The organism is Streptomyces sp. NPDC001108, assembly GCF_053598535.1.
Genome location: NZ_JBSFKL010000015.1, coordinates 57,672 through 114,516, shown reverse-complemented (window position 1 = coordinate 114,516; position 56,845 = coordinate 57,672). Strand labels below are relative to the sequence as shown.

Annotated in this window: 49 protein-coding genes and 1 pseudogene (2 of these 50 only partly in view); 21 read left to right on the top strand and 29 right to left on the bottom strand. The window is 72.8% G+C overall.

What is annotated here, in order from left to right; genetic code table 11:
* Positions 1–1,081: the 3' portion of an MFS transporter gene (locus tag ACWC97_RS27755; RefSeq protein WP_450652202.1), read on the top strand. 362 nt of this gene lie to the left of the window's left edge; only the last 1,081 of its 1,443 coding nucleotides appear in the window; its start codon lies off the left edge, out of view; its stop codon occupies positions 1,079–1,081.
* A 97-nt stretch (positions 1,082–1,178) separates the two neighbouring features.
* Here ACWC97_RS27755 and ACWC97_RS27750 read toward each other — a convergent pair whose 3' ends face one another.
* The gene (locus tag ACWC97_RS27750) at positions 1,179–2,054 is read right to left on the bottom strand and encodes a class I SAM-dependent methyltransferase (RefSeq protein ID WP_450652200.1); all 876 of its coding nucleotides are present in this window, start codon (positions 2,052–2,054) and stop codon (positions 1,179–1,181) included.
* A gap of 106 nt (positions 2,055–2,160) precedes the next feature.
* Here ACWC97_RS27750 and ACWC97_RS27745 point away from each other — a divergent pair, with 106 nt between their 5' ends.
* A complete protein-coding gene (locus tag ACWC97_RS27745) occupies positions 2,161–2,775 on the top strand; it encodes a TetR/AcrR family transcriptional regulator (RefSeq protein ID WP_450652198.1) in 615 nt (204 codons plus the stop codon).
* Between the two features lie 12 nt (positions 2,776–2,787).
* On the opposite strand, the gene ACWC97_RS27740 is transcribed toward ACWC97_RS27745, so the two are convergent.
* Positions 2,788–5,229 (bottom strand): polysaccharide lyase 8 family protein, encoded by a 2,442-nt coding sequence (locus tag ACWC97_RS27740; protein ID WP_450652196.1) that lies wholly within the window; start codon positions 5,227–5,229, stop codon positions 2,788–2,790.
* 114 nt (positions 5,230–5,343) lie between these two features.
* Positions 5,344–7,839, bottom strand: a complete 2,496-nt coding sequence (locus tag ACWC97_RS27735) for a SpoIIE family protein phosphatase (RefSeq protein ID WP_450652194.1) — start codon at positions 7,837–7,839, stop codon at positions 5,344–5,346.
* Positions 7,840–8,020: 181 nt separating this feature from the next.
* Here ACWC97_RS27735 and ACWC97_RS27730 point away from each other — a divergent pair, with 181 nt between their 5' ends.
* The gene (locus tag ACWC97_RS27730; protein WP_352277732.1) at positions 8,021–8,878 is read left to right on the top strand and encodes a metallophosphoesterase family protein; all 858 of its coding nucleotides are present in this window, start codon (positions 8,021–8,023) and stop codon (positions 8,876–8,878) included.
* A 102-nt stretch (positions 8,879–8,980) separates the two neighbouring features.
* Here ACWC97_RS27730 and ACWC97_RS27725 read toward each other — a convergent pair whose 3' ends face one another.
* The 4 genes from ACWC97_RS27725 to ACWC97_RS27710 all read right to left on the bottom strand — a co-directional run bounded on the left by ACWC97_RS27725 (position 8,981) and on the right by ACWC97_RS27710 (position 12,723).
* Complete coding sequence (locus ACWC97_RS27725) at positions 8,981–9,883, bottom strand: glycosyltransferase family 2 protein (RefSeq protein WP_450652191.1); 903 nt, start codon at positions 9,881–9,883, stop codon at positions 8,981–8,983.
* 164 nt (positions 9,884–10,047) lie between these two features.
* The gene (locus ACWC97_RS27720) at positions 10,048–10,515 is read right to left on the bottom strand and encodes a lamin tail domain-containing protein (protein ID WP_450652189.1); all 468 of its coding nucleotides are present in this window, start codon (positions 10,513–10,515) and stop codon (positions 10,048–10,050) included.
* Positions 10,516–10,835: 320 nt separating this feature from the next.
* The gene (locus ACWC97_RS27715; RefSeq protein ID WP_450652187.1) at positions 10,836–11,366 is read right to left on the bottom strand and encodes an NUDIX domain-containing protein; all 531 of its coding nucleotides are present in this window, start codon (positions 11,364–11,366) and stop codon (positions 10,836–10,838) included.
* A gap of 1 nt (position 11,367) precedes the next feature.
* Positions 11,368–12,723: a tetratricopeptide repeat protein gene (locus ACWC97_RS27710; RefSeq protein ID WP_450652185.1), complete on the bottom strand. Its 1,356-nt coding sequence runs from the start codon at positions 12,721–12,723 to the stop codon at positions 11,368–11,370.
* Positions 12,724–12,945: 222 nt separating this feature from the next.
* Between ACWC97_RS27710 and ACWC97_RS27705 the strand changes: the two genes are divergently transcribed.
* The 4 genes from ACWC97_RS27705 (at position 12,946) to ACWC97_RS27690 (ending at position 15,996) form a co-directional block, all read left to right on the top strand.
* A complete protein-coding gene (locus ACWC97_RS27705) occupies positions 12,946–13,695 on the top strand; it encodes a hypothetical protein (protein ID WP_352277722.1) in 750 nt (249 codons plus the stop codon).
* A gap of 79 nt (positions 13,696–13,774) precedes the next feature.
* Entirely contained in the window at positions 13,775–14,686 is a 912-nt protein-coding gene (locus ACWC97_RS27700) for an aminoglycoside phosphotransferase family protein (RefSeq protein ID WP_450652183.1), read from the top strand.
* Between the two features lies 1 nt (position 14,687).
* The gene (locus ACWC97_RS27695) at positions 14,688–15,419 is read left to right on the top strand and encodes a class I SAM-dependent methyltransferase (RefSeq protein ID WP_450652181.1); all 732 of its coding nucleotides are present in this window, start codon (positions 14,688–14,690) and stop codon (positions 15,417–15,419) included.
* Positions 15,420–15,450: 31 nt separating this feature from the next.
* Positions 15,451–15,996 (top strand): HAD domain-containing protein, encoded by a 546-nt coding sequence (locus ACWC97_RS27690; RefSeq protein WP_352277719.1) that lies wholly within the window; start codon positions 15,451–15,453, stop codon positions 15,994–15,996.
* Between the two features lie 209 nt (positions 15,997–16,205).
* Here ACWC97_RS27690 and ACWC97_RS27685 read toward each other — a convergent pair whose 3' ends face one another.
* Complete coding sequence (locus ACWC97_RS27685) at positions 16,206–16,991, bottom strand: SDR family oxidoreductase (RefSeq protein WP_392278695.1); 786 nt, start codon at positions 16,989–16,991, stop codon at positions 16,206–16,208.
* Between the two features lie 166 nt (positions 16,992–17,157).
* Between ACWC97_RS27685 and ACWC97_RS27680 the strand changes: the two genes are divergently transcribed.
* Positions 17,158–18,789, top strand: a complete 1,632-nt coding sequence (locus ACWC97_RS27680) for an alkaline phosphatase D family protein (RefSeq protein WP_450652179.1) — start codon at positions 17,158–17,160, stop codon at positions 18,787–18,789.
* Here the strand turns inward: ACWC97_RS27680 and ACWC97_RS27675 are convergent.
* A complete protein-coding gene (locus ACWC97_RS27675; protein ID WP_450652177.1) occupies positions 18,776–19,786 on the bottom strand; it encodes a Gfo/Idh/MocA family protein in 1,011 nt (336 codons plus the stop codon). The two genes, ACWC97_RS27680 and ACWC97_RS27675, sit on opposite strands and share 14 nt — an antisense overlap.
* A gap of 84 nt (positions 19,787–19,870) precedes the next feature.
* Here ACWC97_RS27675 and ACWC97_RS27670 point away from each other — a divergent pair, with 84 nt between their 5' ends.
* On the top strand, positions 19,871–21,199 hold the full coding sequence (locus ACWC97_RS27670) for a multidrug effflux MFS transporter (protein ID WP_352277713.1): 1,329 nt from the start codon (positions 19,871–19,873) through the stop codon (positions 21,197–21,199).
* Positions 21,200–21,314: 115 nt separating this feature from the next.
* Entirely contained in the window at positions 21,315–21,875 is a 561-nt protein-coding gene (locus tag ACWC97_RS27665) for a cysteine hydrolase family protein (protein WP_352277711.1), read from the top strand.
* A 33-nt stretch (positions 21,876–21,908) separates the two neighbouring features.
* On the opposite strand, the pseudogene ACWC97_RS27660 reads toward ACWC97_RS27665, so the two are convergent.
* A pseudogene (locus ACWC97_RS27660) lies at positions 21,909–22,302 on the bottom strand (ABC transporter ATP-binding protein); the annotation flags it as partial.
* A gap of 151 nt (positions 22,303–22,453) precedes the next feature.
* Positions 22,454–23,755, bottom strand: a complete 1,302-nt coding sequence (locus ACWC97_RS27655; protein ID WP_352277705.1) for a hypothetical protein — start codon at positions 23,753–23,755, stop codon at positions 22,454–22,456.
* Positions 23,756–23,895: 140 nt separating this feature from the next.
* On the opposite strand from ACWC97_RS27655, the gene ACWC97_RS27650 reads away from it, so the two are divergent.
* Positions 23,896–24,894 carry a small ribosomal subunit Rsm22 family protein gene (locus ACWC97_RS27650; protein ID WP_450652175.1) on the top strand — a complete coding sequence of 333 codons (999 nt, stop codon included), beginning with the start codon at positions 23,896–23,898 and terminating at the stop codon, positions 24,892–24,894.
* Positions 24,895–24,959: 65 nt separating this feature from the next.
* Here the strand turns inward: ACWC97_RS27650 and ddaH are convergent, their stop codons facing one another.
* Positions 24,960–25,775 carry a dimethylargininase gene (ddaH, locus tag ACWC97_RS27645; protein ID WP_450652173.1) on the bottom strand — a complete coding sequence of 272 codons (816 nt, stop codon included), beginning with the start codon at positions 25,773–25,775 and terminating at the stop codon, positions 24,960–24,962.
* Positions 25,776–26,098: 323 nt separating this feature from the next.
* Between ddaH and ACWC97_RS27640 the strand changes: the two genes are divergently transcribed.
* Positions 26,099–26,845 carry a bifunctional DNA primase/polymerase gene (locus tag ACWC97_RS27640; RefSeq protein WP_352277700.1) on the top strand — a complete coding sequence of 249 codons (747 nt, stop codon included), beginning with the start codon at positions 26,099–26,101 and terminating at the stop codon, positions 26,843–26,845.
* A 154-nt stretch (positions 26,846–26,999) separates the two neighbouring features.
* On the opposite strand, the gene ACWC97_RS27635 is transcribed toward ACWC97_RS27640, so the two are convergent.
* The 7 genes from ACWC97_RS27635 to ACWC97_RS27605 form a co-directional block, all read right to left on the bottom strand.
* On the bottom strand, positions 27,000–27,938 hold the full coding sequence (locus ACWC97_RS27635; RefSeq protein WP_450652269.1) for a hypothetical protein: 939 nt from the start codon (positions 27,936–27,938) through the stop codon (positions 27,000–27,002).
* Positions 27,871–28,854 carry an iron uptake transporter permease EfeU gene (gene efeU, locus ACWC97_RS27630; protein ID WP_450652171.1) on the bottom strand — a complete coding sequence of 328 codons (984 nt, stop codon included), beginning with the start codon at positions 28,852–28,854 and terminating at the stop codon, positions 27,871–27,873. Before efeU ends, ACWC97_RS27635 begins: the two co-directional genes overlap by 68 nt.
* A 30-nt stretch (positions 28,855–28,884) precedes the next feature.
* Positions 28,885–30,171: an iron uptake transporter deferrochelatase/peroxidase subunit gene (gene efeB / locus ACWC97_RS27625; protein ID WP_450652169.1), complete on the bottom strand. Its 1,287-nt coding sequence runs from the start codon at positions 30,169–30,171 to the stop codon at positions 28,885–28,887.
* Positions 30,172–30,193: 22 nt separating this feature from the next.
* On the bottom strand, positions 30,194–31,330 hold the full coding sequence (gene efeO / locus ACWC97_RS27620) for an iron uptake system protein EfeO (RefSeq protein ID WP_450652167.1): 1,137 nt from the start codon (positions 31,328–31,330) through the stop codon (positions 30,194–30,196).
* Positions 31,331–31,519: 189 nt separating this feature from the next.
* Entirely contained in the window at positions 31,520–32,377 is an 858-nt protein-coding gene (locus tag ACWC97_RS27615) for a heme ABC transporter ATP-binding protein (RefSeq protein ID WP_450652165.1), read from the bottom strand.
* A complete protein-coding gene (locus ACWC97_RS27610) occupies positions 32,374–33,477 on the bottom strand; it encodes a FecCD family ABC transporter permease (protein WP_392278703.1) in 1,104 nt (367 codons plus the stop codon). The genes ACWC97_RS27615 and ACWC97_RS27610 overlap by 4 nt, the downstream gene beginning before the upstream one ends.
* On the bottom strand, positions 33,474–34,553 hold the full coding sequence (locus ACWC97_RS27605) for a heme/hemin ABC transporter substrate-binding protein (RefSeq protein WP_450652163.1): 1,080 nt from the start codon (positions 34,551–34,553) through the stop codon (positions 33,474–33,476). The genes ACWC97_RS27610 and ACWC97_RS27605 overlap by 4 nt, the downstream gene beginning before the upstream one ends.
* A gap of 132 nt (positions 34,554–34,685) precedes the next feature.
* Here ACWC97_RS27605 and ACWC97_RS27600 point away from each other — a divergent pair, with 132 nt between their 5' ends.
* Both ACWC97_RS27600 and ACWC97_RS27595 read left to right on the top strand, forming a co-directional pair.
* Entirely contained in the window at positions 34,686–36,110 is a 1,425-nt protein-coding gene (locus ACWC97_RS27600) for an HtaA domain-containing protein (protein WP_450652267.1), read from the top strand.
* Between the two features lie 62 nt (positions 36,111–36,172).
* On the top strand, positions 36,173–37,750 hold the full coding sequence (locus tag ACWC97_RS27595; RefSeq protein ID WP_450652161.1) for an HtaA domain-containing protein: 1,578 nt from the start codon (positions 36,173–36,175) through the stop codon (positions 37,748–37,750).
* Positions 37,751–37,828: 78 nt separating this feature from the next.
* On the opposite strand, the gene ACWC97_RS27590 is transcribed toward ACWC97_RS27595, so the two are convergent.
* Together ACWC97_RS27590 and map are read right to left on the bottom strand one after the other, a co-directional pair.
* On the bottom strand, positions 37,829–38,491 hold the full coding sequence (locus ACWC97_RS27590) for a biliverdin-producing heme oxygenase (RefSeq protein ID WP_450652159.1): 663 nt from the start codon (positions 38,489–38,491) through the stop codon (positions 37,829–37,831).
* Positions 38,492–38,735: 244 nt separating this feature from the next.
* Entirely contained in the window at positions 38,736–39,593 is an 858-nt protein-coding gene (map, locus tag ACWC97_RS27585) for a type I methionyl aminopeptidase (RefSeq protein ID WP_450652157.1), read from the bottom strand.
* A gap of 58 nt (positions 39,594–39,651) precedes the next feature.
* On the opposite strand from map, the gene ACWC97_RS27580 reads away from it, so the two are divergent.
* Positions 39,652–39,888 (top strand): hypothetical protein, encoded by a 237-nt coding sequence (locus ACWC97_RS27580; protein WP_352277686.1) that lies wholly within the window; start codon positions 39,652–39,654, stop codon positions 39,886–39,888.
* Between the two features lie 9 nt (positions 39,889–39,897).
* Here ACWC97_RS27580 and ACWC97_RS27575 read toward each other — a convergent pair whose 3' ends face one another.
* Positions 39,898–41,235 (bottom strand): MFS transporter, encoded by a 1,338-nt coding sequence (locus ACWC97_RS27575; protein ID WP_450652155.1) that lies wholly within the window; start codon positions 41,233–41,235, stop codon positions 39,898–39,900.
* A 58-nt stretch (positions 41,236–41,293) separates the two neighbouring features.
* On the bottom strand, positions 41,294–41,896 hold the full coding sequence (locus ACWC97_RS27570; protein WP_352277683.1) for a hypothetical protein: 603 nt from the start codon (positions 41,894–41,896) through the stop codon (positions 41,294–41,296).
* Positions 41,897–42,015: 119 nt separating this feature from the next.
* Between ACWC97_RS27570 and npdG the strand changes: the two genes are divergently transcribed.
* Both npdG and ACWC97_RS27560 read left to right on the top strand, forming a co-directional pair.
* A complete protein-coding gene (gene npdG / locus ACWC97_RS27565) occupies positions 42,016–42,726 on the top strand; it encodes an NADPH-dependent F420 reductase (protein WP_366297916.1) in 711 nt (236 codons plus the stop codon).
* Between the two features lie 145 nt (positions 42,727–42,871).
* The gene (locus tag ACWC97_RS27560) at positions 42,872–43,045 is read left to right on the top strand and encodes a hypothetical protein (protein WP_352277680.1); all 174 of its coding nucleotides are present in this window, start codon (positions 42,872–42,874) and stop codon (positions 43,043–43,045) included.
* Positions 43,046–43,074: 29 nt separating this feature from the next.
* Here the strand turns inward: ACWC97_RS27560 and ACWC97_RS27555 are convergent, their stop codons facing one another.
* Positions 43,075–43,881, bottom strand: coding sequence for a site-2 protease family protein (locus tag ACWC97_RS27555; RefSeq protein WP_385204963.1), 807 nt, complete (start codon positions 43,879–43,881; stop codon positions 43,075–43,077).
* Between the two features lie 205 nt (positions 43,882–44,086).
* On the opposite strand from ACWC97_RS27555, the gene ACWC97_RS27550 reads away from it, so the two are divergent.
* The gene (locus tag ACWC97_RS27550) at positions 44,087–47,404 is read left to right on the top strand and encodes an AfsR/SARP family transcriptional regulator (protein ID WP_450652152.1); all 3,318 of its coding nucleotides are present in this window, start codon (positions 44,087–44,089) and stop codon (positions 47,402–47,404) included.
* A 57-nt stretch (positions 47,405–47,461) separates the two neighbouring features.
* Here ACWC97_RS27550 and ACWC97_RS27545 read toward each other — a convergent pair whose 3' ends face one another.
* From ACWC97_RS27545 to panB, 3 genes are all read right to left on the bottom strand, one after another.
* The gene (locus tag ACWC97_RS27545) at positions 47,462–48,316 is read right to left on the bottom strand and encodes an ABC transporter permease (protein ID WP_352277676.1); all 855 of its coding nucleotides are present in this window, start codon (positions 48,314–48,316) and stop codon (positions 47,462–47,464) included.
* On the bottom strand, positions 48,313–49,335 hold the full coding sequence (locus ACWC97_RS27540; RefSeq protein WP_352277675.1) for an ATP-binding cassette domain-containing protein: 1,023 nt from the start codon (positions 49,333–49,335) through the stop codon (positions 48,313–48,315). The genes ACWC97_RS27545 and ACWC97_RS27540 overlap by 4 nt, the downstream gene beginning before the upstream one ends.
* A 166-nt stretch (positions 49,336–49,501) precedes the next feature.
* Positions 49,502–50,389, bottom strand: coding sequence for a 3-methyl-2-oxobutanoate hydroxymethyltransferase (gene panB, locus ACWC97_RS27535; protein WP_352277674.1), 888 nt, complete (start codon positions 50,387–50,389; stop codon positions 49,502–49,504).
* A 193-nt stretch (positions 50,390–50,582) separates the two neighbouring features.
* On the opposite strand from panB, the gene ACWC97_RS27530 reads away from it, so the two are divergent.
* The 3 genes from ACWC97_RS27530 to ACWC97_RS27520 all read left to right on the top strand — a co-directional run bounded on the left by ACWC97_RS27530 (position 50,583) and on the right by ACWC97_RS27520 (position 54,193).
* Entirely contained in the window at positions 50,583–52,211 is a 1,629-nt protein-coding gene (locus ACWC97_RS27530) for an MFS transporter (RefSeq protein ID WP_352277673.1), read from the top strand.
* Between the two features lie 109 nt (positions 52,212–52,320).
* Positions 52,321–52,962: a TetR/AcrR family transcriptional regulator gene (locus tag ACWC97_RS27525; RefSeq protein ID WP_352277809.1), complete on the top strand. Its 642-nt coding sequence runs from the start codon at positions 52,321–52,323 to the stop codon at positions 52,960–52,962.
* Between the two features lie 202 nt (positions 52,963–53,164).
* Positions 53,165–54,193, top strand: a complete 1,029-nt coding sequence (locus ACWC97_RS27520; protein WP_450652149.1) for an endonuclease/exonuclease/phosphatase family protein — start codon at positions 53,165–53,167, stop codon at positions 54,191–54,193.
* Positions 54,194–54,351: 158 nt separating this feature from the next.
* On the opposite strand, the gene ACWC97_RS27515 is transcribed toward ACWC97_RS27520, so the two are convergent.
* Together ACWC97_RS27515 and ACWC97_RS27510 are read right to left on the bottom strand one after the other, a co-directional pair.
* Entirely contained in the window at positions 54,352–56,106 is a 1,755-nt protein-coding gene (locus ACWC97_RS27515; protein ID WP_352277668.1) for an NAD+ synthase, read from the bottom strand.
* A 90-nt stretch (positions 56,107–56,196) separates the two neighbouring features.
* On the bottom strand, positions 56,197–56,845 hold the final stretch of the coding sequence (locus tag ACWC97_RS27510) for a multicopper oxidase family protein (RefSeq protein WP_352277666.1). 1,037 nt of this gene lie beyond the right edge of the window; only the last 649 of its 1,686 coding nucleotides appear in the window; its start codon lies off the right edge, out of view — the gene reads right to left on this strand; the stop codon is at positions 56,197–56,199.

Below are 56,845 nucleotides of genomic sequence, written 5' to 3'. Positions count from 1 at the left end.
CGCCGCGCTCATCGCACCGTCCGCGCTCACCCTGCTGATGACGCTGTTCGGCTCGCGCCCCAAGGAGCTGGGGCGGGCCTTCGCGCTGTACGGTGCCGCCGCGCCGGCCGGCGGGACCGCCGGGGTCTTCCTCGGAGGCGTCATCACCCAGTACGCCAGCTGGCCCTGGGTCTTCTACATCAACGTCCCCGTCGCGCTGGTCGTCCTGCTCGTCACGCCCGCCGTCATGCCTTCGGGCGCGGGGCGGCGCGGATCGGTCGACCTGGCCGGTGCCGTCACCGTCACCGCAGGCCTGGCCGCCGCCGTCTACGCCATCGTCCGGGCCCCCGAGACCGGTTGGGGCTCCGGTGAGACCTGGCTGGTCCTGCTGGCCGGGGTGGCGCTGATCGCCGCCTTCGTCGCGATCCAGTCCAGGCGGCGCGAGCCGCTGATGCGGCTCGGGATCCTGCGGGCGCCCAACCTGGCCGGGGCCAACCTCGCCCAGTTGCTGATGGCCGCCGCGTGGATCCCCATGTGGTTCTTCCTCAACCTCTATCTCCAGCAGGTCCTGGGGCTGGGCGCCTTCGCCTCCGGCGCCGCGCTGCTGCCGATGACCGTCGCCATCATGATCATGATGATCGTGCTGGCACCGAGGCTGATCTCCCGCTTCGGCCCCAAGCCCCTCGTCGTCCTGGGTCTGCTGGCGCTCGGCGCGGGCATGTTCTGGCTCTCGCTGGCCCGTCCGGACGGCAGCTTCCTCGTCGACGTCCTGCCCGCCTCCCTGCTCGCGGCGGTCGGCATGTCCCTGGCGTTCATCCCGTCGCTCGGCACCGCGCTCTCCAGCGCCCGCCCGGAGGAGGGCGGCCTGGCCTCGGGGATCGTCAACACCAGCTACCAGGTGGGCTCCGCGCTCGGCCTCGCCGCGATGACCGCGATCGCCGCCGCGCACGGCTCCCGCGAACTCGGTGACCCGGCGGCCCTCACCGAGGGCTTCTCCGCCGCCTTCACCGGCGCCGCGGTGCTCGCCGTGGTCGGGGGCCTCGCCGCCCTGCTGACCCTGCGCGCCGCGCCCGCACCGGCCGAGGAGGGTGCGAACGGGTGAGCCGGAAGGAGGCGGAATGTTTCCGCGATGACGGAACCGGGCGGCGTCCGCGGCCCGGGGCGGGTGTCAGCCCCGGCCCCGGACGCCGCTCCGTGTCTCACTCCGGGCGCCGCTCCGTGCCCGTCCCGGAGGCCGGGCGCCGGGCGGTGACCAGCAGGGCCGTGGTGCGCAGCCGGAGCGTCCCGTCCCGCTCGTACGGCTCCAGGAGTTCGACCAGGCGCCGCCGGGCGCGCTCCCGGTCGTCCGCCCCGACCTGGTCCAGCAGATGGCGGCCCGGTCCCGAGCCCAGCAGGAAGGCGGCCGCGTCGGCGGCGTCCCGGCCCCAGACCCCGTATGCCTCCACCGGCTCGGTGCGGACGGCCTCGTACCCGGCGCCGGACAGCACCTCCCGTACGGTCCCCGGATCGGCCAGCGAGAACATCCCCGGGGCGCCGGGTGCGCCGAGGTCGCCGACCGGGAGGATGCCGCGCAGCCCCTGGATCGCCCCGAGCCACTCGGTCCGGCCGGGGTCCGTGGAGCAGACGAAGGCGATCCGCCCGCCGGGCCGCAGCGCCCGCCCGACATGGGCGAACGCGGCCACCGGGTCGGCGAAGAACATCACCCCGAACCGGCTGACCGCCACATCGAAGGAGCCGGGGGCGAACGGATGGACCTGGACGTCGGCCCGCTCGAACGCGGTGTTCCCGAGCCCCTCCCGTCGCGCCGACTCCCGGGCGCGGGCGAGCATCGGGGCCGACAGGTCCACCCCGGTGGCCCGCCCGAGGGGCGCCCGTCGCGCGGCCAGCCGGGTGGTGCGTCCCGTCCCGCAGCCGAGGTCGAGCACATGGTCCCGCTCCGCGATGCGGGCGGCGGCGAGCAGGAGTTCGTTGAACCCGTCGTTCACACCGTCCCAACGGGCCTGGTTCTCGGCCCAGTACGTTCCCTCGTAACCGTTCCACGCCTGGCTCTGGCTCTCGTTGACGATCTGTCGCATCCCATGCTCCCGATGGAGACGGCTAGTATGGGCAAGCGCCCATACATGGTCGGGCAACGGTATGGGCAAACGCCCGTACTGTGAACAGGGTGAGAGGGAGGGGCTCATGTCCCCGCGTGGTGTGACGACTCCGGACGTGCGCGAGCGGCTGTTCGCCGCCGCGGAGCGGGTGCTGGAACGGGAGGGGCCGGGAGCCTTGACGAGCAGGGCGATCACCGGCGAGGCGGGCTGCGCGAAGGGGCTGCTGCACGCCCACTTCGACGGACTCGACGCGTTCGTCGCGGAGCTGGTGCTGGACCGGTTCGCCCGGGTGGCCCGGCACGCCGAGGGGCTGCCGGGCCGGGTGGGGGAGGGGACCGTCGCGGCGAACCTGCTCGATGTCGCCCTGGCGCTGCTGGCCTCGTCCGGGCCCACCGTCGCGGGCCTGGCGCTCGCCCGTCCCGCGGCCGCCGCGCGGATCCGGGCCGCCCTGCTGGTCGGCGCTCCGGGCTTCGGCACGGTCCAGGACGCGATCACCGCCTACCTGGACGCGGAGCGCCTCGGCGGGCGGGTCGCGGAGGCGGCCGACACCGGGGCGGTGGCCCTCGCCCTGGTCGGCACCCTCCACCACCTGCTCATGACCGGCGGGCCCGACCGGGGCGCCGAGCGGGACCGGGTCGCCCGGCTGGTGGCCCAGCTCGACGCGGGCCTGCGGCCCGACGGGCCGGCCGCAGACGGATGACCGGGCCGTCCGTCACCCCAGCCGGACGCGCACCGTGTGCGTGGCCCCCGCGCTCGCGCTCAGGTCGCCGTACGTCAGGGTCAGCGCGGATCCGGTCCGTACGTCGGTGACGCCGCCCGGCCGGGACAGCACGGACCTGACCGGGCGGCGCCAGGTGAGGGTGAGGCCGGTGACGGTGCGGGACGGGTCGGCGACGCAGACCGTGGCGGTGCCGTCGCGCCTCTCGCGGATCTGCACGCAGACCGGCGCGCTCACCGTGACCGGGCCCGCCGTGCCCGCCGCCCAGAAGGTGATCCCGGTGAAGCCGAGCGAGGGGACGTGGATGCCGGTGCGATCCGCGTCCTGGGCGAGGATGCGCAGCCAGCCGGTGTCCGCCGCACGGGCGGCGGTGCGCGCGGCGCTCGCGCCCGGCATGAGCACGTACGCGTAGGAACCGTCCGCCGGATCGGTGCCGTGGTCCTGCCAGAGCGTCAGGTAGCGGCGGGTCAGCGGTGTGGTGGGCCCGTCGGCGTTGACGTCCCGCCAGGCGCCGGTGCGCTCCTCGCGCAGGGCGCGCAGGGTGGTGGTGCCGGGGAAGACGTAGCCCGCGTGCCCGTCGATGTGGGCCCAGGCGGTGCGGCGGGTGCTGGTCCAGCCCTGGTCGGCGGGTTGCGTCCGGCCGTCGAGGAGCAGCCGCCGGGTGCCGTCGGCGCCGAGGAAGCGGTTGTCGATCACCGTCTCCACCGCCGCGCCGTCGGCGGAGGTGATCCCGGAGCCGAGGCAGACCACGCAGTCGTCCAGCCAGAACCAGGACTTGCGGGCGTGCATCGTGCTGGCCAGGCCCTGGAGGTGCTGGCCGGTGGTGCCGAACTCGCCGTCGCCGGTGCCGCCCACCCAGCGGGTCGCCGGCGTCGGGTTGGCCCAGGCACCGCCCTGCCCGTCGGCCAGCTTTTTCCGGGAGACGGTGGTGCCGGGCAGCCGGTACGGGTCGACGGTCGGCCAGTACGCGTCGGAGTACTGGTCCTGGCCGCTCTCCGAGCCCCACCACTGGAGCCAGCCCGCTCCGGTGTGCCAGCCGCGCTTGTTCTCGCCGTTGCCGAACTCGTAGTGGGCGATCCGGGCCGAGGCCATGGAGAGCCCGGCGCCCCAGCCGCGGCGGCGGTGGGTGACCCGGTCCATGTAGTGGAAGACGCGGTGCGCGGACGGCTCGGGGGCGGGAGCGACGCCCGCGTCGTCCAACAGGGCCTGCAACCGCGCGGTGTTGACCAGGCTCAGCGATCCGGCCGCGAGAGCGGGGGCGTAGTGGTCGCGGACCAGCCAGCCCTTGACCATCGCCCGCCAGCGGGCGTTCTCCTCGGGCTCGGCGCCCAGGCCCAGCAGCACGATGGAGGCCATGACCCCGTGCGCGCGGGTGTGGTCGCTGGTGCCGGCGCGGGTGACGCCCCGCCCCGAGACGTTGTCCATCATCAGCCCGTCGTACACGAACGGGGCGATGGCCGCCTCGATGGTGTCGAGGAACTGCCGGCTGCCCGGATCGGTGATCTCCCAGGCCGACCCGCGCAGCAGGGCGAAGAGCCGGCCGAGCCCGTCGTTGAGCACCGCGCCGTAGCCCCCGATGTACGGGATGGACGTGTGCTGGACGAAGGAGCCGTCCGGGTAGAAGCCGTCGCCCTTGGTGACGTACGGGAAGACCGGCGAGAGCGCCGCGACGGCCAGCGTGATCTTGGCGGCGTTGGCGCCGACGATGCCGCGCAGGATGATCCCCCGGCACAGGTCGACCCGGTTGGCGCCGGTGCTGGTGCCGGTGTACGAACCGACGGCCGAGTCCGGGAGGAAGTGGTCGACCGCCGCGCAGTAGGCGGCCCGCTGATCGTCCGTCAGCGCGTCGTGGAGGAGTACGCAGGTGTCCAGCAGGGCCTGCGGCGCGCCGATCTGCCAGTTCCACCAGTTCCCGTAACGGGCGGTCGACGGGTTGAAGACCTCGGCGTGGAGGTGGTCGAGGCCGGTGATCACCGCGTCGCGCAGGGCGGTGTCACCGGTGAGCCCGGTGCCGGGCTGGGAGTACGCCTCCGCCATGGTGCGCAGCCGGTTGTAGCTGGTGTTCATGTTGGCGGAGAAGCCGAAGGACTCGGTGTCGGTGTCCGGATCGGGGTCCAGGTAGACCAGGTCGGGCCAGAGCGAGCCGGTGGCGGGCGCCATCGCGGCGCGGTGGGCGGCGGCCTGGGCGCCGAGCTCGGCGAGCTTGGTGCGGAACGGCTCGGCGGTCGGGCTGAATCCGGTGCCCAGATAGAGCTCGCGCCACTTCGCGCGCAGCGCGGCGAACGCGTCGTCACCGGCGGCGGCCGGCGAAGCCGTGGTGGCCGCGGTGGCTCTGGTGAGGGAGGTGGCGGCGGACGCGGGGGAGGGCAGGCTCAGCGCGAGTGCCGTACCACCGCCCGCGGCCAGCAGGGTGCGACGGGACCAGGCAGATGTCATCGAAGCTCCGGGGGGAGTGTGAGCCAATGCGTGGAACGGCGCCGTAGTAAGCGTTTTCTAGCATGGGGGTGACAGGGCCCTCAAGAGGTGCGCGGGCACGGGCCCGGAGACCGGCTACGCGTCCGGGATCGGTTGCTCGGCCCAGATCGTTTTGCCGCGCCGGGTGTAGCGGCTGCCCCAGCGGGTGGTGAGCTGGGCGACGAGATACAGGCCGCGGCCTCCCTCGTCGGTGAGCAGGGCCCGGCGCATCCGGGGCTGGGTGGCGCTCGGGTCGGATACCTCGCAGGTCAGCTGCTTCGCGCGGATCAGCCGCACCTCGACCGGGCCGCCCGCGTGCCGGATGGCGTTGGTGACCAGTTCGCTGAGGACCAGCTCGGTGGTGAAGACCAGCTCCTCCAGCCCCCAGGCGCGCAGTTGGCGGGCGGCGTCCTGGCGGACCCGGGCGACGGCGACCGGATCGGCCTCCACCGGCCAGGCGGCGGTGTTCCCGGCCGGAACCGCGTGGGTACGGGCGAGCAGCAGGGTGACGTCGTCGGCGAGCTGGTGCGGGGGACGGGCGGCGATGATCTCCCGGCCGAGCTCCCGCAGCGGCGCGGTGGCGGCGCCGGGGCGGGCCAGACGGTCGCGGAGCTCGGCCATGCCCGCGTCCACGTCGCTGTCGCGGCCCTCGATCAGCCCGTCGGTGTAGAGCGCGAGGAGGCTGCCGGGCTCCAGCTCGATCTCGGTCGTCTCGAACGGCAGGCCGTTCACGCCCAGCGGCGGTCCGGGGTTCAGCGGTACGTACGAGACGGTGCCGTCCGGGGCGGCGACGGCGGGCGGCGGGTGCCCGGCGGAGACCATCGCGCAGCGGCGGGATACCGGGTCGTAGACCGCGTACAGGCAGGTCGCGCCGACCGGATCGGCGGCCCGGTGGCCGAATTCCGCCCTGCTCTCGTCCGTACGGGTGAACGGGGCCGACCGTGCGGCCCCCGCGTCGGGCCCGCTCGCTCCGCCCTCCCCGTCGTCCTCTCCCACGGTTCCGTTGCCCGGCTCGTCGCGGAGCTGGGAGACCAGGTCGTCGAGGTGGACCATCAGCTCGTCCGGCTCCAGGTCGAGATCGGCGAGGGTGCGCACGGCGGTACGGAGCCGCCCCATGGTGGCGGTGGCGCCCAGGCCGTGCCCGACCACGTCCCCGGCGACCAGGGCGACCCGGGCCGAGGACAGCGGGATCACGTCGAACCAGTCGCCGCCGACGCCGGTGGCGGTGTCGGCGGGCAGATAGAAACCGGACGTGGTCACGGCGACGGTCTCCGCCTGCGCGGGCGGCAGCAGGCTCCGCTGGAGGCCCACGGCGGCCCGGTGCTCCCGGGTGTAGCGGCGGGCGTTGTCCAGGGCGAGGGCGGCGCGCCCGGCGATCTCGTTCAGCAGATCCAGGTCGGCCAGGGCGTATGCGGGCCGCCCGGCGCCGTTCCGTACCGTCACCCGCCCCAGGAAGCTGCCCCGGGCCCGCAGCGGGACGGTCATCGAGGCGGGGGAACGGTTCACCACCGGGGCGCAGCGCGGATCGGCCCGCACCGCCGCACCGTCGTCCGTCGCGGGAGCGGCGTCCACCATGGAGGCACCCCCGTCCGCCGGAACCCCCGGGGACTTCCGGTCCTCGGGAAGCGGTCCGGCGGGAAGTGCCCCGGCCACCGCCGTCCGGAGCAGCGGCACCAGCCCGTCCTCGCCCGGCACCGGCTCCTCGCCCGTGAACACCGCCTCGGCGATCTCCACCACCGCGAGGTCGGCCAGCTCGGGTACCAGCACGTCGGCCAGCTCCTCACCGGTCCCGGCCACCGACAGCGAGCGTCCGACCGCCGCGGTGGCCCGGTGCAGGATCGCCAGCCGCTCGTCGGAGCGGCGCTGCTCGGTGACGTCGGTGAACAGCGCGGTGACCCCGAAGACCTCCCCGTCCGGCGCCTGGAGCCGGAAGGCGGAGATGGCCATCACCGCCCCGCCGGCCGGGTCCTCGATGGTCCGTACGGTCTCCTCCGCCAGGATCAGCGGACGGCCCGTGCGCAGCACCTCGCACAGCAGCGTGTCGATCGCCGCCGCCCCTTCGGGCTCCAGGAAGTCCGCCAGCCGCTTGCCGCGCAGGTCGGGCGCGAGGCCGGTGTACGGCAGCAGATGGGTGTTGGTCCGCATCAGCCGCAGCTCCGCGTCGAACACGGCGAGCCCCAGCCGGTCCTGGAGGAAGAGCTCCCGGGTGAACGCCTGGTCCTGCCGCCACCGGTCCACCGTCCCGACCGGGGCCCAGAGCACGAAGTACCGGGCCGTCCCGTCGGTGTCCGCGAGGGGCAGCGCGTGGAAGACGATGCTCATGGGGCCGCCCCGGCCGGTGCGCACCACGGTCTCGCCGGACCAGGCGGCGTCCCGGTGCCCCTCGGGCGTCGGGGGCCCGGAGGCCGGGTCCGCGAGCAGCTCCACGGCGGGGCGGCCGCAGACCTCCTCGGCCGTCAGCCCGAACAGCTCCGCCGCCGCGGGTGTCCAGCCGACGACCAGCCCGTCCGCGTCCAGCAGCGCTCCGGCGGCGCTGTCCGCGAACGGGAGCCCGCCGTACCCGGGTGCGCCCGGGAGGGTCTTGCCGTACACCTGTCGCTCAGCTCCCTCTCCCGGCATCGCCGACGGTCCCGTGCCGCGTCCGCGGACGTCTCCATCATCCCTCCGCCCACCGCCGCCGCCAGTTCCGGCGGCCGGGCTTTCGCCACTCGGGGCCCGGACCGCAGCCGGGTGGGGCAGTATGTCGACCAGTCGACCGGCGGGAAGGTTCTGCATGTCCGAACATACCGGGGCAAGCCGCGGGGCACTGCTGGCGGTGAGCGATCTGCACGCCGCGGTGGCGGACAACCGACCCGTCCTGGAAGCCCTGAGACCGGGCTCGGACGAGGACTGGCTGATCGTCGCCGGTGATGTCGCGGAGCAGCCCGACGACGTGGAACGGTCACTGCGGCTGCTCGCGGACCGGTTCGCCCGGGTGATCTGGACACCGGGGAACCACGAGCTGTGGACGACCCCGCGCGATCCGGTCCGGCTGCGGGGACGGGAGCGGTACGAGCATCTGGTCGAGGTGTGCCGGGGGCTCGGGGTGGACACTCCGGAAGACCCGTACCCGGTGTGGCGCGGGCCCGGCGGCCCGGCGGCGGTGGCGCCCGTCTTCCTGCTGTACGACTACAGCTTCCGGGCGCCGGGCACCACGACCAAGGAGGAGTCCCTGGCGTACGCGCGCCGGACCGGCGTGGTGTGCACCGACGAGTACACGCTCCACCCCGACCCGTACCCGAGCCGCGAGGAGTGGTGCCGGGCCCGGGTGGCGGAGACGGAGCGGCGGCTGGCGGCCCACGACCCGAGCGTCCCGCTGGTGATCGCCGGGCACTGGCCGCTGGTGCGCGAGCCGACCGACGTCCTGTGGTACCCGGAGTTCGCCCAGTGGTGCGGCACCACGCTCACCGCCGACTGGCACCGCCGCTTCAACACGGCGGCGGTGGTCTACGGCCATCTGCACATCCCGCGCACCACCTGGTACGACGGGGTGCGCTTCGAGGAGGTCTCCATCGGCTACCCGAGGGAATGGCGCAAACGCGGCCATCCCAGGGGGCTGCTGCGCCGGATCCTTCCGTACGACGGCAGTTGACGCGGCCGGCCCGCCCGGCGGGGGCGGGCCGGGGGACCGGGCTGGGTGTCCGCGTGACCGGGCGACCAGGGAGCCGGTGCGTCGGCGCCGACTGCCGGTGGGTCAGATGACCGGGGGGCGCCCCAGCCTCGTCATCCGCCACACCGTGCGCCAGCGCATCGGCCGCCGCCGCCCGCACGGGGTGCGGACGCCCTCCGCGAAGCCGCCGGCCCAGGCGCGCAGCCCGGACGCCGATCGGGTGCGGGCCAGCGTGAGCAGGGTCCAGGTGCCCAGGTAGGCCGGGACCAGCGGGAGGGGCAGGTGGCGGCGGGCCAGCCAGACCCGGTTGCGGGCCGTCATCCGGTAGTAGACGGCGTGCCGGGCCGGGGACGTCTTGGGGTGCTGGAGCAGCAGATCGGGCTCGTAGAGGATCTTCCAGCCGGCGTCCAGCGCCCGCCAGGACAGGTCCGTCTCCTCGTGCGTGAAGAAGAACTCCGCGGGCCAGTGCCCGGTTTCGGCGAGCATCTTCATCGAGAAGGCGTGGCCGCCGCCGAGGAAGGCGGTGACCGGTCCGCCCCGCATCGGGTCGCCGGCCCGGAGCCGGGGGACGTGGCGGCGCTGGGTCTCGCCGTGCTCGTCGGCGATCCGGAAGCCGATGACGCCGAGCCGGGGATCGGCGGCGAACATGTCCCGGACCTTGCGGAACACCCCGTCGTCGACGAGGAGTCCGTCGTCGTCGAGCTCGATGACCACGTCCACGTCGCCGAGCTCCGCGAGCCTGGCGAGGGCGACGTTGCGGCCGCCGGGGCAGCCCAGGTTCTCCGGCAGCTCGATTACCGTCACCCCGCCGGAGAGGTCCGACAGGCCGGGGAACGCGGCGAAGTCGGGGAGGGAGGTGCCGTTGCCCACGACGACGAGCCGGGCGGGACGGACGTCCTGCCCGGCCACCGAGCGCAGCAGGGCCTCGACCTGCTGCGGACGGTCGCCCATGGTGACGACGGAAACGGCGATGCGCGGTTCGGACACGGTCGGTACTCCTGGTCTCGCTGCGGTGTCGCGATCGTAGTCCCAGGAGATGGTCGCCCGTTGTTCGGCCACCCGTCGCCGTACCGACACGGACCCTGGGTACGGGCCGGCGCGGGTGGCGGTCACCGGCCGGGCGCGGGTGCCCGGCCGGCCTTCGCGGCGGATCAGTGGCAGTTCTTGGTGCCCTTGTTCGCCTTCGTCCAGGAGCAGGAGTCGAGGAGCTTGCCGCTCGGCTTGATGAGCCGGGCCTTGTCGCCGGTGTTGTTCCACACGTACGAACCGCGGTTCCAGTACACGTGGGCGGTGGTGTTCTTGCCCTTGCCGGTGTGGACCCGGACGGTCTTGCCCGCGGCGACCGTGCGGCTGCCGAAGGTGTAGGTGTAGCCGGTGTTGTCCTTCAGCTTGTAGCCCTTGAGCTGGAGCTTCGTCCTGCCGTTGTTGTGGATGTCCACCCACTCGGCGTTCAGCGAGGTGTTGCTGCGGTCGTCCTTGCCGGGGCTGTCGTACTGGATCTTGCCGAGGTGCAGCCCGCCCTCGTGCTTGGCGGCCGACGCGGGGGCCGCCAGGAGCAGCGATCCGGCCAGGGCGGTGACGGCGGCCAGCGCGAGCGGGGCCGTGGTGCGTATGCGCATGCGGTGTTCCTTCTGTGAAGTAACGGTGAAGGAGTGTCAGCATAAGGGCAGCGCGCGCCAGATCGGCATGTCCGTGCCTGGCTTGTCCTAGTTCACCCTTCGGGGGGCATCCCGGCCGCATCCCTGCGTGAAGTCGGCGCGCGCCAGGTGCTGGTCGCATGTGCTGCCGCGCGGAGACAATCCGATGCGAAGGGCGGTGAGTGTCTGACCGGAAGCTGTTACTTTCCGGCCACGATGTTTCCTGGTGAATAGCCGAAACGGCGCGTCGCGGTCAAGCCGGAGTCGACGGAAGGCCCTGCGCCCACGCTGACGGTGCGTAACTAATGCCACCCATCGAGCGACACCTGGGAACTGCCGCTCAGGTACTGATGGAGAGCATTGCCGGTTGTGTCGACAAAGGCGTCAGGGACGGTGTTGGCATCGACCCACCGGACCTGAGAGTGCTTGCGGGGTTCGCGGTTCTCGGGTTCGCCGGTCCATTCGTGGGTGGCGAAGACGACCGTGAGGAAGCCGTTGGGGGCCTCGACGCCCCAGGCGCCGTGGATGATGTGGGCGACCTTGAGGGACTCGGGCTTCACCGTGAGGCCGGTCTCCTCAAACAGCTCGCGTACGGCGGTCTCGGTAATGGGCTCGCCCGGTTCGCTCTTGCCTACGGGGAGGTCCCACATGCCCTGGGCGAACTTCGCGTTCTCGCTGCGCTGGAGAAGGACGACGCGGTTGGTGGCCTTGTCGTGGACGATGACCGCGGCGACCAGCAGGGTCATGGATTCGAGCGCCGGCTTGAGTGCCTTCGGCTGATCGTCGGTCTGCTGGGGCACGGGAGTTCCCTTCGTCGGACGGTTATCGGGCATGTTAGGCCAGGGACTCGCGGGCTCGGCGGGCGAGATCGGCGGCACCGGGAACGCGGCGACGCTGGTAGACGGCGAGCGTGGAGCGGATCGAGGTGATCGCCTTCCGGGTCCGGTCGGAGGTCATGCCCTCCATGAGGACCAGGGCCTGGGTCCAGGCGGCCACGGCCTCGTCGGCGCGAGCCTGGGCGGCGAGGCTGTCGCCGAGGTCGGCATGGGTGAGTGCGTGGACGCGCTTGTACTTGTCGGGGTCCCAGCGGGTGAGGGCGTCCCGGTGCTGCTGCTCGGTGCCGATGTGGTCGGCGAGGTCGGTCAGGGTGCGGGCGGTGTGGCTGGCCACCGTGCCGGCGGCGGGGCCGCTTACGCGGGAGTAGCTGGGCTGGGGGCCGTCGTCGCGGAGGAGGGCGTCGTCGGCGGCGAGGAGGGCGCGTGCGGCTGACGGGTTCTCGTTGGTGGCTGCGTAGGCGCGGGCGTGGGTGATGTGGAGGAGGGCCTCGGTCTGGCCGTCGATGTGGCCGAGACCTGTGCGTAGGGCGCCTTCGACGAGGTCGACGCAGTGGTGGGGCTGTTTGAGGCTCAGGGCCTGGTGGGCGAGGGCGCGCATCATCCAGGCGGCGTGGCCGTGGGGGTCGGCTTCGCAGGCGAGCTTGTAGCCGACCTGGTAGTAGCGCTGGGCGGCGCCTTCCTGGCCGAGGTCGTGGTGCTTCCATCCTGCGAGGTAGGCGAGTTCGGCGACGGCGCCGAAGGCGGCCCGGCGTAAGGCTTCGCTGGGGAAGCGTCCGCGCAGCATGGGGGCGGCTGTGTCGGCGAGGTACGCGGTGACGGTGGTCAGGCCGTGCCCGCCACCGAGGCGCTCGTCGGCAGCGCTGAAGGCCGCCGTGATCTGCCGTACGACGTCCACGTCCTCCGCCCCGACCACAGATGTGCCGGTGCGGGCGCGGAGCATGCGGGCAGTGGCTTCGTGGTCGTACCCGAGCGGCATGGCGACGCCGGCGGCGGTGAAGGCCGCGATGGCGAGGAACCGGCGGCGCTCGACGTCGGCACGGCCCAGGTCGGTGGCGGCGAGGACGGGGTCGGATTCCGCCAGCGCTTCGTCATCGCCGGCCTGGAGGCCGATCTCGGTCTGGGTGATCGTGCGCCCCGCTCGACGGGACAGTGCTTCGGCGAGGTACTGACCTACCCGGCCCGACGGCGCGCGGGTGCCGTTCACCCAGTGCGAGATGGCCGACTTGTTGGTCTGGAGGATCTCGCCGTTCTCTGCGGCGGTACGTCGCACGTCTCGGGCGAGGGCCTCGTAGGTGCAGTCGACCGCCCCGATGACGTCGCGCAGACAGGAATTGGGGCCTCTCTGCGCTACCACGTCGCCTCCACTCCGGAGCTGTAAACCGCGTATACCGCTTCAACTGCCTTCCACCGTACCCACTGAGCGTGACCACCGGTTCACTTATCAGCAGCCGCCCGGAACGGCGCGACCGTGATCCAGGCTCCTCTTGGTCCGGGCGGCACCCCGAAGTTCCGTACACCCACACCAGGTTCGGGCATTCCTGTGCCCGAACCCGGCCCATCAGAGACGGAGAACACGGTGACCACCATCGACACCACGGCCATCACGGTCGAGCTGCCCGAGGCGTTCGACCCGCGCTGGAGCCGCCTGCCCGGCGTCCAGGTCGACGGCCGGCGTATCACGATCGACCCGGCCGAGTACTTCTTCCGCTTCGAGTCGAGCACGTGGCTCGTCGCCGACTGGGAGCTGATCAAGTCCCAGCTCCTGGAGGTGGACGAGACGACGGAGAGCGCGGTCGAGCAGCTCGCGCTCGACTTCATCAAGCAGCACAGCGAGTCGACCTCCGACGCGGCCCGCGTCCTGGCCACCGCGTACGAGGTGTACGCGTACCTCTTCCGCGAGGAGCACCTGGCCGACCTCGGCCTGCCGCAGATCACCGCCGAGCACCTGCGGATTCTGCGCGAGGCGGCCACGTTGATGGCGCTCAACAAGGTGGAGCTGGACGGGCACATCTCCAACGTCGGCCCGTGCTGGTTCTTCCCCGCCGCCACCTCCGTCGTCTTCGACCTGGACGACGAGATGGGCGGGATGCTCGACGAGGTCTACCACGGCGGCTGGTTCAACGAGCACCGCCGGATCGAGTCCATCAAGGCCCACGCCGCGCTCGGCGGCCGGCTCGTGCACGGCTGCCAGTCCGTGCCGGACCAGTCTGGCGGCGTGGTCGCGCCCTACGGTGCCTCGATGGCGAACTTCCGTGACGACCTCGCCGCGTTCAAGGCGGGCTGGATCGAGCAGGTCTACGCCCACCGCGTGAGCCCCGCTGCGTAACCCCACCCGATCAGGCTCCGGGGCGGGCCGGCATCCCTCGCCCGCCCCGGACGCCACCACCCCTTCCCGGAGCCCTCCCGTGACCACGAACCCCAGCGCCGAACTCCTCGACAACCTGCTCACCGCGACCGGCCAGACCACCGCCGTACGAGAGGAGGTACGCGTATGGTCCATGTCCGGCGTCGAGCGCGTGGCCTTCGCCGACGGCTCCACGGCCATCTTCAAGTACGCCAAGAAGCCGTTCGACAGCGAGGACCAGGCACTCCGCCTGGCCCGCACCCTCGGCGTACCCGTCCCCCAGGTCCACGCCTCCGCCGTCCTGGACGGCTGGCTCGGCATGCTCCTGGAGGACCTCGGACCGTCCGTCCGCGAGGCCGACGACCTCGACGGCGTCGCCGCGGCCGTGGTCCTGCACGGCACCCTTACGGCTCCCCCTTTGCCTGTCCTCGACCAGGAGCAGCTGCGGACGCTGCCGGCGCGGGCGCTGGAGCACCTCGGACGGCTGCGCAAGGCCGACCGGTGGCAGGATGCCAACGATGTCGAGGACGCGCTCGACCGGATCGCCCAGGCCGCCGAGGCTCGCTCGGCCGGAGCGGCGCTGGAGCCGTTCGGATGGGTGCACTCCGAGTTCCATCCCACCAGCCTCCACATCGGGGAGCGCGGGTGGCGGCTGCTCGACTTCGCTCGCGCCTTCACTGGCCCCGGCCTGCTCGACCTCGCCAGCTGGCACGGCACCATTGATCCCCCGCACCCCGTGCGCCTGCGCGTGTTCCTGGAGCAGTACGTCACCGCCGGCGGTACCCCCGACGCCCTCGCCCGGCGCGGCGGGCTCACCGCCGAGCACTGGGCCCTGGGCTGGCACCGCATGTGGGCCGTCGAGTGGTTCATGGAGCAGTCCATCCGCTGGATCAACGACCCGGCCACCGACCCCGCCTACATCAAGGCTGTCCGCCGCCACCTCACCGACGTCCTCCACCTCCTGGAGATCTGACGTGCTCGCCCAGGCATCCCCCTGGCACGCCCACGCCGCCCAGCGCACCGCCGCCGGACTCGCCGAACCTCTTTCCGTACCCGCCCGGATGGAGTGGACCACGAGACACGGCCAAGGTCCCGGCGCCGAGGTCCTCGGCCCCGACCTGCGCGGCAAGCGACTCCTGGAACTCGGCTGCGGCCCCGGGCACAACGCCGCCCACCTCGCCACCCTTCCCCAAGCTCTCGGCTCCGTTCGAGCAGGGGAGAACCCAAGCGGCGCTCACGTCACAGGCGTCGACCTGGTAGGCCTCCAGGTCCGCCGCGCCCGCTCCCACTACGGACGACTGAACAACCTCACCTTCGTCGCCGGCCACGCGCTGCACCACCTGCACGCCTCCGACGAGCAGTTCGACGCGATCTACTCCGTCTTCGGCGCCGTCGGCCTCGTTGCCCCCGAGCTCCTGCTCCCGGCCATCGCACAGCACCTCACGCCTGGGCGAGTGCTGGCCTTCTCCGTCCCCCACCCACAGCGCGGCGGCCGAAGTCCCTCCGGCGACGACCGGCCCCGCCGCGACTACGTCACCCTGCCCGACCGCAACCGGCTACCCATCGCCCGATGGGAGTTCGATACCGACCGTTGGGAGAGGCACCTCGGCCGGTCGGGCTTCTGGCTCACTTCGGCTCAGGAGTTCAACGATCCCCGCATGGGTCACTGGCCCACCACCCTGCTGATCCGCGCCCGCAAGCTCTGACAGCCACGTTCACCCCGCCCACGGAGGACCGATGCGCCCGCCCTACCTGCTCCTCGACATCGATGGCGTCCTCATACCCTTTCCTGACGAGAACGGCTCGATCCCGGCCACCCACACCCGTCACGACGTCGTCCCCACCGGCCGCAGCGCCGACAACCCGGTCTCCGTCTGGCTCAACCCCGACCACGGCCACATGCTCATGGACGCCATCCGCACCGGCCTGGTCACCCCGGTCTGGTGCACCAGTTGGCGCCAGGACGCCACTACTCTCATCGGGCCCCTGCTCGGCCTCCCGGCCCTGCCGTACGTCGATCTCCCGCGTCCGCAGATCACCACCAGCCACCCCAACGGCTACCTGTGGAAGCGTGACCACGTCGACGCCTGGCTCGGTGACGCCCCTGCCATCTGGATCGACGACGATTTCACCAGCCTCGACCACACCTGGGCCGCAGAGCGCACTGCCAACCGAGCGAGGACCATCCTCGTGCAGCCCGACCCGCGCCTCGGGCTGCAATCCGAGCACCTGGCCGAGGCTACGACAGGGGCCTCGCAGCTACCCCAAGCCCGTGCCACCTGACGACTGATGCCCTCGCTGCCACGAGCGGCGAGGGCATCAGAGAGTGTCGCGCGAGCGTGAGCCGTCCGTGGTCCGTGGCACGTACCGGCACCGCTGACGGCGGAGTCGGCGGGAACACTGCGGCCGTGATCGACGGGGGGCTGCCGGGCCTTCCTGCGGCGGCGTCGGTTCCGGCGGCCTCGGTCCTCGCCCCCGCTCCACCCGCCTGGTCAGCCCCGGCCCACGTACGGCATCGCCGTCGCCAGGACCGTCGCGAACTGGATGTTGGCCTCCAGCGGCAGCTCCGCCATGTGGAGCACCGTCCGGGCCACGTCCGCCACCGCCATCACCGGCTCGACGGCGAGTCCGCCGTGGGCCTGGAGGATGCCGGTCCGCATCTGCTCCGTCATGTCCGTGCTCGCGTTGCCGATGTCGATCTGCCCGCAGGCGATCCGGTACGGACGCCCGTCCAGGGAGAGCGACTTCGTCAGCCCCGTCATGGCGTGCTTGGTCGTGGTGTACGCGACCGAGTGCGGGCGCGGCGCGTGGGCGGAGATCGAGCCGTTGTTGATGATCCGGCCGCCCTGCGGGTCCTGGTCCTTCATCAGCCGGTACGCCGCCTGCGCGCACAGGAACGCGCCCGTCACGTTCACGTCCACCACCGCGCGCCAGTCCGCCGCCGACAGCTCCTCCACCGGGACCGAACGCGGCCCGAACGTACCGGCGTTGTTGAAGAGCAGGTCCAGGCGGCCGAAGCACTCCCGTACCGAGGAGAAGAGCGCGTCCACGTCCTCGGGCCGGGACACATCGGCCGGCACCGTGATCACCCGGGCGTCCGCGCCGGCCAGTTCGGCGGTCTCGGCGAGCGGCCCGGGGCGCCGCCCGGCCAGCGCCACCGACCAGCCGGCCCCGGTCAGGGCGAGCGCCACCGCGCGGCCGATCCCGGAGCCCGCACCCGTCACCACGGCGGTCCTCGGGGCCGCGTCCGTACCGGAGTTCGACATTCTGTTGCTCATGACGCCGCAGCGTACGCCTCCCCTCGCCCTCCGTACGGGCCGCGCCGCTCCGCGCCCGCCCTCCCATTCCTCATCCGGCCGACGTCCGGGCGACGCGAGCACGACAACCGCCCGATGGGCGGGACCGATGGGCTGGCCCTGTACACCACCGGACAGGGAGGGACAGATGACAGACACATCCGACCACCGGCGGGAGCTCCGCCGGGCCGCCGAACACGTCGGGCGCCGCCGCTTCCTCACCGTCACCGGGGCCGCCGCCGCGCTGGCCTTCTCGGTCAACCTGCCGACCGCCGGCGCCGCGAGCGCCGCCGAACTGGACGGCCGGAGGCTCACCGACGACCCGTTCACCCTCGGCGTCGCCTCCGGCGACCCGCTGCCCGACTCGGTCCTGCTGTGGACCCGGCTCGCGCCCCGCCCCTACGAGCCCGGCAGCGGCATGCCCCGGGCCCGGGTCCAGGTCGGCTGGGAGCTCGCCCGCGACGAGCGCTTCCGCCACGTCGTCCGGCGCGGAACCGCCACCGCCCACCCGGAGTTCGACCACAGCGTCCACGTCGAGGTCAAGGGCCTCGACGCCGACCGGCTCCTCCACTACCGCTTCCGCGCCGGGAACTGGACCAGCCCCGTCGGCCGGACCCGCACCGCCCCCGCCCCCGGCGCCCGCAACAGCGCACTCAGCCTGGCCGCCGTCTCCTGCCAGGCCTACCACGACGGCCACTTCACCGCGTACCGCCACCTCGCCCGGGAGGACGTCGACGTCGTCTTCCACCTCGGCGACTACCTCTACGAGTACGCCGTCAACGCCACCGGCGGCGCCCGCGGCTACACCGACCGGCGGCTCCCCGCCCACTTCGACCGGGAGACCCTGACGCTGGAGGACTACCGGCTGCGGTACGGCCTCTACAAGTCCGACCCCGACCTGATCGCCGCCCACGCCGCACACCCCTTCGTCGTCACCTGGGACGACCACGAGACCGAGAACAACTACGCGGGCGGGACCCCCGAGAACGACGTCCCGCCCGCCGAGTTCCTGCTGCGCCGCGCCGCCGCCTACCGCGCCTACTGGGAGAACCAGCCACTGCGCGCCCCGCAGCGCCCCACCGGCCCCGACATGCGGCTCTACCGGCGCCTCCGGTTCGGCCGGCTCGCCCAGTTCGACATCCTCGACACCCGCCAGTACCGCAGCGACCAGGCGTACGGCGACGGCTGGCAGCGGCCCGGACCGGAGTCCGAGGACCCGGCACGCACCATGACCGGCACCACCCAGGAACGCTGGCTGATCAACGGCTGGCGCACCTCCCGGGCCACCTGGAACGTCGTGCCCCAGCAGGTCGTCCTCGCCCAGCGGCGGGACGTGCCCACCGACGCCTTCAAACTCTCCATGGACGCCTGGGACGGCTACCCCGCCTCCCGCGCCCGCGTCCTCAGGGGCGCCGAGGAGGCCGGGGTCGCCAACCTGATGGTGCTCACCGGCGATGTGCACGTCGGCTACGGCTTCGACCTGAAGCGCGACTTCGACGACCCCGACTCCCGCACCGTCGGCACCGAGATCGTCGCCACCTCCATCACCAGCGGCAAGGACGGCTCGGACCGGCCCGGCAGCTGGAACAACCAGATGCGGGCCAACCCGCACATGAAGTTCTTCAACGGCCGGCGCGGCTACGCCGTCGTCACCCTCGGCCGGGAGGCGGCGCGCGCCGACTTCTGTACCGTCCCGGCCGTCACCACGCCCGGCGCGCCCCTCGCGACGGCCGCCTCCTTCGTCACCGAGGTCGGCAACCAGGGCCTTACCCCGGCGTGACCTCGTCCGCCGGGTAGCGGACGCCGATGCGGTCCCGTACCGCGTCGAGCGTCCGCATCACGGCGAGTGAGCCGTCCAGCGGCACCAGCGGCGACTCCGTCTCGCCCGCCCGCAGCGCCCGCGCCACCTCGGCCTGCTCGAACTGCATCCCGCGCAGCGCGGTGCCGGCCGGGGCGGTGAACTCCTCCGGCTCGTGGCCCTCCCGGTGCAGCACGAACCGCTCCGGGTAGAAGAAGCCGCGCGGGAACTCGATCCGGCCCGCGGTGCCGGTGACCGAGGCGGTCTGCGGGGTGTCCGCGACGATCGAGCAGTTCAGCAGCGCCGTGGCGCCCCCCGCACCGGACCAGCCCAGCAGCATCGAGGTGTGCAGATCGACGCCCTCCGGCGACAGCACCGCGTCGGCCCCCACCCGGTCCGGCTCGCCCAGCAGCAACTGCGCGAACGAGACCGGGTAGACCCCGAGGTCCAGCAGCGCGCCGCCGCCCAGCGCCGGGTCGCGCAGCCGGTGGCCGGGGCCGAACGGACCGGAGATCCCGAAATCCGCCTGCACGATGCGGATCTCGCCGATCGCCCCGTCCCGCACCAGCTCCGTCATCCGCCGGACCACCGGGTTGCAGTACGTCCACATCGCCTCCATCAGGAACACCCCGCGCTCCCGGGCGATCCCCACCAGCTCCCGCGCCTCCCGGGCGTTCAGCGTGAACGCCTTCTCGCACAGCACGGGCTTCCCCGCCTCCAGGCAGAGCCCGGCCGCCTCCCGGTGCGCCGAGTGCGGCGTGGCCACGTACACCACGTCCACCTCCTCGTCGGCGGCCAGCGCGGCCCAGTCGCCGTACGCCCGGGGGATCCCGAACCGGTCCGCGAAGGCGCGCGCCGAGGCGTCGGTCCGGGACGCGACCGCGACCACCTCCATGTCCGGCATGGACCGGAGATCCTCGGCGAACGTCGCGGCTATCCCGCCGGTCGCCAGCACACCCCACCGCACAGCACTGCTCACGCCTGTCATGCCCACTCCCCAGAGGTTCGACCAGTCCGGCTGAGCTGAGAGCATAGATGCGGATTCAACGACATGGAGATGAGCATGCCGGAGCACGGCGCGAGCCGGACCCAGCCGGAAAACCCACACATACCGACCGCCGAAGGCCCCGCGGCCTCCGGCACCCCCGCCCCGACCGGGGCCGCCGCCGAGACGACCCGGCGCACCGGGCTCCTGGTCACCCTGGTCCTCGGCGGCCTCACCGCGCTGCCGCCGCTCTCCATGGACATGTACCTCCCCGCCCTCCCCGAGGTCACCGAGTCCCTGAGCGCCCCCGCCTCGACCGTCCAGCTCACCCTCACCGCCTGCCTCACCGGCATGGCGCTCGGACAGGTCGTCGTCGGCCCGATGAGCGACCGCTGGGGCCGCCGCACCCCGCTGCTCCTCGGCATGATCGTCTACGTCGTCGCCACCGCGATCTGCGTCCTCGCCCCCACCGCCGGGCTCCTCATCGCCTTCCGCACCCTCCAGGGCCTGGCCGGTGCGGCGGGGATCGTCATCGCCCGCGCGGTCGTCCGCGACCTGTACGACGGCGTGGCGATGGCCAGGTTCTTCTCCACCCTGATGCTGATCTCCGGGGCCGCCCCGGTCGTCGCCCCGCTGATCGGCGGGCAGGTGCTCCGGTTCACCGACTGGCGGGGGGTCTTCGCCGTCCTCACCGTCGTCGGCCTGGTGCTCACCCTGGTGGTCTGGAAGTGGCTGCACGAGACCCTGCCCCCGGGGGAGCGGCACACCGGCGGGATCGGCGAAGCGCTGCGGACCATGCGCGGGCTCCTGGCCGACCGGGTCTTCACCGGCTACACCATCGCGGGCAGCCTCGCCTTCGCCGTCCTCTTCTCCTACATCAGCGCCTCGCCGTTCGTCGTGCAGGAGATCTACGGGGCGTCGCCACAGACCTTCAGCCTGCTCTTCGGCGTCAACTCGGTCGGCATGGTCGTCGTGGGCCAGATCAACGGAAAGCTGCTGGTCGGCCGGTTCAGCCTGGACAAGGTGCTCACCGTCGGCCTCACCGTCATCGTGCTGGCCGCGACCGCGCTGCTGCTGATGACCACCGGGGTCTTCGGTGACGTCGGCCTGGTCCCGGTCGCGTCCGGGCTGTTCGTGATGATGGCGGCGATGGGACTCGCGACACCCAACACCAATGCCCAGGCCCTGATGCGGACCAAGCACGCCGCGGGCTCCGCCTCCGCACTGCTGGGCACCTCGTCGTTCCTGATCGGCGCCGTCGCCTCGCCGCTCGTCGGCATCGCCGGTGAGGACACGGCCGTTCCGATGGCCGTGGTCCAGCTGGTGTGCGGAGTGGGCGCGATGGCGGCCTTCCTCGGGCTGTGCCGCCCGTGGCAGCAGCGGGCGGACGGACTGGAGCGCCTCTGACCCCGTATTCCGGGGCGCCACAGACACGCCCTAAGGTCGAGGCCGGGCCGGAACTCCCGCATGTGCGCGGGAAGTTCCGGCCCGGCCTCATCCGTACGCGTCCCCCGGAGCCGATATGAGCAGCGCCCTTCTCGTGATGGACGTCCAGCAGGACGTCGTGGACATCGCCGACGACGGAACCGGATACCTGCCGCGCGTCCGCAGGGCGATCGACGGGGCCCGGGCCGCCGGTATTCCCGTGATCTACGTGGTCATCGCGCTCCGCCCCGGCTTCCCCGAGGTCGGTACGCACAACAGGGCGCTCGCCGCCGTCGCGCGCAACGGCCTCCACGTCGAGGGCGCGCCGGGCACCGGGATCCACCCCGCGATCGCGCCCCTGCCGGGCGACGTCGTGGTCACCAAGCGGCGGGCGAGCGCGTTCGCGGGCAGTGACCTGGAGATGGTGCTCAGGGCGCGGGGCATCGACAGCCTCGTCCTCGCCGGGATCGCCACCAGCGCCGTGGTCCTGTACACCCTGTGCCAGGCGAACGACCTCGACTTCGGCCTCACCGTCCTGTCCGACGGCTGCTTGGACCTGGACCCGGAGACGCACCGGTTCCTGGTCGAGCGGCTCTTCCCTCAGTGGGCGGACGTCCTCACCGTCGACGACTGGCTCGCGGCGGTCGCCCCCCGGTAGCAGTCGGCCCGTGGGCGGACGGGACGGCCCCGGCACGAGCGTCCGGGCGTCGGGCCGGACGCCCGTGGCGTCCACCACCTGGATCCCGGCGGTGTCCTCGGCCGGCCGGCGCGTGGCCTCCGGGTCGGAGGTCAGCAACCGGAGGTCCAACGCGCGCCCCCGATCGGCCAGTTCGTTCAGCGGACCGGAGAAGACAACCCCGTCCGGTGGCGGGGATGGTGACCTCGGAGCAGAGCGCCTCCAGGCCGTCCGTGCGGTGGCTGGAGAGCACGGTGCCGGTGTCCTGCTCCGGCAGCCGGTTCAGCACACCGTGCACATGCTGCTTGCCGGCCGGGTCGAGGCCGTTGGACGGCTCGTCGTGCACGAGCGGCCGAGGCCGACCGAGCAGCGCGGCGGCCGGCCCGAGCCGCTGGCGAGACCCCACTGCTCGCGGCGTTGCCGAACCGCCCACGTGGCTCCTTCCCCGAGCTCTCGGCCCCGTTCGAGCAGGGGAGACCCCAACCGCGGACGCCCCGGCGCCTTGCGATCGCACGCACCGGACCCCGCTCCTTCACCCGCACTCATTCATCAGGCACCCCCTAGCGCGGGTAGCCGATCAGATGCGGCCGGTCCTTCTCGTCCGTCCAGCGGAACAGGCCGACGCCGTCCGAGGTCTCCATGCCCGGCACAAGCACGTTCGACGGCAGCGCCCCCGTCGAACCGCTGCGGACCGCCACCGCGACCGGGGCGCCCTCACCGGCCAGCACGTCCGCCGCGTTGCGCACGCTGGAGGCGCCGTACGCGGTGCCCTCGTCGTTCACCGAGGCCAGCGTCAGCGGCTTGGTTCCGTCGGCGCCCTCGAAGCAGAACCCCCGCTTCGTGGTCAGGTCGAAGGCGAGCGGCCCGGCCACCAGGTACGAACCCGAGGGCGCCGAGACGAGCTGCGGGTACTGCCCCGGCTTGATCGCGGGCTTGCTGCACTGCGTCGAGGCCAGCAGCTTGCCCGTCTCCGCGTCGTGCACCGCCCACATGTCGTGGGTGGCGGCCAGCTTCGCACCCTTCGCCAACTGCCACTTCGCGAGGATCAGCCCCGGCAGGAACGAGGTCGGGACGCCACTGGTCCGGTCCGTGCCCTTGGGCGCGACGTTCCGGCTGAACCAGCCGCCCTGCACCCAGAACTCCTTGGAGCCGCTGACCAGCAGGCCCTTCGTGGTGAGCCCGCGGACCTCGGTGAGCTGCTTGCAGGTCCCGCAGCCCTTCGGGTACTTCAGCGAGCCCGGGTCCACCTTCGTGATCCGGCCGCTCGTCGGGTCGACCACCGCACTGTTGGTGCGGCCGTCGCTGACGAGGATGCCGGGGCCGGTCGTCGAGACCGTCGGGACCGAGTTCCACGGCACCTCGACCCGGCGCCGGGAGCCGTCCTCCACGTCGTACACGTCCAGCGACACGATCGTGTCGGCCGGGGTCAGCGCGTTCTCGCCGACCTTGCCGTACGCCCAGGTGACGAAGTACTCGTGGTCGTCGACGGTGACCGACAGCAGCCTCGGGAACTTCTTGGGCGACGGCGGCCGCCAGCTCTCACCGTGCCAGCCCCGCCGGCCGGTCTTCGGGTCGATCGTCTGGAGCTGGTACGTACCCTCCGAGACCCGCACCAGATACGCCAGACCGCCGGTGGTCCGGGATATCGCGTAGTCGGGCGACGTCCCGATGAGCTCCCAGCCGTGCTCGGTGGAGTACGCGGCCGGCACGGTGAGCTGGGTCACCCCGGCCGGTTCCTCCTTGGCCCGCTTCTCCGGTTCCTTCGTGCTCTTCGCGCCGCTGCCACAGGTGGCGAGCAGCAGGAGCGGGACAAGTACGAGCACTCCGCCGGCCAGAACCAGGCGCACGATCTTCTGTCTCATGGTTTCCCTCGGTGGGCATCCCGACCTCGCGGCGGTCAGCGTAGCAACTCGGGCACGCTTCTCGGCAGTTCGGATTCCACACAGTTCTACGCGGATAGCGCGGCGGTCGCGGGTGCGTCTTCTTTGCCTACAATTCGCCGGTGAACGCCACCCCTCCTCTCGCGGAAACGTTGCGTGCGGCGCTGGCCGGACTGCTCGACGGACTGCCGCCCAAGCAGGCCGCCCAGGCCGTCGACCGGCTCATCGCCAACTACCGGGGGACCACCCCGACCGACGCCCCGGTGCTCCGCGACCGCTCCGACGTCGCCGCGTACGCCGCGTACCGCATGCCCGCCACCTTCGAGGCGGTACGGTCCGCCCTCGCCGCGTTCCGGGCCGCCGCCCCCGACTGGGTGCCCGCCACCCACACCGACGTGGGCGGCGGCACCGGCGCCGCGACCTGGGCCGTGGCCGGGGCCTGGGACGGGCCGCGGACGACCGTGCTGGACTGGGCGGAGCCCGCCCTCGCCCTCGGCCGCGAGCTGGCCGGGCTCTCCGGCGTCCCCGCGCTGCGCGGGGCCGAATGGCGCCGGGCCCGGATCGACGCCGGCCTCGACCTGGCCCCCGCCGACCTGGTCACCGTCTCCTACGTGCTCAAGGAGCTGACCCCGGCCGCCCGCACCGCCCTCGTCGACGCCGCCGCGGCCGCCGCCCAAGCGGTGGTGATCGTCGAACCCGGCACCCCGGACGGCTACGCCCGTGTCATCGAGGCCCGCGACCGGCTGACCGCCGCCGGGCTGACCGTCGCCGCCCCCTGCCCGCACAGCGGGACCTGCCCCATCGAGCCGGGCACCGACTGGTGCCACTTCGCGGCCCGGGTCAGCCGCTCCTCGCTGCACCGCCGGGTCAAGGGCGGCTCCCTGCCGTACGAGGACGAGAAGTTCGGGTACGTCGTGGCGACCCGCTTCCCGGTCGCCCCCGCCCCGGCCCGGGTCACCCGCAAGCCCCAGATCCGCAAGGGACAGGTCCTGCTCGACCTGTGCACCCGCGAGGAGGGGCTGCGGCGCGAGACCGTCACCAAGCGCCACGGCGGGCTGTACCGGGCCGCCCGGGACACCGCGTGGGGCGACGCGTGGCCGCCGCCCGGCGACGAGGACTGAGCGGCCCGGTACAGCCCGGACCCGGCGGGTGGCCTCCGACCGGCCGAAGACCACCCGGCAGGCGCTCAGCCCCGCAGCTCCTGCGTGCAGCACTTCACGCTGCCGCCGCCCTTCAGCAGCTCGCCCAGGTCCATCGGCAGCGGCTCGAAGCCCCGCGCCCGCAGCGGGTCGAAGAGCCCCGTCGCCCCCTGCGGCAGCAGCACGTGGAGCCCGTCGCTCACCGCGTTCAGCCCGAGCGCGGCGGCGTCCGCCTCCCGGGCGATCAGCGCGTCCGGGAAGAGCCGGGCCAGCACGGCCCGGCTGCCCGGGGAGAAGGCGTCCGGGTAGTACATGACCTCGTCGCCCGCCTCGTCGAGCACCGACAGCGCCGTGTCCAGGTGGTAGTAGCGCGGGTCGACCAGGTCGAGCCCGATCACCGGCCGGCCGAAGAACTCCTGCGCCTCCCCGTGCGAGAGCGGGCTGGACCGGAAGCCCCGCCCGGCCAGCACGTACGAGGCGGTGACCGCGAAATCGCCCTCGCCCTCGTTCACGTGGTCCGGTTCGCGGATCTCGGTGAAGCCGTGGGCCCGGAACCAGTCGCGGTGGGCACCCGCCTCCTCGTACCGCTCCCGGTACGCGAAGCGGGCGCCCAGCACCCGGCCGTCGACGACGGTGGCGCCGTTGGCGGCGAACACCATGTCGGGCAGGTCCGGACGCGGGTCGAGCAGCTCCACGGTGTGCCCGAGGGCGCGGTACCGGTCGCGCAGGTCCTCCCACTGGGTCCGGGCCAGCGCCAGGTCCACCGGCTTGCTGGGGTCCATCCAGGGATTGATGGAGTACGTCACCCTGAAGTGCGTGGGCGCGCACATCAGGTAGCGGCGGGGTGTGGCTTCACGAGGCAAGGACAGCTCCTCACGAATGGCAGGGATCGCCTGCCGGGGGCGGCGCACGGATCGGTGCGTGTGCCCATGGTCCGCTCTGCGGGCGGCCGCGAACAGTGATCCGATCGGGTGGTTCCGTACGCCCGGGGAACGGCGGTGCGAGGCGCCCCGGGCCCCGTCCTGTACGGGCCGACGCACGGACCCGTATCCACCATTTCGTGACAAGTGCGGGCATATGGCCAAGGTCATCGTCCGGTCATCCGTACCCCGCTTCCGAACTCCGGCCACCTGGAGCGCAGGATGGTGGGACCATGGGCGTGGGCAAACTTGAGGTAAGGGGATAGATGGGCGCCGATTTCGGCCGTTATCGCGGCTCAGAGAGCAAACTTTCCCAATGGCTTCGCCGTCGGCCCAGACCCCAGCAGAGCGGGGTCGACGACACCGCCCGGGAGGCGCTGCTCCTCGCCGTCGCCGAAGCCGGAATGCCGATCGCGCCGGCCGCCCACCCGGTCGGGTACCGATGTTCCTGCGAACGCATCGGCTGTCCCACCCCCGCCCGGCACCCCCTCTCCTTCGCCTGGCAGACGCAGTCCACCACCGACCGGGCACAGATCGAGCGCTGGGCCCGCAGCCAGCCGCAGGCCAACTTCATCACCGCGACCGGCATGATCCACGACGTCCTCGACGTGCCGCTGTCCGCGGGCGGCCGGGCGTTGGAGCGGCTCCTCGCCGCGGGGGTCGAGGTCGGACCCGTCGCCCGGTCCGGGGACGACCGGATGCTCTTCTTCACCGCCACCCGGGGCACACCCGAGGACGAGGACGAATGGTGGCCGTGCGAGCTGGACTGCCACCCCGAGACGATGGACGAGCACCCGGGGATGCGCTGGCACTGCCGGGGCAGCTACGTACTGCTGCCGCCCGCCCGGCTCCCCGGCGAGCTGGACGTGGCCTGGGTGCGCGGGCCGGAGCATCCGCTGCCCGACCCGCTGACCCTGCTGGAGACCCTCACCGACGCCTGCGCGCGGTACGCCGACGAGGCCGACCAGAGCGAACTGGACCATGACGCGGTGGCCTGGCCGCTCAGTCGTTGAACCCTTGAATTGCCGTTTTTCCGAAGTGCTGAGTTCCTGAGTGCTGATGTCCTGAGTTCCCGAGTACCGGATTCCCGAGTACGGGGTCCCCGAGGAGGGCGGTGGCCCGGCGCGGCGCGTCCGGGCCGGCCCCGTCGAGCGCCGCCCGCGGCCGTCAGGACCCCTTCGCCGCCGTCAGGCCCGGCAGCCGGTTCAGGACGACGACCTTGCCGCCCCCCTGCGACGAGCTCTTTTTCGGGACGTACACCAGTTCGCTGGAGATCCGCTCCTTGGTGAGGGTCGAGCGCACCTCACCGGTCAGCAGCGCCTCCACGTCCGCGTTGAGCGGCGGGCGCATCCCCTCCGCGGCGGTCTGCCGCTCGAAGTGCTTGCTGCTGAAGAAGACCAGCGCCCCGCCGTCCTCCGTCTCCAGCCCGAGCGGCGCGAAGGCACCGCTGTCCAGCGGCTGGTCGATGTACTGGTACGAGAAGCCGGCCTGCCGCGTGGTGCGGCGCGTCTCCCGCCAGCCCGAGGTGGCGGTGCCCGGCGCGAAGACGTCCGGGCTGCCCTTCTGGAGGTACTCCGTGTACTGGGCGCTCAGGTCCTTCGGCGCGACGGCCGTCGCGGCACTGTCCGCGGCCACCGGCCGGGCCGTGCCATCACCGTTCCTGGCGAGGGCGGGCAACTGGTCGGGGGCGATCACCGACAGATAGGCGGCCTTCCAGCCGTCGCCGGGACCGGACTTGACGAAGACGATCAGCCAGCGGGTGTCGAGCTTCCCGCTGTCCTGGTCGCGGTCGGAGTCGGTGTCCGCGAGGAACCAGCGCGGCCAGCCCGCCTTCTTCGGGATGAGGTAGGTGGCGTCGGACAGCACCAGCGGCCGGTGGTCCGGGTTGCCGTCCGGGTGGCTCTTCCGCCGCGCCTTCAGCCCGGCCTGGTTGATCGCCCCGAGCGAGCCGGTGACCCGGTCCTCGTCGAGGGCCGGGTCGTAGGCCTTGTCCGCCGCGTTGTACGCGGCGGTGAAGTCCTTCAGGGCCTGCGCGGCCTCAGCCCTGGTTGCCGCCGGCACCACTGCCAGCTCGCCGTGCACCGTCACGCAACCGCTCGCCGTCATCGACAGCACCGTCGCCGCCGCGAGCCCCGTCGCCAGCCGAACCGGTCTCAGACTTCTCATCCGTTGCTTTCCGCGCCTTCTGATCCGTCGCCCCTCCGGAAGGGGCCCCTGCCCGTCCGAACCCTACCGGGGCGAGGAACAGCGCGAGGGTGGGGATCAGATACAGCGCCCACACCGTGACCTGAAGGACGGTCGGGTCGGGCTGGAAGTTGAACGTGCCCTTGAGGAGGGTGCCGTACCAGCTGTCCGGCGGGATCGCGTCGCTGATGTCGAACGCCTGGTTGTGCAGGCCGCCGATGAACTCCGCCTCCTGGAGGTCGTGGACGCCGTAGGCGAGGACCCCGGCGGCGACGACGACCAGCATGCCGCCGGTCCAGGTGAAGAACTTCGACAGGTTGATCTTCAGGGCGCCCCGGTAGAAGAGCCAGCCGAGCACGACCGCCGCGGCGATACCGAGGAGGGCGCCGATCATCGGATGCCAGCCGTCGTCCGCCGCGTGCACCGCACGCCACACGAACAGCGAGGTCTCCAGCCCCTCCCGGCCCACCGCGAGAAGGGCCGTGGCCACCAGCGCGCCGGTGCCCATCGCGAGCGCCGCGTCCAGCTTGCCGTGCAGCTCCGTCTTCAGATGGCGCGCGGTGCGCCGCATCCAGAAGACCATCCAGGTGACCAGACCGACCGAGACGATCGACAGTGAACCGCCGAGCGCCTCCTGCGCCTTGAACGTCATCTCCTGCGAGCCGAATTCGAGCCCGGCGCCGAACGCCAGGCTGACGACGACGGCGATGGCGACACCGATCCAGATCGGTACCAGCCTGTCCTTGTTGCCGGTCTTCACCAGATAGGCGATGAGGATGCAGACGACCAGGCTGGCCTCAAGACCCTCGCGCAGGCCGATCAGAAAATTGCTGAACACGTTTCGGTTCTCCTTCTGTCCCGAGTCCCGTTACGAGAACAGCGCCCGGCCCCACCAGTCGTCCTTGTCGCGGACGCCCGGCGGGACGGCGAAGTGCGCCGAACCCACGTGCTGGATGTACTCGTTGAGTGCGTCGTGTGCCGCCAGGCGCCGCTGGAGCGGGATGAACGCCTTGCGGGTGTCGCGCTGGTACGCGAGGAAGAACAGCCCGGCGTCGAGCCGGCCGAGGCCGTCCGTGCCGTCGGTGAACGAGTAGCCCCGGCGCAGGATCATCACCCCGTCGTTGCTGCTCGGGTGGGCGAGCCGTACGTGCGCCGTCGGCTTCATGGCCTTCAGGAACGGCTCGTCGTGCTCCTTGGACTTCCCGGCCGGGGCGCCCTCGCCCTTGTCGCGGCCGAAGACGTCCTCCTGCTCCTGGAGCGAGGTGCGGTCCCAGGTCTCGATGTGCATCCGGATGCGGCGGGCCACCAGGTACGAACCCCCGGCCATCCACTCGGCGCCGCCCTTGCCGTCGGCCCACACATGGTGGTCCAGGGCGGCGTTGTCGGTGCCGGAGACGTTCCGGGTGCCGTCCTTGAAACCGAACATGTTGCGCGGGGTCTGGGCGTCCGGGGTCGTCGAGGACGTCTTGCCGAAGCCCAGCTGGGACCAGCGGATCGCGGCCCGGCCCATGGCGATCCTGGCCAGGTTGCGGATGGCGTGCACCGCGACCTGCGGGTCGTCCGCGCACGCCTGGACGCACAGGTCGCCGCCGCTGCGGGCCGGGTCCAGGTTGTCCCCGGGGAACTTCGGCAGGTCCACCAGCGCGTCGGGCCGCCTGTCCTCCAGGCCGAACCTGCCCTTGGCGAAGAGCGAGGGGCCGAAGCCGATGGTGAGCGTCAGCCGGGACGGCTTGAGCCCGAGCGCCTCGCCCGTGTCGTCCGGCGGGGCCTCGGCGAGACCGCCGTACGCCCCGTCGCCCACCGCGTGCCCGGCGGTCATCCGCTCCGCCGCCCGCGTCCACTCCTTGAGCAGCGCGACCAGCTCGGCGCGGTCCTTGGTCGTCACGTCGAACGCGGCGAAGTGCAGCCGGTCCTGCACGGCGGTGGCGATCCCGGCCTGGTGCGCCCCGTGGAACGGCACCGCCGAGCCGCTGTCCGCGGCCGGCACCGCGTCGTCGCCGTCGCGCACCGCGGCGACCGCGCCACCGGCCGCGACGGCACCCAGCGCGAGCCCCGCGCCGCCCCAGCCGAGCAGGGCGCGGCGGGACGGGGCGGTGCGGGCGGCCGGCTCCGGGGCCGGTTCGGCGGCGGCGTCGGACTGTGTCTGTTCGGACATGACCAGAGCCCTCCGGATTCCGTTACTTCGTCACCGCGGCGGCGAGCCGGGAGAGCGGCTCGGCCAGGGCGTTGACCGCGTCCGACAGCGCCTTGCGGTCCGCCTTGCCGACCTTGTCGTAGCTGACGAACGCGTAGGAGCCCTTGTCCTCGCGGTACTTGTCGAGCAGCGTGTTCAGCTCGGCGAAGCGCTTGTCCAGGGTGGTGGTCAGCGCCGCGTCGTTCTTCACCGCGATCGGCCGCAGGAGCTGGTAGGACTTCTCGGCGCCCTCGACGTTGCCCTTGAAGTCGACCAGGTCGGTGTGGCTGTAGCGCTCCTCCTCACCGGTGACCTTGCCGGTGGCGACCTCGTCCAGCAGCTCCTTGGCGCCGTTGGCCATCGAGGTCGGGGTGATGTCGGCGGTGCCGACGCGCTTCTGCCAGTCCAGCAGGTCCTTGTAGAGGGCCGGGGCGAGCGCCTTCTCCTCGGCGCCCAGCTTCTTCTCCTGCCACAGCGCCTTCTCCAGGCGGTGCCAGCCGGTCCACTTCTGGCCGTCCTCCAGGCCGTCCTCGCGGATGTCGACCTTCGGGTCGATGTCACCGAAGGACTCGGCGACCGGCTCGGTGCGCTCCCAGCCGAGCCGGGAGTCGGCGTAGAGCTTCTTCGCGGCCTCGATGTCGCCGGCGGCGACGGCGTCGGTGAACTTCTTGGCCTTCGGCAGCGTCTCGTCGGCCTGCGCCTGCACATAGGTGCGGTACTCGGCGACGGCCTTGTCCATCTCGGGGCTGCGCTTGGCGGCGGTCCCGCCGGTGATCTCCAGCTTCTGCCGGATGCCGTGGCCCTTCATGCCGGGCTTGCAGGCGATCTCGTACGAACCGGCCTTGATCTCGGCGGTGATGGTGGCCTTGGTGCCGGGGCCGATGTTCTCGCGCTCGGCGACGATGCGGTCGTCCGGGAACAGGACGTAGACCTCGGTGACCTTGGAGCCCTTGTTCTGCACGGCCAGCTCGATGTGACCGGCCGGCAGCTCCTTCTTCGACACCTCGCAGGAGTCGTCCTTCGCGACGACCTCAAGGGCCTTGTCGCCCTTGCCGTCGCTCTTCTGCGCGCATCCCGTGACGGCGGTCAGGGCGGCCACCGTGGCGGCAGCGGTGACGACGGAGAAACGAACGGCTCGCATGCGGGCTCCACAAGGGGACGAAGAGAAGCGGGAGAACAACGGACAGAGACAAGTGAGGCGGACCTAACTTAACCGAGGCTTACCTGAGCCGTACCCACTCGTGCAGTGATTCAGCTCTCATCCCGGGGGTACGGGAACGGGTCGATCACGGGTGGCCCATGAAGGGCTCACGGGACGGTAAAGCGAAGGTCAAGCGCCTCGGTCCGGTACGACCAGCGGCACCCCGGTCCGCGGGTGCGGGAACACCTCGACCGGCTGCCGGTAGACCTCGCCGAGCAGCGCGCCGGTGAAGACCCCGGCCGGCGGTCCGGCCGCCGCGATCCGCCCGCCGTGCAGCACCGCGACCCGGTCCGCGTACGCCGCCGCGAGCCCCAGGTCGTGCAGGACGACCACGACCGCGTCGCCCGCGGCGGCCCGCTCCCGGCAGATCCTCAGCACCAGTTCCTGGTGGCGCAGGTCGAGCGCGGCGGTCGGCTCGTCGAGCAGCAGCAGCGGAGCGCGCTGCGCCAGCACCCGGGCCAGTGCGACCCGGGCCCGCTCGCCGCCGGAGAGCGCGGAGAAGGGGCGTTCCGCGAACGCGGTGACCTCGGTCGCCGCCATCGCCCCGGCGACCGCCGGCCCGTCCTCGTCCGCCCGCTCCGTACCGGCCCAGGGCGCCCGTCCCATCCGGACCACGTCCGCCACCGGGAACGGGAACGACAGCGTCGCCGACTGCGGCAGCACCGCCCGGCGCAGCGCCAGTTCGGCGGCCGACCACGCACCGGCCGGGCGCCCGTCGACCAGGACCTCGCCCCGCCCGGCGGGCAGATCGGCGGCCAGCGCCGCCAACAGGGTGGACTTCCCGGCCCCGTTGGGCCCCACCAGCGCCAGCACCTCGCCCGCGCGCACGGCCAGGTCGACCCCGTCCAGCACCGGCCGCCGCCCCAGCGCCACCCCCAGCCCACGGGCCTCGGCGACGGTGGCGCCGGGGGCGAAGGGGGTGGGCAGCCGCCGCTCCCGTACCCGGAACGGCATCCGGGCGGCCCAGGTGTTCCTCGGTGACGTCATGCCCAACCACCTTGCTTGCGACGGGTCCTGCGCAGCAGCCAGAAGAAGAACGGGCTGCCGATGAGCGCGGTCAGCACACCGAGCGGCAGTTCGGCGGGGGCGGCGACGGTACGGGCCGCCAGGTCGCCCGCCACCAGCACCAGGGCGCCGCCGAGCGCGCTGCCGGGGAGCAGGAAGCGGTGACCGGGGCCGTTCGCCATCCGCAGCAGATGCGGCACCAGCAGTCCCACGAACGTGATGATCCCGGCGACCGCCACCGCGGCGGCGGTCAGCAGCGCCACCACCAGCACCAGCACCACCCGGAGCCGCTCGACGTCGACCCCCAGGTGGCGGGCGGGCCGCTCACCGAGCGCGAGGAGGTCCAGCCGCCGGGCGTGGAACGGCGCGACGAACAGCCCGAGCAGCGCGCACGGCAGCACGGCGAGCACCTTGGGCCAGGTCGCCTGGGCCAGCGAGCCCAGCTGCCAGAAGGTGATCTGGGAGATCTGCGCGTTGTCGGCGAAGAAGACGAACAGCCCGATCAGCGCCCCGGCGAAGGCGTTGACCGCGATCCCGGTGAGGATCAGCGTCACCACCTCGGTCCGCCCGCCCGAGCGGGAGAGCGCGTACACCAGCAGGACGGTCACCAGCCCGGCGGCGAACGCGCAGACGGTCACGGTCCAGTTGCCGAGGAAGGTCAGCCCGAGGGCGATCGACCCGACCGCGCCGACCGCCGCGCCGGAGGAGATCCCGATCACCCCGGGCTCGGCCAGCGGATTGCCGAACACGCCCTGCATCAGGGCGCCCGCGCAGCCCAGCGACGCCCCGACCAGCAGGGCGAGGACGACCCTCGGCAGCCGTACGTTCCACAGGACGCTCTCGCCGACCCGGTCGAGCGCGGCCCCGCCGAGGCCCAGCCGGTGCTGCACGGAGCCGAGTACGTCGCCGAGCGGGATGCCGTACGCCCCGGTCCCGGCGGAGACCAGGCAGCACACCAGGAGGGCGGCGAGCAGCCCGGCGGTCAGGAGGAAGGACGAGGAGCGCCGGGGCCCGCGCGGCGCGGGCGTCCCGGGTGTCCCCGGGGCGTCGGCGCGGGGGAGCGGCGGGGAGGCGGTGGTCATCCTTCCGCCCCGCTCTCCGGGTGGAGCTTCGCGACCAGTTCGGCGAGCACCCGGTCCGTGCGCGGCCCGTAGTTCAGCAGCACCCCGTCGTCGACGGCGACGATCCGCCGGTCGAGGCCGGCGGGCGTCTCGGCGATCCCGGGGAGCTTCAGCAGCCCGTCGACGCCGCCCACCGATTCGAGCCCCTTGCGCATCACCAGGAAGACGTCGGGGGCGGCCTTCGCCAGGGCCTCGCTGGTGATCGCGGTGAAGTCCTTCGTCAGTCCGGAGGCCTTGCCCGCGTCGACCCCGCCCGCCGCCTCGATGAGCGAACTCGCGCCGGACTCCCGGCCGCCCAGCAGATGGACGGAGGCGGAGCCGCGCAGATAGAGGAAGGCGACGCGGGGCTTCTTCCGCCCGTCGGCCGGGGCGGGTACGGACGTGCGTACGGCGTCGATGCGCGAGGCGGTCCGCGCGTCCAGTTCGGCGCCCGCGTCCGGGACGCCCAGGGCGGCGGCCACGGCCTCGATCCGGCGGCCCACGTCGGAGAGTTGTTCGGCGGGCTTGACGACGATGAGCGGGATACCGGCCTCCCGGATCTGCTCGACGGCCTCCGCCGGGCCGGTGGTGGTCTCGGCGAGCACCACGGTCGGCCGCAGCGACAGCACGCTCTCCGCCGACACGTCATGGGCGCGGGTCACCACCGGGAGCTTCGCGGCCTGTTCGAAGGTGGCGGTGACGTCCCGGGCCACCACCTTCGGCCCGAGGCCCAGGGTGAAGACGATCTCGCTCAGCCCGCCGCTCAGCGGGACGATCCGGTCCGCCGATGTGACGGTGGTCCGGGCGCCGTCCGCCGACCTCACCGTGGCGGGCAGCTTTGGCCGCGGGGTGGCGGCCAGCGGCTCGACCCGGTCGGCGGTGGCCGCCGCCCCGGTGGCGGCCGGGGCAGCGCCGTCCGTGCCGCCGGTGGTGGCGCCCGCGCAGCCGGTCAGGGCGAGGGCCAGGGCGAGCCCGGCGGCCGGGGCGCCGAGCCGGCCGCGGGCCGGGGCCCGTGGGGGCCGTCGGCCCGGCGGGGCGAAGTCCGGGGAGAAGCGCACGGGGCACCGTCCTGTTCTCGTGCGGGGCAGTTCGTCATGGTCTGTCAGCAAGCGCTGCGGAAGGGGTTCCTCCGGATGACCTGCTTAGCTTAGGTTAGCCTTACCTTAATTTCCATGTCCCGGAGGGGTTCCATGCTGTCGCCCAGACCTGCCCGCACACTCGCCGTCACGCTGCTGCTGACAGTGCTGGGCGCCGTGCTCCCGGCCGCCGCCGCACAGGCGGCGACGGCCCGTACGGTGCAGGGCGGCAGGCTGGACTGGGCCGTCAAGTCCTCCTTCCAGAGCTATGTGACCGGGCCCATCGCACAAGGCAGTTGGAGTCTGACCGGCGGCGCCGCCACGGCCGGCGGCAGCCAGTTCCGCTTCCATTCCGCCACCGGCTCGTACGCCCCCGAGACCGGCGCGTTCACCGCGCGCTTCGCCGGCGGGGTGCGCTTCCTGGGCCACCCGAAGTCCGGCGGCGGCCATGAACTCGACCTCACCATCAGCCGCCCCTCCGTCCGGATCGCGGGCGGCACGGGCACCCTGTTCGCGGACATGGTCAGCAAGGACCGGGGCAGCGGCCGGGTCACCTCGACCGCCCAGGTGCCGCTCGCGACGCTCGGCCTGTCCGGGATCGACATGCGCGGCGGCTCCACCCCGGTCGTCCTGCGGGGCGTCCCGGCGACCCTGACCGCCCAGGGCGCGAAGGCGTTCGCGGGCTACTACCCGGCGGGCACCCCGCTCGACCCGGTCAGCCTCTCCGTGGACACCATCGCCCCGGCCGGACAGCCCGCAGCCTCCAAGTCCCCCGGAAAGAAGGCGGGTTCGACGCCGAAGACGGAGAAGCCCGCGAAGGGGGCCGCCGGGCGCATCGAGGACGCCGCCGTCGACTGGGGCGTGCGCCGCACCTTCCGCGAGTACGTCACCGGCCCGGTCGGCAAGGGGAAGTGGACCCTCGCCGACGGGGCCCGGGACGGCGGGGCGCTCTTCCGCTTCCCGCGCGGAACGGGCACGTACGACCCGGCGAAGCGCACCCTGGACGCCGAGTTCGCGGGCAGCGTCCGCTTCACCGCCGCCGACGGGCTCGACCTGGAGCTCTCGGCGGTCGCCGTCCGGATCGAGGCGGGCCGGGGCACGCTCCTGGCCGACGTCCGCAGCGACGGCGAACGGCGCCGGGCCGTCCCGCTCGTCACCTTCCCCGCGAAGGACCTCGCGCCGAAGAACGGGCTCGCCGTCCTCACCGAAGCCCCCGCCACCCTGACCAGCGGCGGCGCGAAGACCTTCGGCGCCCTCTACCGGGCGGGCACCGCGATGGACCCGGTCTCGCTCGCCGTCGCCGTCGACACCGGGGCCGAACTGCCCGCCCTGCCCGACCTGGGCAGCGACCCGTCGCCGGACCCCGCCGCCACCGCGTCCACCACCCCCGCCGCTCCCGCCACCGGGCGGGCCGCCGCGAGCACCGACTCCCGCACCGGCGCGTACCTCGCCGCCGGCGGCGCGACCGTCCTCGTGGCCGCGGCCGGCACGTTCCTCCTGATCCGCCGTCACCGCACCACGCGGACCGACGACCAGTAACCCCCCGTTCATCCCCCTTCCCTCATCCCCCTTTCCTTCCCTCCCCGAGGAGATCAACGACCATGGCAGCAACCCGCCGCCGCACAGCCCGTACCGCCGCGGTCGCCACCGCGGCCGCGCTCGGCGCCACCGTGTTCGCCCTTCCCGCGCTCGCCGACACCACCACCGGTGCCCAGGCGTCCGCCGCCGCGCCGACGATGGAACTGACGGACGGCACACTGGAGTGGGGCGTCAAGGAGTCCTTCCGCACGTACCTCGCCTCGCCGTTCTCCGGCGGGAGGATCACCGTCCGGGACGGTGCCGTCCAGGCGCCCGACAACGGGGTGTTCACCTTCTCCGGCGGCAGGGGCAGCTACGACACGACCACCCACGGCACCGACACCGCCTTCGCCGGCGGGGTCAACTTCTTTGCCCACGGCGGCGTCCTCGACATCACGATCTCCGACGTGAAGCTGGCCACCACCCGGACGGGCGGCACCATCACCGTCGACGTGACCACGCCCGAGGGCACCGAGGACGACGTGGACTTCGCCGACCTCGACCTCTCGTCGGTCAAGCCCGGCCGGGGCGAGGGCGGCACGATGGTCTTCGCGGACATCCCGGCGACGCTCACCAAGGCGGGCTCCGAGGCGTTCAACGGCCAGTACAAGGAGGGCGACGCGCTCGACCCGGCCACCCTCTCCGTGAAGGCGGTCACACCCCCCACCACCGGGCCCACCGAGCAGCCCACCACGGAGCCGACCGGGAAGCCCACCACCGGACCGACCGCCCCCGCCTCCCCGTCCCCCACGGACACCGGGAAGCCCGGCACGGAGAAGCCCACCGACAGGCCCACCACCGACAAGCCGGCCGCCGCCCGGGGCGAGATCCTCGACGGCACCCTGGACTGGGGCGTCAAGAAGTCCTTCCGTACGTACGTCACCGGCCCGATCGCCCACGGCAAGGTCGAGACGGCGGGCGGCGCCACCGCCACCGGCGGCGGCTACCGCTTCCCCGACGCCACTGGCCGCTTCGACGCGGAGAAGCAGACCCTGAACGCCGCGTTCGACGGCACGGTCCGTTTCCTGGGCCACGAGGAGAACGGCGCGTACACGCTCGACCTCTCCCTCACCGGCATGGAGATCCGGCTGAACGGCACCAGGGGCACCCTGGTCGCGGACGTCACCACCAAGGACCGCACCACCAAGAAGGTCTCCACGTACACCGGCCTGACCGTCGCCGACCTCACGCTCCCCGCGGGCACGTTGGCCGCGAAGGACGGCGTGGTGACGCTCACCGCCGTCCCGGCGACGCTCACCGCCGACGGCACCAAGGCGTTCGGCGGCATGTACGGGGCCGGTGAGAAGCTCGACGCCCTCACCGTCGCGGTCGCCCTCGACAAGGACGCCGAACTCCCGGGCACCACCGGCGGATCCGGCTCGACGGGCGGCGATGCGGCCACCGGCGACTCCGGCTCCACCGGCGGACTCGCGGGCGGTTTGGTCGGTGGCGGTTCGGTGGGCGGTTCGGTCGGCGGAGCGGGCTCGCTCGCCGCCACCGGCTCCGACGTCCCGGCCGGCGCCCTGATCGCCGCCTCGGGCGTGGTCGTGGCGGCCGGTGCCGGGGCGGTGGCCGTGGCCCGTCGCCGCCGTACCGCCTGAGCGTCCGCGGACACGGAAAGGGGCGGGTCCGGTACCTCCCGTACCGGACCCGCCCCTTTTCGACCCCGACGCGCGGTCCTACGCGCTGAGCGGGAACTCCTCGCCCAGCTCCCGGAAGACCGCGGTGTTCAGCGCGAACGCGCGCCGGCACTCGTCCACGATCCGCTGCTTCTCCAGGTCGTCCACCTCCACCGCGTCCAGCAGCTCGCGGTAGTCCCGCTTGAAGGAGGCGGGGTTGGCTATGCCCTCGAAGACGTAGAACCGCACCCCGTCGCCCTTGCGCGCGAAGCCCCAGGTCCGCTCCGCCCGGTCGCGGATGATCTGGCCGCCGGAGAGGTCGCCGAGGTAGCGGGTGTAGTGGTGCGCGACGTAACCGGCCGGCCAGTCCCGGGCGCACTCGGCGACCCGGCCGGCGTACGCGGCCGTGGCGGGCAGCGGCTCCAGCCCCTCGCGCCAGTCCGCGCCGCGCAGATGGGCCAGATCGCGCTCCAGCTCGGCGGTGCGCATCAGCTCGGGGCGGATGAAGGGACCGGCGACCGGGTCGTCGGCCAGCTTGCGTGCCCCCTCCTCCAGCGCCCGGTACACGAACCACAGCTGCTCGGTGTAGCGGGTGTACGCGTCCACACCCAGACGGCCGCCCAGCAGGTCACCCATGAAGGCCGAGGACTCCGCCTCGGTGTGCTGCTGGTGCGACGCGGTACGGATGAGCGTCGAGAAGGGGGTGGCGGCGGTTGCGTCCAAGGCGGGCCTCCGGGGCCGAGAGGGACAGTACGTCCGGGAAAACGCGGATAAAACGCCAGCTCCCACCCGTCACGGCGGAGTCGGCGACACGTCCGATCCTGCTACTTAGGTTTACCTAAGTCAACAGCTTGCCGACGAAGTGTCGGTAAAACTACCGACAGTCTGTCGGCAAGAACGCACCGCGCACACGCGAAAGCGGCCGCCCCGGGGGACGGCCGCTTTCGGTTCCGGTGGACGGACCGGGTTACGGGAGGGTCAGGATCTCGGCGCCCGTCTCCGTCACCACCAGGGTGTGCTCGAACTGCGCGGTGCGCCTGCGGTCCTTCGTCACCACGGTCCAGCCGTCGTCCCACATGTCGTAGTCGTGGCTGCCGAGCGTGAGCATCGGCTCGATGGTGAACGTCATCCCGGGCTTCATCACGGTGGTGGCGTGCGGGCTGTCGTAGTGCGGGACGATCAGGCCGGAGTGGAACGAGGAGTTGATCCCGTGCCCGGTGAAGTCCCGCACCACGCCGTAGCCGAAGCGCTTGGCGTACGACTCGATGACGCGCCCGATGACGTTGATCTGGCGGCCCGGCCGGACCGCCTTGATCGCCCGGTTCAGCGACTCCTCGGTGCGCTCCACGAGCAGCCGGGACTCCTCGTCCACCTCGCCGCAGAGGTACGTGGCGTTGTTGTCGCCGTGCACACCGTGGATGTACGCCGTCACGTCGAGGTTCACGATGTCGCCGTCGCGCAGCACCGTGGAGTCCGGGATGCCGTGACAGATCACCTCGTTGAGCGAGGTGCACAGCGACTTGGGGAAGCCGCGGTAGCCGAGCGTCGAGGGGTAGGCGCCGTGGTCGCACATGAACTCGTGGGCGACCCGGTCGAGTTCGTCGGTGGTGACGCCGGGGGTGATGCGCTTCGCGGCCTCGGCCATCGCCTGGGCGGCGATCCGGCCCGCGATCCGCATCCGCTCGACGGTGTCGGCGTCCTGGACCTCGGGGCCGGTGTACGGGGTCGGGGCCGGCTTGCCCACGTATTCGGGGCGCCGGATCTTTCCGGGCACGGTGCGGATGGGAGAGATCTCCCCGGGTACGAGCAGCGACTGGCCAGACATGTCAGCGAGTCTAACCAGCGTGCTTGGGGCAGCATGGCCCCGAGGGAAGGAGACCCCGATGGCCCTGTTCAAGAAGCGCACGGTGGGCAAACCGGGCGAGTGGTACTACTGCCTGGAGCATCACAAGGTCGAGGAGGGCCCCGAGTGCCCGGCCAAGGACCGCTTCGGCCCGTACACCTCCCGCGAGGAGGCCCAGCACGCCATGGACACCGCCCGGGAACGCAACCTGGAGTGGGAGAACGACCCCAAGTGGCACGACCGGGACACGGACACCCCGCCCGACCGGGAGGGGTGAGCGCCGGGCTCACGCCCCGGAGAGACCGGCCTCCGGGGCCGGGGCCGCCGTCTCCGTCGCCCCGGCCTCCTTGGCCCGCCGCCTGCGCAGCGCGTCCTCGTCGGTCTCGGAGTCGTAGGTGAGCAGCTTGGGGAGCAGGGCGGAGAGCAGCGCGACCGAGGCCACGCAGGCCACGCCCCCGCTCCAGACCGCCGCCCTGGTCCCCGTCCAGCCCGCCATCGCGCCGGCCCGCACCTGACCCAGTTGCGGGCCGACGCTGTACGAGAGCACCTCGATGCCCGCCAGCCGTCCCCGCAGCTCCTCCGGGATGGTCTGGTTCCAGATCGTGGAGCGGCCGAGCCCGCTGAGCATGTCGCCCGCGCCCGCCACCGCCAGGCAGACCAGCACCAGCCACACGTTGCCGAACCACCCGGCCCCGACGATCGCCAGCCCCCAGACGGCGGCCCCGAACACCACGAACAGCCCGTGCCGCCGCACCCGGGAGGTCCAGCCGCTGGTCAGGCCCAGCACCAGCGACCCGACCGAGCCGGCGGCGTACATCAGCCCCAGCGACCAGTCGGCGTGCAGTTCGTCGGCGAGGAAGGGGAAGACCGCGTTCGGGAAGGCGAAGAACATCGCCGCCATGTCGATCGCGTACGTCCCCAGCAGCACCGGCCGGCTCCAGGCGTACCGGGCGCCCTCCACGATGCCGCGCAGCGACGGCTTGGTGTTCTCCTGGACGGGCGGCGCGGGCGTCAGCCGCAGGCACAGCACCACGGAGACGGCGAAGGTGGCCACCGTGACGGTGTACGCGGTGGCGTGACCGGCGTAGGCGACCACCAGCCCGGCCACCGCCGGGCCGGTGATCGCGCCGAACTGCCAGCGCAGCGAGTTCAGCGCGGCGGCCGCGGTCTGCTGCTCGTGCGGCACGATCCGGGCCATCAGGGAGTCCAGCGCGGGCCGCTGGAGCCCGGAGAGCGCGGAGACCCCGGCCGCGACCACGTACAGCGGCCAGAGCAGCGGGGTCGGCAGCGCCGCGTTGACCAGGAGGATCAGGGCGAGCAGCCCCAGCCCCGCCTCCGTCGCCAGGATCACCTTGCGGCGGTCCACCGCGTCCGCCAGCGCCCCGCCGTACAGGCCGAAGACCACCAGCGGTACGAGCTCCACGGCGCCCATCGCGCCGACGGCCAGCGGGGAGCCGGTCAGTTCCTTGATCTGGAGCGGCAGCGCGATCATCGCCATGAAGCTGCCGAAGTACGTCACCAGGCCCTGGACCCACAGCAGCCGGAAGTCGGCGGAGGAGCGCAGCGGCGAGAGGTCGGGGAGGAGCGAGGCCGGCCGGGCGGCCGGGGATGGAGCAGAGGTCACGGAGGGCCATGCTCCGAGCCCCTCGCCGTCACCGCAACGGAATTTCCGCGGGCCGGTGTCACCAGCGGGCGGGCGGCGGGGCGGTCAGCCGGTCGGCGAGCCGGGACAGCCGGTCCCGGAAGCCGCGGCGGCCGCGCGGGGCGGGGGCGCCGTTCTCCCCGGCCGCCGCGCTCACCAGGTGCTGCACGGTGTCCAGGTCGATGTCGTCGGCGTCGGTCACGGTGAGCGCCTCGTGGGCCAGGCCGAGCACCTCCGGGTCGCCGCCGTTCAGCGAGAGCACCGTGGCCCCGGCGCGTCGCGCGCCGTGCACCCGCTCCAGCAGCCCGGCACCGGCCTGCCCGGGGGCCACCAGCAGCAGCGTCTCGCCCCGCCCGGCCGTCTCGATCCGGCCCGGACCGACCGACAGATGCGCCGGGCCGCCCGGCTCCACCCGGTGGCGCACCAGGGTGGGGGCCAGCTCGGGCAGCCCCGACCAGGTGGACTCGTCGGTCAGATGGGCCGCCAGGTGCCACGGCTCGTACGCCTCCGTCCCCACCAGCAGCAGACCGCCGCCGTGCGGGACGACCGAGGAGCGCAGGGTCCCGGCGAACCGCCGGGTGGCGGTGGGCCACTCGGTCCCGGCGAGCACTTCACGGAGCAGGGCGACGCGTACGGCATCCATGGCCCGGCATGTTCCCCCGGTGACCGGGCCCCGCGCCGCGGAACCTCGGCGGACCACCCGAAAGGGGACCTCCGGGTGACAGCGGGTCCGTTCACGTGACAAGCAGTAATGTCGGAGCCATGACTACGAAGAGCAATGACCAGGCGGCCAAGCCGCCCGCCAAGGACCCCTGGGACCTTCCCGACGTCTCCGGGCTGACCGTCGGCGTGCTCGGCGGCACCGGCCCCCAGGGGCGCGGCCTCGCCTACCGGTTCGCCCGCGCCGGACAGCGGGTGGTCGTCGGCTCCCGGGCCGCCGACCGCGCCCGGACCGCCGCCGAGGAGATCGGCCACGGCGTGGAGGGCGCGGACAACGCGGAGTGCGCCCGCCGCAGCGACATCGTGATCGTCGCCGTGCCGTGGGACGGCCACGCCAAGACCCTGGAGTCGCTGCGCGAGGAGCTGGCGGGCAAGCTCGTCGTCGACTGCGTCAACCCCCTCGGTTTCGACAAGAAGGGCGCCTACGCGCTCAAGCCCGAGGAGGGCAGCGCCGCCGAGCAGGCCGCCGCCCTGCTCCCCGACTCCCGGGTCACCGCCGCCTTCCACCACCTCTCCGCGGTGCTGCTCCAGGACGAGTCGATCGAGGAGATCGACACCGACGTGCTGGTCCTGGGCGAGGCCCGCGCCGACACCGACACCGTCCAGGCCCTGGCCGGCCGGATCCCCGGCATGCGGGGCGTCTTCGCCGGGCGGCTGCGCAACGCCCACCAGGTCGAGTCGCTGGTCGCCAACCTGATCTCGGTCAACCGGCGCTACAAGGCGCACGCCGGTCTGCGGACCACCGACGTCTGAGCCGGTCCCGCACGCCCCCGGGGCCGGTACGCCCCCGGGCCCCGCACCCGCCCGGACATGCTCCGGGGCCACCCTCCGGCGGACGGAAAGGGGCATGGGGGACACTGGACGGGACCGAGCACCACCCCCGACAGGAGCCGCCCCCATGCCCCGACTCGCTCTCTACGCCATCGCCGTCTGCGTCCTGGCGGTCGTCGCGGCCGTGATCTCGTTCGTGCAGGGCAGCCTGCTGGGCATCGTCTGGGTGCTGCTGGCCGGGCTCTCCTCGAACATGGCGTGGTTCTACCTGCGCAAGGAGCGTGCGCGCACCACCGGGTGAGGCACCGGCAGCCGGTCACCGGCGGCTTGTCACCGGCCGGCGCGGCACACCGGGTACTCGGCGTCCCAGTGCTCCCAGAAGCGGTAGGCGGCCCGTCCGCACTCCGTGTCCAGCCCGTGCACGCCGAGCGACTCCAGCAGCCCCCGGACCCCGTCGAAGAACGCCTGGTTGATCCCCGGGATCCACAGCACGGCGAAGACCACGAGCAGCCCGTACGGCGCGTACGGCGCCACCGCGCGCCGCACCCCGTACGGCAGCCAGGGCTCGATCACCCCGTAGCCGTCCAGGCCGGGCACCGGCAGCAGGTTCAGGATCGCGGCGGTCACCTGGAGCAGGGCCAGGAAGGCCAGCGCGTACCGGAACTCGGCGGGCACCCCGCTCAGCGCGTCCAGCCAGAACGGCGCCGTGCACACCACCGCGAACAGCACGTTGGTCAGCGGCCCCGCCACCGAGACCAGGCTGTGCTTCCACCTCCCGTGGATCCGGCCCCGCTCGATGAAGACGGCGCCGCCGGGCAGACCGATGCCGCCCAGGATCACGAACAGCACCGGCAGCACGATGCTGAGCAGGGCGTGCGTGTAGGCGAGCGGATTGAGGGTGAGATAGCCCTTGGCGGCGACCGAGACGTCCCCGCTGTGCAGGGCGGTCCGGGCGTGCGCGTACTCGTGCAGACAGAGGGAGACGACCCAGGCACCCGTGACGAAGACGAAGGCCGCGAGGCCGTACGGGTATCCGGCACCGGCCCACACCGCCCAGCCGGCCACCGCCGTCACGGCGGCGATCCCGAGGAAGACCGGGCTGATCCGCCGGTCGCTGCGGGCTGCTGCGGGGGGCATCGGCGACTCCAGGGGGAGGGGCGGGCACGGGGGACCGGACGGCGACCGTACCGCCGACACGCCATGAACGTCTCGCGTCCGGGCGGTGGATCCGGAAAGGGCGGGGGCATGACGAACCCAGCCGGAGCACCGCACGCGGAGTATCGGACAGGGGAACGGTCGGACGTGTGTGCCCGTATCGGTTCCGGTCGCGGAGAATAGGCCGGTGCGCTACTGCATCCTCGGAACGACCCGGGCACTCCACGACGACGGCACGGCCGTCCCCCTCGGCGGAGCCCGGCTGCGTGCCCTGCTCACCGTCCTCGCGCTGCGCCCCGGCCGCACGGTCCCCGCCGCCGTCCTCGTCGACGAGGTGTGGGACGGCGAACCGCCCGCCGACGCGGTGGGCGCGCTCCAGGCGCTCGTCGGCCGGCTCCGGCGCGCGGTCGGCCATGACGCGGTCGCCTCCGGGGCCGGCGGCTACCGGCTGACCGCCGGGCCGGACGCCATCGACCTGCACCGCTTCGAGCGGCTCGCCGGGGAGGGCACACGGGCCCTGGAACGGGGCGACGCGGCGGACGCGGCGGCCCTCCTCGACCAGGCGCTCGCCCTGTGGACCGGCCCGGTCCTGGCCGACCTGCCCGACCGCACCGGCCCCGCCGCCCGCTGGGAGGCCCGCCGGCTGGACGCCCGCCGCACCCGGCTGCGCGCCCTCCTCGCGCTCGGCCGCGCCGACGACGCCCTGCCCGAACTGGTCGCCCTCTGCGCCGAGCACCCGATCGACGAACCCCTCCAGGCGCTGCGGCTGCGGGCCCTGCGCGACGCGGGCCGTACCGCCCAGGCCCTGGCCGCCTACGACGAGGTGCGCACCGGGCTCGCCGACCGCCTCGGCACCGACCCCGGCCCCGAGCTGCGCGCCCTGCACACCGAACTGCTCCACCAGGACCCCGCACCACCCGCCCGGACCACCGCCCCCGCCGCCCCGGCCCCCGGGCCCGCCCCGGCCGCCGCGCCGCAGGGCAACCTCCGGGCCCGGCTCACCAGCTTCGTCGGACGCCAGGAGGAGATCGGGGCCCTGCGCGAGGACCTGGCGCACGCCCGGCTGGTCACCCTCCTGGGCCCCGGCGGCGCGGGCAAGACCCGGCTCTCCCAGGAGGCCGCCGAGTCCGTCGCCGCCTCCTGGCCCGACGGCGTCTGGCTGGCCGAACTCGCCCCCGTCGACGACCCCGAGGCCGTCCCGGAGGCCGTGCTGACCGCGCTCGGCGCCCGCGAGACCGTGCTGCGCGGTGCCGGTGCCGGGGAGTTCCGGGCCGTCGAGGGCGGTGCGGGCGACGCCCTGGCCCGGCTCACCGAACACTGCTCCCGGCGCCGCATGCTGCTGCTCCTGGACAACTGCGAGCACCTGATCGGGGCCGCCGCCGCCCTCGCCGACCACCTCCTCGCCCACTGCCCGCACCTCACCGTCCTCGCCACCAGCCGCGAACCCCTCGGCGTACCGGGCGAGTTCGTCCGACCCGTCGAATCGCTGCCCGACCCGATGGCGCTCCGCCTGTTCGCCGAACGCGGCGCCGCCGCCCGGCCCGGCTTCCGTACCGACGCCGACGCGGAGACCGGGGCCGCCGCCGCGGAGATCTGCCGGCGCCTCGACGGAATGCCGCTCGCCATCGAACTCGCCGCCGCCCGGCTGCGGATGCTCACCCCGCGCCAGATCGCCGACCGGCTCGACGACCGCTTCCGCCTCCTCACCAGCGGCGCCCGCACGGTCCTGCCCCGCCAGCAGACCCTGCGCGCCGTCGTCGACTGGTCCTGGGACCTCCTGGACGGGCCCGAACGCGCCGTCCTGCGCCGCCTCTCCGTCTTCGCGGGCGGCTGCACCCTCACCGCCGCCGAGGCGGTCTGCGCGGACGGCCCGGCCCAGGAACCGGAGATCGCCGCGCTGCTCGGCTCGCTCGTCGACAAGTCGCTGGTCGTCGCCGCCCCCGCCGAGGACGGCGAGATGCGCTACCGGCTGCTGGAGACCGTCGGCGAGTACGCCGCCGAACGGCTCGACGAGGCCGCCGAACGGGCCCCCGTGGTCCGCCGCCACCAGGTCTTCTACCGCGAGCTGGCCCGTACCACCGACCCCGAGCTGCGCGGCCCCCGCCAGCGGGACGCGATCGCGCTCCTCCAGCGCGAGTACGAGAACATCCGGACCGCGCTGCGCCACGCCGTCGCCACCGGCGACGAGCAGGAGGCGCTCAGCATGGTGCTCTCGCTCTGTTGGTACTGGCAGATGCGCGATGTGCGGTCCGAGGCCCTCCAGTGGGCCGACGCGGTCGCGGCCCTGGGCCCCGACCCCTTCGCCGGACCCGCCGAAACCGCCCCCGACCTGGCCGAACGCTGCATCGACGCCCCGCCGCCGATGCGGCCCGAACTGCTCCAGGAGGCCCGGCGCCAGAACGCCATGCTCCGGCTGGTCAGCATGGACCACGCCATGGAGCGGTGGACCGACGAGAAGGGCATGGCCCGGCTGCGGATCATCGCCGACACCTACCGGCCCGGCCAGCCGCAGACCTGCCGGGGCCCGGCCTCGCTCTGGTTCTTCGCGGTCATGCTCGTCGGCGAGACCGGCAAACTCCGCGGACTGCTGGACGCCTGGGTCGACGCGTGCCGGGCGTACGGCTACGAGTGGGAGCTCGGCGCCGCCCTCCAGATGCGGGCCAACGTCCTGGCCAACCGGCCCGAGTGGTCCGGCGAGGCCCGGGAGGACGCCGACGAGAGCCTGGAGATCTTCCGCCGGATCGGTGACGACTGGGGCGCGGCCGAGGCGCTGTCGGCGCGCGGCGAGGCCAACGAGCGGCACGGCGACTACGCCCGCGCGGCCGCGGACTTCACGGCCGCCATCGACTGTGCCGAGCAACTGGGCGCCCAGACCCAGGTGGCCGTCCTGCGCACCCGGTACGCCGCCGTGGTCACCGAAATGGGGCGCGGCGCCGAGGGCGAGGCGATCCTGCGCGAGGTGCTCGAAGAGGGGCACGAGGTGATGTCCTTCGCCCGGCTCCACCTGGCCATGTGGCTGGGCCGCGACGGGCGCACCGACGAGGCGCGCGAACAACTGGCCGTGCTGAACCGGGAGTTCCACGCCGACGCGATGGCCCTCTTCGAGGGGCTCGTGATCGGCGTCTCGGCCTGGCTGGACAACCAGGACGGCCGGTACGCCGACGCCCTGCCCCGCGCCCTGACCGCGCTGGACAGGTCGACCGACCGGCTGTCGCAGCTGATGGCCCCCCAGATGAGCGTCGTCCATCTGGTGACCATCGCCCGCTCGCTGGCCGGGCTCGGCGGCGAGACCCGGGCGGTGGCGGCGGCCCGGCTGCTGGGCGCCGGCAAGGAGCTGCTGCCCCGCGGGCACGTGCCGACGCTGACGGAACGGCAGGACCGGGAGCTGGCCGAGGAGCAGGCCCGCGCCGTGCTCGGCCCGGACGCCTACGCGCGCGCGTGCGCCGAGGGCGGCGGCCTCTCCCTGGAGGAGGCCACCGCCTTGCTGGAGCCGTACCGGGCCTGAGCCGCGCGGGCCGGACCCGTCACCCGTAGGTCAGGGCTCCCTGCGGAACCCCGTACGTCAGGACTTCTTGCGGAACTTGGAGACCGCCAGCGGCGCGATCACCGCGGTGAGCACCACGGTCCAGCCGAGCGTCACCAGGACCGCGTGGGCGACCGGGCCGCCCATCATCAGCCCGCGCGCCGCGTCGGCCAGGTTGGACAGCGGGTTGTACTCGGTGAACGCCCGCAGCCAGCCCGGCATCGTCTGCGTCGGGGCGAAGATCGAGGAACCGAACTGGAGCGGCATCAGCACCAGCATCCCCATCCCCTGGACGGCCTGCGACGTCTTCATGGTCAGCCCGAGCAGGATGAAGATCCACATGATGGCGGCGCCGAACGCGGCCGACAGCGCGATCGCCCCGACCAGCCCGAGCACCGACTCCTGGAGCTTCATGCCGAGGGCGAAGCCCATGGCCAGCAGGATCAGCGTGGCCACCATCATCCGGCCCAGCTCCACGACGATCTTCGCGATGAGCACCGAGGAACGGGCTATCGGCATCGTCCGGAACCGGTCCATGACGCCCTTGCGGAAGTCGTCGTTGACCCCGGTGCCGACCGCCATGGCGATGTTCATGCCCATCATCGCCATCAGGCCGGGGATCAGGTAGTTCAGGTACTCCTGTCGGCCGCCGCCCATGCTGCCGCCGACCGAGCCGCCGAAGACGTACACGAACAGCAGCGTGAAGATGACGGGCATCAGCAGCGCGTCGAACATCGACTCCGGATCCTTCTTGATCTGGAGCAGATTGCGCCGCACCAGCGCCCCGATGTGGCGCAGATTGCTCCGCAGTCCGATCCGGCCCTCGTCCCGGACCTCCCTGGGCCGGGCGGAACCGGTGGACGCGGGCGTGGGGGTCAGAGTCGCCGTGCTCATGCCGCGACCTCCTCGGGGATCGTCTCGGCGGCGGAAGAGGACTTCTCGCCGGTGATGGCCAGGAACACCTCGTCCAGGCTGGGCAGCGCGGTGGCGACGTGCGCCAGCGGGAAGCCCCTGGTGCCGAGCAGCCCGATGACGGCGGTCAGCTGCTCGTCGCTGAGGATCGGCACGTACAGCAGCCCCTCGTCCGGGACCGCCTGCGCGCCCGCCACCCCGTCGAGCGAGGCCTCCCGGATCGCCTGCGCCATCTCGGGCAGCTGCGCCGGGTCCGAGGGGCGGATCTGGAGGGTGCGGCCGCCGACCTTCGCCTTCAGCTCGTCGACGCCGCCCCGGGCGATGATGCGGCCCTTGTCGATGACCGTCAGCTCGTTGGCGAGCTGCTCGGCCTCCTCCATGTACTGCGTGGTCAGCAGCACGGTCGCGCCCTCCGCGACCATCCGCTGCACCTCGTCCCAGACCTCGTTGCGGGTCCGGGGGTCCAGACCGGTCGTCGGCTCGTCCAGGTAGAGGACGGCCGGGTTGCCGATCATCGAGGCGGCCAGGTCGAGCCGGCGCCGCATGCCGCCGGAGTAGTCCATGGCGGCCTTCTTCGCCGCGTCGGTGAGCGAGAAGCGCTCCAGCAGCTCGTCCGCCCTGGCCCGCGCGTCCTTGCGGGACAGATCGAGCAGCCGCCCGATCATGTAGAGGTTCTCCCAGCCGGAGAGCTTCTCGTCGACCGAGGCGTACTGCCCGGTCAGCCCGATCGTCCGGCGCAGCTGCCGGGGCTGCTTCACCACGTCGTACCCCGCCACCACGGCGTGCCCGGCGTCCGGGACGATCAGCGTGGACAGGCAGCGCACGAGCGTGGTCTTGCCGGCTCCGTTGGGGCCGAGGACACCGAGGACGGTGCCTTCCCGGACGTCGAGGTCCACACCGTCCAGAGCCTTGGTCGAGCCGTAGTGCTTGACCAGACCCCGGACCTCCACGGCGTTCGCGCCGCTCCTGGGGTTCTTGTCGATTCGCGTCATGCCCACCATGGGACCAGCCGCCACCGACAAGCCGCCGACAGCGGGCCGACAGCGGGCCGACAGCCCGCCGATGGGGGATGTCGGCGGGCTGTCGGTGGTGCGGGCAGTGGTCTGCCGGTTCCGCCGGGCACACGTCCCGGCGGAAACGGATACGCGGACTGAACGGATAAGCGGACTAGTGGAAGGTGTGCTCCGCGGCCGGGAACGCCCCGCCCACGACCTCCTCGGCGAACTCCTTCGCCGCGTCGCCCAGCACCTGGCGCAGGTTCGCGTACTGCTTGGTGAAGCGCGGCACCTTGCCGCCGGTCAGCCCGACCATGTCGGTGTAGACCAGCACCTGCGCGTCGGTGTCCGGACCGGCGCCGATGCCGACGGTCGGGATGTGCAGGGTGCGGGTGACCTCGGCGGCCAGCTCGGCCGGTACGAGCTCCAGCACGACGGCGAACGCCCCCGCGTCCTGCACCGCCTTCGCGTCCCGCAGCAACTGCTGGGCGGCCTCCTCGCCGCGGCCCTGCACCCGGTAGCCCATCGCGTTGACGGACTGCGGGGTCAGGCCGATGTGGGCCATCACGGGGATGCCCGCCTCGACCAGCAGCCGGATCTGCTCGTGGCTCCGCTCGCCGCCCTCCAGCTTGACCGCACCGACCCCCGAGTCCTTGATCAGCCGGGTGGCGTTGCGCAGGGCCTGGACGGGGCCCTCCTGGTACGAGCCGAAGGGCAGGTCGGCGACGATCAGGGCACGCCGGGTGCCCCGGACGACGGCGGCCGAGAGGATCGCGATCTCGTCCATCGTGACCGGCACGGTGGTCTCGTAACCGAGATGGCAGTTGCCCATGGAGTCGCCGACGAGCATGACCGGGATGCCGGCCTCGTCGAAGACGGACGCGGTCATCGCGTCGTAGGCGGTGAGCATCGGCCACTTCTCGCCGCGCGCGGTGGCGGCGGTGATGTCGTGGACGGTGATACGGCGGGTGCTCTTTCCTCCGTACAGCGCCTTGCTGCTGTCGGCGGGGGCTCCCGCGGAAGAGGGTACGGACTGGTTTCGCGCAGCCTGAAGCGACATGGCGAACGGCTCCTTCGTCATCTCGAGGCGCCCTGACGGCGTCCCCGGACCGGTTCCATGGTGGCATCCCGTGCCGGTTCCCGTGAAGTGGGTGTCCGTACGGCGGTGCCCCGGTGTCCAAGCGGCCCCGGCACCGGGTCAAGACTTTCCAATACGAGACGGTCTCGTATCGGAAATCGGCTACGCTCCTGACATGTCGATGCCGTCAGGTGCCCGCGCCGCCGCGCCCCGCGTACCGGAGGCGGTCCACCGCCGTCGCTGGGCGATCCTCGTCGTTCTGATGTTCAGCCTGCTCATCGTCGTGCTGGACAACTCGATCCTGAACGTCGCGGTCAAGACCATCGCCAGCCCCGCGCCCTCCGGCCTCGGCGCCACCCAGAGCCAGCTGGAGTGGGCGATCAACGCCTACACGCTGGTCTTCGCCGGCCTCCTGTTCACGGCGGGCCTGCTCGGCGACCGCATCGGCCGCAAGAAGGTGCTGCTCTTCGGCATCCTGCTCTTCGGCGCCGGGTCCGCACTGGCCGCCATGTCCGGCTCGCCCGCCCAGCTGATCACCTGGCGCGCCCTGATGGGTTTCGGCGCCGCGTTCGTGATGCCGGCCACCCTCGCCGTCCTGATGAACGTCTTCGAGCGCGAGGAGCAGCCCCGCGCCATCGGGGTATGGGCGGGCAGCGTCGGCGTCGCCATCGCGATCGGCCCGATCACCGGCGGGCTCCTGCTCGAACACTTCTGGTGGGGCTCGATCTTCCTGGTCAACGTGCCGGTGGTGATCGTGGCCCTGATCGCGATGGCGCTGCTGGTACCCGACTCCAAGGACCCGAACCCGGGCCGGACCGACCCCCTGGGCGTGCTGCTCTCCATCGTCGGCCTGGTGCTGCTGGTGTACGGCATCATCCGCGGCGGCCAGCTCGGCGACTTCGCCGACCCGGTGGTGCTGGCGTCGAGCATCGGCGGTCTGCTCGTGCTCGCCGGATTCGTCCGGTACGAGAAGCGCAGCAGCCACCCCGCCCTCGACATCGGGTACTTCAAGGACCCGGCCTTCGCCGCGGCCGTCGCCGCCATCGCGCTGATCTTCTTCGCGCTGATGGGGGTGACCTTCTTCTCCGCTTTCTACATGCAGAGCGTGCGCGGCTGGAGCGCGCTGCAGGCCGGGGTGATGCTGCTTCCGCTGGCCGCCTCCCAGATGATCTTCGCGCCCCGGGCCCGGCTGCTCGTGGACCGCTTCGGCGCCCGCGCCACCTGCACCGGGGGCATGCTGCTGGTCGCCGTCGGGCTGTCGTCGTTCATCCTGTTCGACGCCACCACACCGGTCTGGGTGCTGTGCCTGCTCTTCTTCGTCCAGGGCACGGGCATGGCCCATGTGATGACCCCGGTCACCGTCTCGGTGATGCAGTCGCTGCCCCGGGAGAAGGCCGGTTCCGGCTCGGCGATCAACAACACCTTCCGGCAGGTCGGCGGGGCGCTCGGCGTCGCCGTGCTCGGCTCGGTGCTCTCCGCCGTCTACCGGCACGGCATCGAGGACCACCTCGGGGCCGTCCCGCCCGCCGCCCGGGACGCGGCGGGGGAGTCGATCGAGGCCACCCTCGGCATCGCGGACCGGATGGGCCCGGCGGGCACCTCCCTGGCCGCCTCCGCCGACGACGCGTTCCTGAAGGCCATGCACGTCACCGCCGCGGGATCGGCCACCGTGGCCCTGCTGGGCGCCCTGGTCGTCCTGCTGTTCCTGCCCGGGAGGCGGGCGGAGCCGTCCGGACCGGGGGCGGTGGACGGGGCCACCGACCCCGTCGGCGACAATCGGCCGGGCGGCCGGGCGGTGCGGTGAGAGGCGGAACGACGTGCGGGTACGGGCGGGTGCGCAGGACCGGGACCACTCCTCGCGGGCAGGTACCCAGGACCGGGACCACCTCTCGCGGGCAGGCGCGGCGGCGGCGGTGGAAGCGGAACCGGAGGCAGAACCGCGCCGCGGCCGGCCCCGCAGCGCGGCCGCCGAGCGGGCCATCCTGGACGCCGTCGCCGCGCTGCTGGAGGCGGGCGAACCGCTGGGCGGCCTCTCCATCGAACGGATAGCCCGCACCGCCGGGGTCGGCAAGGCCACGATCTACCGGCGGTGGAGCGGCAAGGAGGAGCTCTTCGTCGACGTCCTGCGCGACATCGAACCGCCGGAGCCCGCCGTCTCCGGCACCGCGGGCCTCGCCGACCTGCGCCTGCTCCTGGAGTCGATCCGCGGGCGAGGCCTGGCCCACCGCTCCTCGGCCCTGCTGCACAACGTGTTCGCGCAGATGAAGAGCCACCCCCGGCTCTGGGACGAGTACCACCGCAACGTCATCGGCCCCCGCCGCGCCGCCATGACGGCCGCCGTCCGGCGCGCGGTCGAGGCGGGCGAACTCCGCGCCGACCTGGACGTGGAACTGATGGGCGACCTGTTCCTCGGCCCCATGCTCGTACGCACCGTCCACCGCCCCGACGCGCCGCTGCCCGAGGACCTCGCCGACCGGATCGTCCGGGCCCTGGTGGACGGACTGGCGCCCCGCCCGGCCGAAGGACCCGCCCCGCACCCGGCCGACCCCCGCTGACGCGCCCGGGCCGAAGCGGAATGGCCCGGATGTCCTTGTTCTGTCACAGCCCCCGCCGGACCCGCCCCGGCAGGAACCCACCGGCCCCCACCGTTCGTCCTGGTGGCAGTACGGCCGTCACGGACGACCGGAAACACGCTGCCCATCGCCTAGGGTCGAGGGCGCGGCGACACGCACGGCAAGGGCAGCAGTGAGGACAGCGATGGTGCAGGCGTACGGAGCGGACACCGGGAACGACCGCACGGATCCGGAGCACGCCGGACCGGGCTCCGGGCCGAGTGGACTGCGCGCGAGACTGACCGGCGACCCCGGCATCTGGCGGCGCGGCATCGTCCTCGCCTGCTGCTCCGTCCTCCTCACCCTGGTGCTGGCCTTCCACTCCAAGATCCCGAACACCATCGGCAACCTGGGCAGCCTCTCCGAGACCTTCCTGCCGTGGTTCGGGCTCCTCGTCCCGCTGCTGCTGGTCCTGGCCCTGGTGCGCCGCTCGGCCACCGCCCTGGTCGCCCTGCTGCTGCCGGCCGTGGTCTGGCTCAACGCCTTCGGCGGGCTGCTCACCGACAAGACGGGCACCGGCGGCGACCTCACCGTCGCCACCCACAACGTCAACGCCGACAACCCCGACCCCGCGGCCACCGCCCGCAAGGTCGCGGCCTCCGGCGCCGACGTCATCGCCCTGGAGGAGCTGCCCACCGGCAAGGTCGCCGCGTACCAGAAGGCCCTCGCCGACAGCTACCCGCACCACTCGGTCCAGGGCACCGTCGGCCTCTGGAGCAAATACCCGATGCACGCCACCCGGCCGGTCGACATCAAGATGGGCTGGACCCGCGCGATGCGCTCCACGGTCACCACCCCGAAGGGCGAGGTCGCCGTCTACGTGGCCCACCTGCCGTCCGTCCGCGTCAAGCTGCACGCCGGGTTCACCGCCAACCAGCGCGACGACAGCGCGGACGCCCTGGGCGAGGCCATCGCCGACGAACGCCTCGACCGGGTGATCGTCCTCGGCGACCTCAACGGCACGATGAACGACCGCGCCCTGACGGCGGTCACCTCCCAACTGCGCTCCACCCAGGGCGCCGCGGGCAACGGCTTCGGCTTCAGCTGGCCGGCCTCGTTCCCGATGGCCCGGATCGACCAGATCCTCGTACGGGACGTCGAACCGGTGTCGTCCTGGACGCTGGAGCGGACCGAGAGCGACCACCTCCCGCTCGCGGCCCGCGTGAAGCTCTGACCCCTCGACCCGAGCGGGCCCCGATCCGACGGGGACACCGTCATGCGGGCGTGGGTGGACGACGGGGACCAGTCCGTTCCGGAGAAGCAGGGGCCATGAGAACGGCCGTCCGCCCCCGACCGGTGTCAGGGGCGGACGGCCGTGGGGTTCGGGCCCGCTCAGGCCGATTCGCGCCAGCGGTTGGTGATCGGGAGGCGGCGGTCCTTGCCGAAGCCCTTGGGGGAGATCTTCGTGCCCGGCGGGTACTGGCGGCGCTTGTACTCCGCGGTGTCCACCATCCGCAGCGTCTTCGCCACCAGCTCCGGGTCGAAACCGGCCGCGACGATCTCGGCGAGGCCCTGGTCCCGGTCGACGTACAGCTCCAGGATGCGGTCCAGTACGTCGTAGTCGGGCAGCGAGTCCGTGTCGACCTGGCCGGGGCGCAGCTCGGCGCTGGGCGGCTTGGTGATGGACGCCTCGGGGATCGGCGGGGTCTGCCCGCGCTCCTCGGCGGCCCGGTTGCGCCACTTCGCGAGGCGGAAGATCGACGTCTTGTAGACGTCCTTGATCGGGCCGTACGCGCCGACCGAGTCGCCGTAGAGGGTGGAGTAGCCGACCGCCAGCTCGGACTTGTTGCCCGGGGCGAGGACGATCTGGCCCTCCTGGTTGGAGACGGCCATCAGCGTCGTGCCGCGCAGCCGGGACTGGAGGTTCTCCTCCGCGAGGCCGGTGAGCCCCAGCGAGCCCATGTACGCGTCGAACATCGGCTCGATCGGTACGGTGCGGAAGTTAAGCCCGGTGCGGCGGGCCAGCTCGGCCGCGTCGCCCTTGGAGTGGTCCGAGGAGTACTTCGACGGCATGGAGATGCCGTACACGTTCTGCGCGCCCAGCGCGTCGCAGGCGATGGCCGCCACGAGCGCCGAGTCGATCCCGCCGGAGAGCCCGATCAGCACGCTGCGGAAGCCGTTCTTCGCGGCGTACGCCCGCAGGCCCACGACCAGTGCCGAGTACAGCTCCTCGTCGTCGTCCAGCCGCTCGGCGTAGCCGCCGGTCAGCTCCGCCGGGTAGGCCGGCAGGGGCTCCTCGGAGAGCACCACGTGGTCGATCCGCAGGCCGTCCTGGACCACCCCGGACGGCGCCTCGGCGGCGGCCGCCGGAAGATCCAGGTCGAGCACCACGCTGCCCTCGGCGAACTGCGGGGCGCGGGCGATGACCTCGCCGTCCCGGCCGACGACGATCGAGTCGCCGTCGAAGACCAGCTCGTCCTGGCCGCCGATCATCGCCAGGTACGCGGTGGTGCAGCCGGCCTCCTGGGCCCGCTTGCGGACCAGCTCCAGCCGGGTGTCGTCCTTGTCCCGCTCGTACGGCGAGGCGTTGATCGACAGCAGCAGCCCGGCGCCGGCGGCCCGCGCGGCGGGCACCCGGCCGCCGTCCTGCCAGAGGTCCTCGCAGATCGCGAGCGCCACGTCGACGCCGTGCACCCGCACCACCGGCATCGAGTCGCCCGGCACGAAGTACCGGAACTCGTCGAAGACGCCGTAGTTGGGCAGGTGGTGCTTGGCGAACTTCAGCGCCACCTGCCCGCGGTGCAGCACCGCGGCGGCGTTCTGCGGGGCCCCGGCGGGCTGCCCGTAGCGGGGCTGGGCCGTCTCGGAGCGGTCGAGGTAGCCGACCACCACCGGCAGCTCCCCGAACCCCTCCGCGTCGAGCCGGGCGGCGAGCGCGAGCAGCGCCCGCCGGGACGCCTCGACGAAGGACGGGCGCAGCGCCAGGTCCTCGACGGGGTAGCCGGTCAGCACCATCTCCGGGAACGCCACCAGGTGGGCGCCCTGTTCGGCGGAGTGCCGGGTCCAGTGGACGATCGCCTCGGTGTTGCCGGCGAGATCGCCGACGGTCGAGTCGATCTGATTCAGTGCGAGACGTAGTTGAGGCACGGGCACCAGTGTAATCGTCTGACTGACGCAATGTCCGCGCGGGCCGCGGAAGGGTCGCCGCGGCCCGCCGGGACCCGGCCCGGTGGCGGGTCAGGTCCGGTAGCCGAGGACGGTCATCATGCCCATGTCCGAGTGGTAGATGTTGTGGCAGTGCAGCATCCACAGCCCCGGGTTGTTCGCCTCGAACTCGACGCCCAGGGAGCTGTTCGGCCGGACGATCGCGGTGTCCTTGCGCGCCCAGTGCGACCGGCCCCGCTCGGTGGACCAGTGGCGCCGCCCGGCCGGGCCGACCACGCCGAAGGAGTGCCCGTGCAGATGGATCGGGTGCCACATCTCCGTGGCGTTGTAGAACTCCAGCCGGACCCGCTCGCCCGCCCGCACCGGGTGGCGCTGGCGCGGGTTGTACGGATCGTGGTCGAACGCCCAGTTGTAGTCCCGCATGTTGCCGGTCATCTTGAACCGGAGGGTCCGGTCGAACCCGCGTCCCGGCAGCTCCACCGACTCGTCCGGCCTCAGGCCGAACGCCTCGACCAGCCGCCCGTCCAGCTCCTTGGGGCGGACGTTCGCGGCGGGGGCGGTCCCCTTGCCGGTGCGGAGCAGGGCCAGCGCGGTGGCGTTCTTGCCCTCCGCCAGCGCGGTCAGCGGGAAGACGCCGTCGCCCGCGGTGACCACCACGTCGTACCGCTCGCCCATGCCCAGCAGCAGGGCGTCGGTCGTGGCGTGCCGGACCGGGTAGCCG

Excerpts from the sequence above, each read along its gene's own strand:
- ACWC97_RS27690 (WP_352277719.1), top strand. The coding sequence starts at position 15,451 with ATGCGCCCGCCCTACCTGCTCCTCGACATCGATGGCGTCCTCATACCC.
- ACWC97_RS27665 (WP_352277711.1), top strand. The coding sequence starts at position 21,315 with ATGAGCAGCGCCCTTCTCGTGATGGACGTCCAGCAGGACGTCGTGGAC.
- ACWC97_RS27615 (WP_450652165.1), bottom strand. The coding sequence starts at position 32,377 with ATGACGTCACCGAGGAACACCTGGGCCGCCCGGATGCCGTTCCGGGTA.
- ACWC97_RS27680 (WP_450652179.1), top strand. The coding sequence starts at position 17,158 with ATGACAGACACATCCGACCACCGGCGGGAGCTCCGCCGGGCCGCCGAA.
- ACWC97_RS27635 (WP_450652269.1), bottom strand. The coding sequence starts at position 27,938 with ATGACGGCGAGCGGTTGCGTGACGGTGCACGGCGAGCTGGCAGTGGTG.
- ACWC97_RS27545 (WP_352277676.1), bottom strand. The coding sequence starts at position 48,316 with ATGAGCACGGCGACTCTGACCCCCACGCCCGCGTCCACCGGTTCCGCC.
- ACWC97_RS27655 (WP_352277705.1), bottom strand. The coding sequence starts at position 23,755 with ATGAGACAGAAGATCGTGCGCCTGGTTCTGGCCGGCGGAGTGCTCGTA.
- ACWC97_RS27595 (WP_450652161.1), top strand. The coding sequence starts at position 36,173 with ATGGCAGCAACCCGCCGCCGCACAGCCCGTACCGCCGCGGTCGCCACC.
- ACWC97_RS27520 (WP_450652149.1), top strand. The coding sequence starts at position 53,165 with ATGGTGCAGGCGTACGGAGCGGACACCGGGAACGACCGCACGGATCCG.
- ACWC97_RS27555 (WP_385204963.1), bottom strand. The coding sequence starts at position 43,881 with ATGCCCCCCGCAGCAGCCCGCAGCGACCGGCGGATCAGCCCGGTCTTC.
- ACWC97_RS27540 (WP_352277675.1), bottom strand. The coding sequence starts at position 49,335 with ATGGTGGGCATGACGCGAATCGACAAGAACCCCAGGAGCGGCGCGAAC.
- efeO (WP_450652167.1), bottom strand. The coding sequence starts at position 31,330 with ATGCGAGCCGTTCGTTTCTCCGTCGTCACCGCTGCCGCCACGGTGGCC.
- ACWC97_RS27600 (WP_450652267.1), top strand. The coding sequence starts at position 34,686 with ATGCTGTCGCCCAGACCTGCCCGCACACTCGCCGTCACGCTGCTGCTG.
- ACWC97_RS27610 (WP_392278703.1), bottom strand. The coding sequence starts at position 33,477 with ATGACCACCGCCTCCCCGCCGCTCCCCCGCGCCGACGCCCCGGGGACA.
- map (WP_450652157.1), bottom strand. The coding sequence starts at position 39,593 with ATGTCTGGCCAGTCGCTGCTCGTACCCGGGGAGATCTCTCCCATCCGC.
- ACWC97_RS27640 (WP_352277700.1), top strand. The coding sequence starts at position 26,099 with ATGGGCGCCGATTTCGGCCGTTATCGCGGCTCAGAGAGCAAACTTTCC.
- efeB (WP_450652169.1), bottom strand. The coding sequence starts at position 30,171 with ATGTCCGAACAGACACAGTCCGACGCCGCCGCCGAACCGGCCCCGGAG.
- ACWC97_RS27750 (WP_450652200.1), bottom strand. The coding sequence starts at position 2,054 with ATGCGACAGATCGTCAACGAGAGCCAGAGCCAGGCGTGGAACGGTTAC.
- ACWC97_RS27560 (WP_352277680.1), top strand. The coding sequence starts at position 42,872 with ATGCCCCGACTCGCTCTCTACGCCATCGCCGTCTGCGTCCTGGCGGTC.
- ACWC97_RS27530 (WP_352277673.1), top strand. The coding sequence starts at position 50,583 with ATGTCGATGCCGTCAGGTGCCCGCGCCGCCGCGCCCCGCGTACCGGAG.
- panB (WP_352277674.1), bottom strand. The coding sequence starts at position 50,389 with ATGTCGCTTCAGGCTGCGCGAAACCAGTCCGTACCCTCTTCCGCGGGA.
- ACWC97_RS27570 (WP_352277683.1), bottom strand. The coding sequence starts at position 41,896 with ATGGATGCCGTACGCGTCGCCCTGCTCCGTGAAGTGCTCGCCGGGACC.
- ACWC97_RS27670 (WP_352277713.1), top strand. The coding sequence starts at position 19,871 with ATGCCGGAGCACGGCGCGAGCCGGACCCAGCCGGAAAACCCACACATA.
- ACWC97_RS27740 (WP_450652196.1), bottom strand. The coding sequence starts at position 5,229 with ATGACATCTGCCTGGTCCCGTCGCACCCTGCTGGCCGCGGGCGGTGGT.
- ACWC97_RS27720 (WP_450652189.1), bottom strand. The coding sequence starts at position 10,515 with ATGCGCATACGCACCACGGCCCCGCTCGCGCTGGCCGCCGTCACCGCC.
- npdG (WP_366297916.1), top strand. The coding sequence starts at position 42,016 with ATGACTACGAAGAGCAATGACCAGGCGGCCAAGCCGCCCGCCAAGGAC.
- ACWC97_RS27685 (WP_392278695.1), bottom strand. The coding sequence starts at position 16,991 with ATGAGCAACAGAATGTCGAACTCCGGTACGGACGCGGCCCCGAGGACC.
- ACWC97_RS27715 (WP_450652187.1), bottom strand. The coding sequence starts at position 11,366 with ATGCCCGATAACCGTCCGACGAAGGGAACTCCCGTGCCCCAGCAGACC.
- ACWC97_RS27730 (WP_352277732.1), top strand. The coding sequence starts at position 8,021 with ATGTCCGAACATACCGGGGCAAGCCGCGGGGCACTGCTGGCGGTGAGC.
- ACWC97_RS27745 (WP_450652198.1), top strand. The coding sequence starts at position 2,161 with ATGTCCCCGCGTGGTGTGACGACTCCGGACGTGCGCGAGCGGCTGTTC.
- ACWC97_RS27580 (WP_352277686.1), top strand. The coding sequence starts at position 39,652 with ATGGCCCTGTTCAAGAAGCGCACGGTGGGCAAACCGGGCGAGTGGTAC.